The 57,671-nt window shown below is 42.0% G+C and carries 52 protein-coding genes and 1 pseudogene (2 of these 53 running past the window's edge); 33 read left to right on the top strand and 20 right to left on the bottom strand.

Annotated features, from left to right (window positions below; genetic code table 11):
- The 5 genes from QR40_RS22295 to QR40_RS22310 form a co-directional block, all read right to left on the bottom strand.
- On the bottom strand, positions 1 to 401 hold the beginning of the coding sequence (locus QR40_RS22295; RefSeq protein WP_044296793.1) for a beta/alpha barrel domain-containing protein. It extends 991 nt beyond the left edge of the window; 401 of the gene's 1,392 nt are visible here — the first part of the coding sequence; it begins with the start codon at positions 399 to 401; the stop codon falls past the left edge of the window.
- Between the two features lie 321 nt (positions 402 to 722).
- Entirely contained in the window at positions 723 to 845 is a 123-nt protein-coding gene (locus QR40_RS32670; RefSeq protein WP_276325456.1) for a hypothetical protein, read from the bottom strand.
- A 57-nt stretch (positions 846 to 902) separates the two neighbouring features.
- Positions 903 to 2,399 (bottom strand): glycerol kinase GlpK, encoded by a 1,497-nt coding sequence (gene glpK, locus QR40_RS22300; RefSeq protein ID WP_044296794.1) that lies wholly within the window; start codon positions 2,397 to 2,399, stop codon positions 903 to 905.
- Positions 2,400 to 2,623: 224 nt separating this feature from the next.
- On the bottom strand, positions 2,624 to 3,523 hold the full coding sequence (locus tag QR40_RS22305; RefSeq protein WP_044296795.1) for a S8 family peptidase: 900 nt from the start codon (positions 3,521 to 3,523) through the stop codon (positions 2,624 to 2,626).
- Positions 3,524 to 3,570: 47 nt separating this feature from the next.
- A complete protein-coding gene (locus QR40_RS22310) occupies positions 3,571 to 4,329 on the bottom strand; it encodes a prolipoprotein diacylglyceryl transferase (protein ID WP_027293901.1) in 759 nt (252 codons plus the stop codon).
- Positions 4,330 to 4,447: 118 nt separating this feature from the next.
- Here QR40_RS22310 and QR40_RS22315 point away from each other — a divergent pair, with 118 nt between their 5' ends.
- Complete coding sequence (locus QR40_RS22315; protein WP_027293900.1) at positions 4,448 to 6,145, top strand: S8 family peptidase; 1,698 nt, start codon at positions 4,448 to 4,450, stop codon at positions 6,143 to 6,145.
- Between the two features lie 85 nt (positions 6,146 to 6,230).
- A complete protein-coding gene (locus QR40_RS22320; RefSeq protein WP_081820235.1) occupies positions 6,231 to 6,491 on the top strand; it encodes a hypothetical protein in 261 nt (86 codons plus the stop codon).
- A gap of 127 nt (positions 6,492 to 6,618) precedes the next feature.
- Here the strand turns inward: QR40_RS22320 and QR40_RS32105 are convergent, their stop codons facing one another.
- Positions 6,619 to 6,768: a hypothetical protein gene (locus QR40_RS32105; protein WP_176731078.1), complete on the bottom strand. Its 150-nt coding sequence runs from the start codon at positions 6,766 to 6,768 to the stop codon at positions 6,619 to 6,621.
- Positions 6,769 to 6,879: 111 nt separating this feature from the next.
- Between QR40_RS32105 and QR40_RS22325 the strand changes: the two genes are divergently transcribed.
- Together QR40_RS22325 and QR40_RS22330 are read left to right on the top strand one after the other, a co-directional pair.
- On the top strand, positions 6,880 to 7,353 hold the full coding sequence (locus QR40_RS22325) for a hypothetical protein (protein ID WP_027293898.1): 474 nt from the start codon (positions 6,880 to 6,882) through the stop codon (positions 7,351 to 7,353).
- Positions 7,354 to 7,360: 7 nt separating this feature from the next.
- Entirely contained in the window at positions 7,361 to 7,636 is a 276-nt protein-coding gene (locus QR40_RS22330) for a hypothetical protein (RefSeq protein ID WP_027293897.1), read from the top strand.
- Positions 7,637 to 7,800: 164 nt separating this feature from the next.
- Here the strand turns inward: QR40_RS22330 and QR40_RS22335 are convergent, their stop codons facing one another.
- The 5 genes from QR40_RS22335 to rimO form a co-directional block, all read right to left on the bottom strand.
- Positions 7,801 to 8,595 carry a glycyl-radical enzyme activating protein gene (locus QR40_RS22335; protein WP_044296799.1) on the bottom strand — a complete coding sequence of 265 codons (795 nt, stop codon included), beginning with the start codon at positions 8,593 to 8,595 and terminating at the stop codon, positions 7,801 to 7,803.
- Position 8,596: 1 nt separating this feature from the next.
- Entirely contained in the window at positions 8,597 to 11,122 is a 2,526-nt protein-coding gene (locus QR40_RS22340; RefSeq protein ID WP_027293895.1) for a glycyl radical protein, read from the bottom strand.
- Positions 11,123 to 11,281: 159 nt separating this feature from the next.
- Positions 11,282 to 12,547, bottom strand: coding sequence for a competence/damage-inducible protein A (locus QR40_RS22345; RefSeq protein ID WP_044296800.1), 1,266 nt, complete (start codon positions 12,545 to 12,547; stop codon positions 11,282 to 11,284).
- Positions 12,548 to 12,568: 21 nt separating this feature from the next.
- Positions 12,569 to 13,105: a CDP-diacylglycerol--glycerol-3-phosphate 3-phosphatidyltransferase gene (pgsA, locus tag QR40_RS22350; protein ID WP_027293893.1), complete on the bottom strand. Its 537-nt coding sequence runs from the start codon at positions 13,103 to 13,105 to the stop codon at positions 12,569 to 12,571.
- Positions 13,089 to 14,426: a 30S ribosomal protein S12 methylthiotransferase RimO gene (gene rimO, locus QR40_RS22355; RefSeq protein ID WP_027293892.1), complete on the bottom strand. Its 1,338-nt coding sequence runs from the start codon at positions 14,424 to 14,426 to the stop codon at positions 13,089 to 13,091. Before rimO ends, pgsA begins: the two co-directional genes overlap by 17 nt.
- Positions 14,427 to 14,794: 368 nt before the next feature.
- Here rimO and QR40_RS22360 point away from each other — a divergent pair, with 368 nt between their 5' ends.
- Both QR40_RS22360 and QR40_RS22365 read left to right on the top strand, forming a co-directional pair.
- Positions 14,795 to 14,983 carry a hypothetical protein gene (locus QR40_RS22360; protein ID WP_027293891.1) on the top strand — a complete coding sequence of 63 codons (189 nt, stop codon included), beginning with the start codon at positions 14,795 to 14,797 and terminating at the stop codon, positions 14,981 to 14,983.
- A 122-nt stretch (positions 14,984 to 15,105) separates the two neighbouring features.
- A complete protein-coding gene (locus tag QR40_RS22365; protein ID WP_027293890.1) occupies positions 15,106 to 16,662 on the top strand; it encodes an ABC-F family ATP-binding cassette domain-containing protein in 1,557 nt (518 codons plus the stop codon).
- Between the two features lie 142 nt (positions 16,663 to 16,804).
- On the opposite strand, the gene rpoZ is transcribed toward QR40_RS22365, so the two are convergent.
- From rpoZ to QR40_RS22385, 4 genes are read right to left on the bottom strand one after another with little or no spacing between them, the layout of a single operon-like run.
- Complete coding sequence (gene rpoZ / locus QR40_RS22370) at positions 16,805 to 17,080, bottom strand: DNA-directed RNA polymerase subunit omega (protein ID WP_027293889.1); 276 nt, start codon at positions 17,078 to 17,080, stop codon at positions 16,805 to 16,807.
- Between the two features lie 35 nt (positions 17,081 to 17,115).
- Positions 17,116 to 17,742 (bottom strand): guanylate kinase, encoded by a 627-nt coding sequence (gene gmk / locus QR40_RS22375; RefSeq protein ID WP_044296802.1) that lies wholly within the window; start codon positions 17,740 to 17,742, stop codon positions 17,116 to 17,118.
- Positions 17,735 to 18,007 (bottom strand): DUF370 domain-containing protein, encoded by a 273-nt coding sequence (locus tag QR40_RS22380; protein ID WP_027293887.1) that lies wholly within the window; start codon positions 18,005 to 18,007, stop codon positions 17,735 to 17,737. The genes gmk and QR40_RS22380 overlap by 8 nt, the downstream gene beginning before the upstream one ends.
- A 14-nt stretch (positions 18,008 to 18,021) precedes the next feature.
- Complete coding sequence (locus tag QR40_RS22385) at positions 18,022 to 18,900, bottom strand: YicC/YloC family endoribonuclease (protein WP_027293886.1); 879 nt, start codon at positions 18,898 to 18,900, stop codon at positions 18,022 to 18,024.
- A 1,197-nt stretch (positions 18,901 to 20,097) separates the two neighbouring features.
- Here QR40_RS22385 and QR40_RS22395 point away from each other — a divergent pair.
- The 6 genes from QR40_RS22395 to QR40_RS22420 all read left to right on the top strand — a co-directional run bounded on the left by QR40_RS22395 (position 20,098) and on the right by QR40_RS22420 (position 27,227).
- Complete coding sequence (locus QR40_RS22395; RefSeq protein ID WP_044296805.1) at positions 20,098 to 21,522, top strand: ABC transporter substrate-binding protein; 1,425 nt, start codon at positions 20,098 to 20,100, stop codon at positions 21,520 to 21,522.
- A 140-nt stretch (positions 21,523 to 21,662) separates the two neighbouring features.
- Positions 21,663 to 22,565 carry a carbohydrate ABC transporter permease gene (locus QR40_RS22400; RefSeq protein WP_044289254.1) on the top strand — a complete coding sequence of 301 codons (903 nt, stop codon included), beginning with the start codon at positions 21,663 to 21,665 and terminating at the stop codon, positions 22,563 to 22,565.
- Entirely contained in the window at positions 22,558 to 23,385 is an 828-nt protein-coding gene (locus QR40_RS22405) for a carbohydrate ABC transporter permease (RefSeq protein WP_044296806.1), read from the top strand. Before QR40_RS22400 ends, QR40_RS22405 begins: the two co-directional genes overlap by 8 nt.
- A 159-nt stretch (positions 23,386 to 23,544) precedes the next feature.
- Positions 23,545 to 25,059: an arabinosylfuranosidase ArfA gene (arfA, locus tag QR40_RS22410; protein ID WP_044296855.1), complete on the top strand. Its 1,515-nt coding sequence runs from the start codon at positions 23,545 to 23,547 to the stop codon at positions 25,057 to 25,059.
- Positions 25,060 to 25,255: 196 nt separating this feature from the next.
- On the top strand, positions 25,256 to 26,245 hold the full coding sequence (locus QR40_RS22415; RefSeq protein WP_027293312.1) for a LacI family DNA-binding transcriptional regulator: 990 nt from the start codon (positions 25,256 to 25,258) through the stop codon (positions 26,243 to 26,245).
- A 25-nt stretch (positions 26,246 to 26,270) separates the two neighbouring features.
- Positions 26,271 to 27,227: a glycoside hydrolase family 43 protein gene (locus tag QR40_RS22420; protein ID WP_044296807.1), complete on the top strand. Its 957-nt coding sequence runs from the start codon at positions 26,271 to 26,273 to the stop codon at positions 27,225 to 27,227.
- A gap of 59 nt (positions 27,228 to 27,286) precedes the next feature.
- Here the strand turns inward: QR40_RS22420 and QR40_RS22425 are convergent, their stop codons facing one another.
- On the bottom strand, positions 27,287 to 27,985 hold the full coding sequence (locus tag QR40_RS22425) for a pirin family protein (protein WP_044296808.1): 699 nt from the start codon (positions 27,983 to 27,985) through the stop codon (positions 27,287 to 27,289).
- A 282-nt stretch (positions 27,986 to 28,267) separates the two neighbouring features.
- On the opposite strand from QR40_RS22425, the gene QR40_RS22430 reads away from it, so the two are divergent.
- The 19 genes and pseudogenes from QR40_RS22430 to QR40_RS22505 all read left to right on the top strand — a co-directional run bounded on the left by QR40_RS22430 (position 28,268) and on the right by QR40_RS22505 (position 50,091).
- On the top strand, positions 28,268 to 28,750 hold the full coding sequence (locus QR40_RS22430) for a MarR family winged helix-turn-helix transcriptional regulator (protein WP_027293315.1): 483 nt from the start codon (positions 28,268 to 28,270) through the stop codon (positions 28,748 to 28,750).
- The gene (locus tag QR40_RS22435) at positions 28,734 to 30,887 is read left to right on the top strand and encodes an ABC transporter ATP-binding protein (RefSeq protein WP_044296809.1); all 2,154 of its coding nucleotides are present in this window, start codon (positions 28,734 to 28,736) and stop codon (positions 30,885 to 30,887) included. Before QR40_RS22430 ends, QR40_RS22435 begins: the two co-directional genes overlap by 17 nt.
- Complete coding sequence (locus QR40_RS22440) at positions 30,884 to 32,737, top strand: ABC transporter ATP-binding protein (protein ID WP_081999016.1); 1,854 nt, start codon at positions 30,884 to 30,886, stop codon at positions 32,735 to 32,737. Before QR40_RS22435 ends, QR40_RS22440 begins: the two co-directional genes overlap by 4 nt.
- A 91-nt stretch (positions 32,738 to 32,828) precedes the next feature.
- Positions 32,829 to 33,425, top strand: a complete 597-nt coding sequence (locus tag QR40_RS22445) for a cytidylate kinase-like family protein (protein WP_027293318.1) — start codon at positions 32,829 to 32,831, stop codon at positions 33,423 to 33,425.
- Positions 33,426 to 33,652: 227 nt separating this feature from the next.
- Positions 33,653 to 35,695, top strand: a pseudogene (locus QR40_RS22450) (thioredoxin domain-containing protein).
- 97 nt (positions 35,696 to 35,792) lie between these two features.
- Positions 35,793 to 36,503, top strand: coding sequence for a response regulator transcription factor (locus QR40_RS22455; RefSeq protein ID WP_044296811.1), 711 nt, complete (start codon positions 35,793 to 35,795; stop codon positions 36,501 to 36,503).
- A complete protein-coding gene (locus tag QR40_RS22460; RefSeq protein ID WP_052431003.1) occupies positions 36,500 to 37,432 on the top strand; it encodes a sensor histidine kinase in 933 nt (310 codons plus the stop codon). The genes QR40_RS22455 and QR40_RS22460 overlap by 4 nt, the downstream gene beginning before the upstream one ends.
- A gap of 72 nt (positions 37,433 to 37,504) precedes the next feature.
- Positions 37,505 to 38,521: an ABC transporter ATP-binding protein gene (locus QR40_RS22465; RefSeq protein ID WP_330373872.1), complete on the top strand. Its 1,017-nt coding sequence runs from the start codon at positions 37,505 to 37,507 to the stop codon at positions 38,519 to 38,521.
- Positions 38,514 to 39,218 (top strand): ABC transporter permease, encoded by a 705-nt coding sequence (locus QR40_RS22470; RefSeq protein ID WP_044296812.1) that lies wholly within the window; start codon positions 38,514 to 38,516, stop codon positions 39,216 to 39,218. Before QR40_RS22465 ends, QR40_RS22470 begins: the two co-directional genes overlap by 8 nt.
- A 344-nt stretch (positions 39,219 to 39,562) precedes the next feature.
- Complete coding sequence (gene kdpF, locus QR40_RS31065; RefSeq protein ID WP_081820193.1) at positions 39,563 to 39,667, top strand: K(+)-transporting ATPase subunit F; 105 nt, start codon at positions 39,563 to 39,565, stop codon at positions 39,665 to 39,667.
- A gap of 34 nt (positions 39,668 to 39,701) precedes the next feature.
- Positions 39,702 to 41,417, top strand: a complete 1,716-nt coding sequence (gene kdpA / locus QR40_RS22475) for a potassium-transporting ATPase subunit KdpA (RefSeq protein WP_044296813.1) — start codon at positions 39,702 to 39,704, stop codon at positions 41,415 to 41,417.
- A gap of 23 nt (positions 41,418 to 41,440) precedes the next feature.
- Entirely contained in the window at positions 41,441 to 43,495 is a 2,055-nt protein-coding gene (gene kdpB / locus QR40_RS22480; RefSeq protein WP_027293325.1) for a potassium-transporting ATPase subunit KdpB, read from the top strand.
- A 177-nt stretch (positions 43,496 to 43,672) separates the two neighbouring features.
- On the top strand, positions 43,673 to 44,311 hold the full coding sequence (locus QR40_RS22485) for a K(+)-transporting ATPase subunit C (protein ID WP_334291695.1): 639 nt from the start codon (positions 43,673 to 43,675) through the stop codon (positions 44,309 to 44,311).
- A gap of 126 nt (positions 44,312 to 44,437) precedes the next feature.
- Positions 44,438 to 46,414 (top strand): sensor histidine kinase, encoded by a 1,977-nt coding sequence (locus QR40_RS22490; protein ID WP_044296814.1) that lies wholly within the window; start codon positions 44,438 to 44,440, stop codon positions 46,412 to 46,414.
- 136 nt (positions 46,415 to 46,550) lie between these two features.
- Positions 46,551 to 46,673: a hypothetical protein gene (locus QR40_RS32675; protein ID WP_255348056.1), complete on the top strand. Its 123-nt coding sequence runs from the start codon at positions 46,551 to 46,553 to the stop codon at positions 46,671 to 46,673.
- 475 nt (positions 46,674 to 47,148) lie between these two features.
- Complete coding sequence (locus tag QR40_RS22495) at positions 47,149 to 47,634, top strand: GNAT family N-acetyltransferase (RefSeq protein ID WP_027293328.1); 486 nt, start codon at positions 47,149 to 47,151, stop codon at positions 47,632 to 47,634.
- 435 nt (positions 47,635 to 48,069) lie between these two features.
- A complete protein-coding gene (locus QR40_RS32680; protein ID WP_276325457.1) occupies positions 48,070 to 48,192 on the top strand; it encodes a hypothetical protein in 123 nt (40 codons plus the stop codon).
- A gap of 2 nt (positions 48,193 to 48,194) precedes the next feature.
- The gene (locus tag QR40_RS22500; RefSeq protein ID WP_052431004.1) at positions 48,195 to 49,001 is read left to right on the top strand and encodes a hypothetical protein; all 807 of its coding nucleotides are present in this window, start codon (positions 48,195 to 48,197) and stop codon (positions 48,999 to 49,001) included.
- Between the two features lie 103 nt (positions 49,002 to 49,104).
- On the top strand, positions 49,105 to 50,091 hold the full coding sequence (locus QR40_RS22505; RefSeq protein WP_044296815.1) for a diaminopimelate dehydrogenase: 987 nt from the start codon (positions 49,105 to 49,107) through the stop codon (positions 50,089 to 50,091).
- 1,214 nt (positions 50,092 to 51,305) lie between these two features.
- Here the strand turns inward: QR40_RS22505 and QR40_RS22515 are convergent.
- On the bottom strand, positions 51,306 to 51,773 hold the full coding sequence (locus tag QR40_RS22515; RefSeq protein WP_044296817.1) for a GyrI-like domain-containing protein: 468 nt from the start codon (positions 51,771 to 51,773) through the stop codon (positions 51,306 to 51,308).
- A 107-nt stretch (positions 51,774 to 51,880) separates the two neighbouring features.
- Positions 51,881 to 52,783, bottom strand: coding sequence for a helix-turn-helix transcriptional regulator (locus tag QR40_RS22520; protein ID WP_027293884.1), 903 nt, complete (start codon positions 52,781 to 52,783; stop codon positions 51,881 to 51,883).
- A gap of 245 nt (positions 52,784 to 53,028) precedes the next feature.
- Here QR40_RS22520 and QR40_RS22525 point away from each other — a divergent pair, with 245 nt between their 5' ends.
- Positions 53,029 to 54,765 (top strand): Rqc2 family fibronectin-binding protein, encoded by a 1,737-nt coding sequence (locus tag QR40_RS22525; RefSeq protein ID WP_044296818.1) that lies wholly within the window; start codon positions 53,029 to 53,031, stop codon positions 54,763 to 54,765.
- A gap of 22 nt (positions 54,766 to 54,787) precedes the next feature.
- The gene (locus QR40_RS22530) at positions 54,788 to 55,132 is read left to right on the top strand and encodes a TIGR04076 family protein (protein ID WP_044296820.1); all 345 of its coding nucleotides are present in this window, start codon (positions 54,788 to 54,790) and stop codon (positions 55,130 to 55,132) included.
- Positions 55,133 to 55,250: 118 nt separating this feature from the next.
- Here QR40_RS22530 and QR40_RS22535 read toward each other — a convergent pair whose 3' ends face one another.
- Positions 55,251 to 56,216 (bottom strand): acetylxylan esterase, encoded by a 966-nt coding sequence (locus QR40_RS22535; protein WP_044296821.1) that lies wholly within the window; start codon positions 56,214 to 56,216, stop codon positions 55,251 to 55,253.
- Between the two features lie 18 nt (positions 56,217 to 56,234).
- Positions 56,235 to 57,671, bottom strand: partial view of a glycoside hydrolase family 95 protein gene (locus tag QR40_RS22540; protein WP_052431005.1) — the 3' portion only. 810 nt of this gene lie beyond the right edge of the window; only the last 1,437 of its 2,247 coding nucleotides appear in the window; its start codon lies off the right edge, out of view; it ends in the stop codon at positions 56,235 to 56,237.

Genomic DNA, 57,671 nt, shown 5'->3' on the forward strand with positions numbered 1-57,671 from the left:
GCACGGATCCAGCTGGTGACTTCCGGAAATTTATAGCCTCGTTCCATACATTTATAGACAGCGTCCCTGTCCTTTTTGCTGTATAAGAAAAATTCGGATTGACGAATCTTACCGTTTGGTCCGCCCAGTTTATGAAAATAATCAAATAATGTCACAATCTGTTCTGTGGTATAAGGTGCGCGGGACTGCTGCCCATCACGAAACGTAGTATCTGTAATCCAGATCTCTTCCGGCATATGGTGCGGCACAATACGGTCATTGAAGGCAATCTTCGGTACTTCATCATAAGGAAACAGGTTACGGAAAACATTTGGCGTTTCTACGTCAACTAAATGATACATATGCTCTTCTAACTGCAGCAAGTTTGTGTGGGAATCCATTTTAACGCGTCGATTATCCATGATTCAATCTCTCCTAAGGGTTTATTTTGTATCATTGTATACAATCATACACGTATTGTCAATAGGGAAATGGGAATTTTTTGTAGAATCAACACTTTGCTGTTATAAGCTGGGTAAGGAAGCAGGCGGCAGAAGTAGGTGAGAAAACCAGCTTTGTATCAACGAATGCTATCTCAGAAAGATGGGTGTGGGAAACTGGCATGGGCGGAGGAAGCGTAGAGCAGAGCTGAGTATTTACTTACCTTTTCGAAGTGCTTTTTGGCGGATAGTATTCGACTGGCTCCCATCGGATACTAAGCGGGTACTGAACCGAGAAATGCATCAGGATTTCTCGGTGAATGCCCGCGTGCCGCCAAAAAACGCTTCGAAAAGGTTAGAAAATACCAGTTCTGCGGCCAGCTGACGGAGCCCATGCCAGTTTCCCACACCCATCTTTCTGTACACTACCTATCATTTACAAAGCGTCTTAATCAGCTACAATACTAGTACCAGTACCTCAACCTACTCTTCCTTCGCCCATCCAAACGCATACTTCACGGCCTTGTCCCATCCTTTAATCTTCTTAAGCCGCTCCTTTTCCGCCATTGCCGGTTTGAAGACACGGTCAACCTGCCAGTTTTGGATAACGGATTCTTTGTTATTCCAATATTCTACTGCAAGTCCTGCCAAATATGCTGCTCCCATCGCCGTTGTCTCTACACAGTCCGGGCGATGTACGGGCGCTCCTATGATATCTGACTGGAACTGCATCAAAAAATTATTTGCACTTGCCCCTCCATCCACTTTCAGCGCTCTTACCTCTATGCCAGAGTCAGCTTCCATGGCTTTTAAGACATCGTTTACCTGATAGGCCAGAGATTCCAGGGTTGCCCGAATGATATGGTATTTGTTGACACCTCTGGTGATTCCCACAATACTGCCCCTGGCATATTGATCCCAATATGGTGCACCAAGTCCGGTAAAAGCCGGCACTACATAACAGCCATTGGTATCCTTCACTTTTCCCGCCATATATTCGGAATCCGAAGCAGAGTCTATGAGGTGCAGTTCATCCCGCAGCCATTGTATTGCTGCTCCTGCCACGAAAATGGATCCTTCCAGCGCATAATTGACCGTACCGTTTAATCCCCACGCTATGGTAGTAACTAAACCATTGCTGGAAAAAACAGGGGTTTCCCCAGTATTCATCAGCATAAAGCAACCCGTTCCATATGTATTTTTGGCTTCTCCAGCCGTAAAACAGGTCTGCCCAAACAGTGCTGCCTGCTGATCTCCCGCCGCTCCCGCAATTGGTATTTCTCCTCCAAAATAAGATGCATCTGCCATTCCGTATACACAGCTTGAAGGTACTGGATTCGGAAGCATATTTACCGGGATCTGAAGTTCTTCCAGAATCTCCTCATCCCATTTCAGATCTTTAATATTAAAGAGCATGGTCCTGGACGCATTGGAATAATCCGTCACATGAATTCTGCCTTTCGTAAGCTTCCATATAAGCCATGTCTCTACCGTTCCAAATAGAAGTTCCCCTTTACCTGCTCTTTCCCTGGCCCCTTCCACATTGTCCAGAATCCATTTGATTTTCGTTGCCGAAAAATAAGCATCAATAATCAGGCCTGTCTTTTTCCGGTAAACTTCTGTCAGACCTTTTTCTTTTAATGTATCACAGTATTCCGAAGTTCTCCTGCATTGCCACACGATTGCATGATAAACAGGCGATCCTGTTTTCTTGTCCCAGACAATTGCTGTCTCCCTTTGATTCGTAATACCAATCGCAGCAATATCTGCGGCAACTGCTCCAATTTTGGACATTGCCTCCACGGCAACGCCAAGTTGGGAAGACCATATTTCATCGGCATCATGTTCAACCCATCCCGGCTTTGGAAAATACTGTGTAAACTCCTTTTGGGCAACACTGCATACCTCACCTTTTTCATTAAATAATATGCAGCGGTTGCTTGTAGTCCCAGCATCCAATGCCATAATATACTTTGCCATATCCATTACCTGCACATTTGCAATTTCAAATGTTCCCTTCTGTTATCAATTCATATTTTTAATTTTAACATACTGATTATTACGATTCAAGCGACATTCATGGAAGTCGGGGCAAAACTATAAAGGTATGTAATTTGGGGAATATCTTCTCTAAACATATACAAAAAGACGGCCACAGCATTTACAATGCCGCAGCCACCCTCTTTTTTTACACTATTAAAAAATTATTTCAGTAACGTCTCAATGTTAATCTGCCCCCAGCCCTGTTGGTAGCGTGGGCGTCCTATATCATCACAGGTCTCTTTCAGCTTCATTTTCACTTCTACATTTGTCATGCCAGGAGACCTGGATAAAAGAAGCGCTACTGCTCCGGAAACGATAGGCGTCGCCATGGAAGTTCCGCTTTTTGTGCAATAGTAGCCTTTACTACTCACATTAATGCTGTTACAGGATATGATTCTGGAACCGGGAGCTACAACATCCGGCTTACAGACGCACTCTTTTGTAGGGCCTCTGCCCGAATAATACAGTTTTTCATTGTTATAGCTTCCCACCTTCATAAAATCATCTGAAGAGCCCACCGTAATAACTTTTTTACTGTTTCCGGGTGCCGTAATAGACATTGGATCCGGACCCATATTCCCGGCTGCAACTACCACCACCAGCCCGGCATCCCATGCCCGCTCCACGCTGTCAACCAGTTTAAAATCCGCGTCATCCCCTTCCCGCTCTGTTCCCACGGAAATGTTTAATACTCGAATATTATATAACTCTTTATTTTGGATTACCCAGTCAATTCCATTTAATACATCTTTTCTATTTCCGCCGCCTTTGCGGTCCAATACCTTTAATGACATTACGTGGCATGCAGGTGCAATACCCCTGTATCTGCCACCGGACATTTTTCCATTCCCGGCGACAATCCCAATAACGTGGGTTCCATGGGAACAATCGTCATACATCGACGCTCTTCCTCCCACGAAATCACGAAAACTACAAATTCTATCTCTGAAATCCGGGTGCGGATATGCCCCCGTATCTAATACCGCCACACCAATTCCCTGGCCTAAAATGCCTTTGCGATGAACATTTTCTACATTTACTGACAATCTGGCACGATTCATTTCGCTCTAACCCTTTTTTACCAGTATACGTAAAAATAAAAAGGTGGCTACTGTTCTTTCTTTTTTCGATGTGTTACAAAATACATCATTCCTACTCCGAATGCTACCATAAAGATGGAAATAAACTGTGATGTTGACAGCATCCCTACATTACCTCTTGGATCATTTCGGAAGATTTCTACAATAAATCTGCCCACACCATAGAGAATCAGATACATACTGATAACTTTACCATCTTTCTTTTGCTTTCCGGCATACCAGATTAAAAATCCCGCAATCGCAAAATCTCCCAGGCTGGAAAAAATCTGGGTTGGAAGCAGAGAAACTCCGTTTGGCGCAAATTCAGAGTTATGAAATACAATTCCAATAGGACAATCTGTCTCCCGTCCATAACAGCAGCCCGCCAGCAGACAGCCGATTCTTCCAAATCCCTGACCTATGGAAACGGACGGAACAATCAGGTCCATATATTGTAAAAAGTTCAGCTTTTTAAACCTGCTGTATACATAAAGAATAAGAATTCCTCCGATAATGCCTCCATATACAACAAATCCGTAAGCCAGGTCTGACCACAGGTTCCTGGAATGAATAATGTTATTCCATTCTGTAATAATAAATAAAATTTTAGCACCCAGCATACCGCCCACAATGCAGAGCAAACCCATATTAAAAACGATATCCTTATCTAATCCGTGTTTCTCTGCCCGTTTCATTCCGATCAGTATCGCAGCTAAAAATCCAATACCTATCATTAAACCATAGCCGTGAATGGTGATTGGTCCGATTGAAAATAAATCCGGTCTCATTTGTTCTACCTCTTTTCTGTTTCAGTATAAATATTAAACCATGCACAATATTATTAGTATAACATAGGAATCACTATTTTCCCATATCTTATTAAAAAACATTAGAATTGGAGGTCATATGCCCAAAAACGAATTACAAAACAAAATATACTCAAACGACTTTTATGATCTTGTCGTTTCCTATCAGGGGGCAGAAGAAAATCTTTCCAGGGACTTTCCTTTACTGGGGTCTCAGACCGTGGGCGGGGGCTATGCAATTTTACACGTAGACAAGACATTATTTCCCAGCAGTATCCTCTCTACTGTAGGATACACCACGATCCCGAAATTGTATACCACTTTGGATACCACCAGTCTGGAGGTTTCCGGAATTTTAAGGACACAGAATCAGCCTATTTTGAATCTGAAGGGTGAAAATATTCTGCTGGGTTTTATCGATACCGGAATCGACTATACATTGGATGCCTTCCGAAAATCTGATGGTTCCAGCCGGATTCTCGGCATCTGGGATCAGACAGAGCGAACGGATGATCCGCCGGATGAGCTATTCTATGGAAAAATATATACCAGAGATGATCTAAACACCGCACTTGCTTCCGATAATCCCCTAAGCATCGTTCCTGAAACGGATGAAAACGGACATGGTACCTTTGTAGCCGGTGTCGCCGCCGGGAGTGAAGATCCGGAACAGGATTTTGTAGGAGCAGCCCCAATGAGTGACATTGCTGTTGTAAAATTAAAACCTGCCAAGAAGTATTTGAAGGATTTCTTCTTTGTTGCTGAAGATGCGCTGGCATTTCAGGAATCCGACATCATGACGGCGGTATACTATCTTTATAATCTTGCAATTGACAACAACCTGCCCCTTGTAATCTGCATTGGACTTGGCAGCAATCAGGGAGACCATTCCGGTGCGTCCTTCCTGGACAGCTTCGTGTCCTACTATTCCAACTACACCGGCATTTACTGTGTGGTAGCTGCAGGTAATGAAGCCGGAATGGGACATCATTTCTACGGTAAAATTGCTGCTGAAAACGAATACCAGTCAGCAGAAATTCTGGTGGATAAGGATACCAAGGGGTTCTCTCTGGAAATTTGGGCCCAGGCTCCGGAGCTTTATTCCGTATCTGTCACCTCGCCTTTGGGGGAAACCATACCCGCCGTGCCTGCCAGACTGGGGCAAAGTACGGTAGAACGCCTGGTCTTAGAGAAAACAGTCATCTACATTGATTATGAAATTGTAGAATTCACAACGGGCAGCCAATTAATACTGATACGATTTGAAAACCCCACACCGGGTCTTTGGAATATCAGTGTCATTAATAATATTTTCATAAACGGTATCTTCCATATGTGGCTGCCAATTACAGGGCTTATCCCACCGGGAACTGTATTTTTAACTCCAAATCCGGATACCACGCTGACATCCCCTTCCCCAGCGGAGTCTGTGATTACCGTCAGTACTTATAATGCCTATGATAAGAGTCTCTTTATCAATTCCAGCCGCGGGTATACCCGCACAGGAGCCATTAAGCCGGATATTGCCGCTCCAGGCGTCAATGTATATGGACCTGACGGATCGGGACGCTATATGCCAAGAACAGGTTCCAGCCTTGCCGCGGCACTGGCTGCAGGGTCGGTTGCCCTGTTGATCAACTGGGGGCTGACCAGATATACACCTCATGTCCTCAGTACCCGGGAAGTTAAAAATTTTCTGATCCGTGGTGCCGAACGCTCGGAAAACCTGCTCTATCCCAATCGTGAATGGGGATACGGCACCCTGAATGTATACCGAATTTTTGAGATTCTAAGATAAATAAAAAAAATTTTTTAAATATTGTAACCCAAACAAGCCTCCAGACATATCATGAAGTGTAATCAAAATTATCGGAGGAAGATAAATGAGTGATTTAGCAGCAACAAATTGTGGATGTGGATGTGAAGAAAGAAATTGTGGATGCAACAACGGATGTGGCGGCGGATTCGGCGGCGGTTCTTGCCTGTGGATCATTATCCTTCTGTTCTGCTGTGGCGGAAACGGTGGATTCGGCGGCGGTTGTGGCGGATGCGGCAACGGTTGTGGCGGCGGATGCGGCGACAACTCCTGTATCTTAATCATCTTATTACTGCTCTGCTGTGGCGGATGTGGATCTCTTTGCTAATTTCCACAAGAGCCCCCTTTATGGGGGCTTTTTTCTATTTATATTGCAGCAATCGAAACAGAAAAATCCTGGAGGCTTCAAGATTTTACACTTTCCAATACTTAAAACCTCCGTTATCATTAGTGGACTATTTTTCAGAATCTTCTTTGTTTGTTTTCTTTTCCGCCGTAACCTTTTCTTTCTTTACTTTATTAAACACCTCTTCCTTTCTTCCTTTCATACATTCATCATCTACTTCGTAAAATGCATTACCATCTATAACAATATGACGCGACATTTTGTATCCTCCTTAATGAACTATACATATAATATATGAGAATTTGCCCCCATCTGTCATACTTCCCTGGTTTTACACATATATTTTTTCAAAACACATTGGCAGGAAAATATGGAAGAATATGCTGCACCGCCTTTAACAGCCATCGACCAGATCGCAAATGGAAACCAACTCCAGATGTTAAAAGCCATCATACCATATGTAGAATTCAAGAATCAAAAATTTCTGGCGTTATATATTAAGGTCATGGAACTGGGAAACATCCTTACATTTTATGAAGATTCCGATTCTCCTATGAAAGCGTGTTCGATGGAGAATACTTCATTTTCTCCAAAAGATATGCTAAATGACATGCGAAAATATTGTAGCAGTTCCCAAAGAGAAATGCTGGATACATGCCTGAATCTCCTGAATACCATGGAACTTTTCGAAACCTATAAAGAAATGTTCAGTCAGAGCGATAATGGTGGTGACGGAGAAGGACAAAGTCAGAATCCTATGGATTTTGTCATGAACATGCTCTCTCCGGAGCAGCAATCGATGTTTGAAACCTATAACACAATGTTTGATTCAGAAGGAAAGTGAGGATTTTATGAATAGTAATGATTGGATGAATAACCCGGCACTCAAAGATATTGATAAGTCAAAATTGGAGATGTTCATGGCACTTGCAGATCAGTCTTCCGGAAAATCGCCGAAAGAGCTGCTGCCATTTCTGTTAGCGGCCGCATCACGGACAAAGTCTCAGGGAAATAGTTTTGCTCCTGAAGAAGTAGATCTAATAATCGAAGTCATGAAACAGGGAAAACCAAAAGAAGAAATCCAGAATATAGAAAAATTACGTAATATGATGAAGATGATGCATTAACACATTATCAGGGACATAAGCTTTGTGATTATCGGGAAACGGAGGCTTTACGGTCTTGGTGATAAATAGAAACATAAAGAAGCGGGCAGGGAATATAAAGTTTCCCTCCCGCTTCCGGCTTATGCAGTGTCAATTCTAATTTGGTGTTGGTGGTTTATCTTCTCTCATCCACCGATTTGTACATATAATCCTGTAGTTCTGGCAACCTGTGCCAGAGTCTCCATATGCTCATTATCAGGAGGTACTATATGTTTTAAAGTATAATCACGATCCAGTCCCTCATATTTATCCTGTCCCAGCCTATGATATGGCAGCAGGTGAAGCTGTTCAATTCCCGGCAGGGTTCTGGCAAACTGGGCAATCCCCAGAATTTCCTCCGAAGTATCGTTAAACGTAGGGATTACCGGAACACGGATAATCATTTTCTGACCTTCGGCAGCGATTTTTCTGGCATTTTCAAGGATTAATTCATTGGGCTGTCCGGTAAACAGCTTGTGTTTGGCACTGTTTATATGTTTAATATCCAATAAAAACAAATCCAGGTATGGCAGTATTTTTTCTTTAATCGTCTCAAATTCAGCAAATCCGGTTGATTCAAGCGCTGTATTCATTCCGTAATACTGAGCTGCCTGAAAAAGGGCTGAAGCAAAATCAGGCTGAAGCAGCGACTCTCCTCCGGACAGCGTTAGTCCTCCCTGGGAACGTTTATAATGATAAGTGTCTTTTAAGACCTCTTCCATTACCTCTTCTACGGTAACATCCCTGCCTGTTACTTTCTCTTTGCCGTTTTGTATCATAGTCTGTATCTGGAAACTCTGGGATTCCGGATTACAGCACCACTTACAGCGTAGGGCACATCCCTTTAGGAATACAATTGTCCGTATTCCTGGTCCGTCATGGATAGAAAATTTCTGAATATCAAAAATACGGCCTGTCTGTTTTAAAAATTCTTTTTCCATATTAAAATCCCTGCATCGTTCTGTTAATAATGTCATCCTGAAGCGCTCTGGACAGCGTTGTGAACAAGGCACTGTAACCTGCAACCCTTACCACCAGGTTTTTATAATTTTCAGGATGTGCCTGTGCGTCCAGCAGAGTCTCGCGGCTTACTACATTAAACTGCATATGCATTCCCTTCTGATCAAAAAATGCCCGGATCAGTGAAGTGAATTTCTGAAGTCCAGCCATACCGCTCAGTGCAGAAGGATGAAATTTCTGATTAAACAAAGTCCCGTTGGATGCTATAAAATGATCCAGGCGTGCAACTGAATTGGCTGTTGCCGTAGGACCGCTGATATCTTTTCCTGCTACCGGACCCACTCCATCCGCAATTGGTGTCTGAGCAAGCCTTCCGTCCGGTGTAGCGCCTGTCTGGGCACCGAGCGGTACATTTGCCGAAACAGGATATAATCCGCCCTGATATTGCCCTCCACGGGGATTTCTATATTTTTCAAGAGGTTTCGTATAGGTATAAGCTACATCTCTTGCAAAAAGATCGATGCTCTCGATATCATTACCATACTTTGGAAGTTCATCGATCATGGATAAAAGTGCGTCATATTTCTGCTTTTTAGCAGGTTCTGTTCCAGTCTGTCTAACAGTTTCTGCGATTACACGGATTTCAGAAGCACCGACTTTCTGACCGGCATTTTGCAGTTCTTTTGCAATTTGTATCGTTAATGCTTCTACTCTGGACTGGCTCAGCCCTTTTCCAAAATTGTCATCCAAAGCCTGCCTGTATTCAGCCAGCGTAAGTTTTTTATCTTCAAATACCAATTTTTTCACTGCATACAATGCATCCGTAACATTTGCGATTCCAAAGCCCTGTGGACCTGTAAAGTTGTATACTGCCCCGCCTTCCTGTAAAGACTTTCCTTTTTTAATACAGTCATCAATCATACTTGACTGATAAGGAAGCGGACATCTCTGGGCATGTGCCACGTCTATGGAATTATCCGCATTGACCATTAATTCAATAAAGTATTCCATCTGCTGTTTATAGGCATCATAGAATTCCTCAAAACTGTGCATATCGCTGATGTCTTTGGTTTTCAGTCCCACTTGTTCGCCGTCTTCCATGCCGGCGGTAAACACAAGCTCCAGGGGCCTGCACATATTGAAAAATGCAGCGTCATGCCAACCATCGGTTTTGCCGTGAGCCTGGGGCTCCACACAGCCGATAATATTATACGTACGGGCATCAGCAAGGGCTACTCCCCTGCTGACCATTGCCGGTATGATAACTTCATCATTGTAATAAGCCGGAAGACCGATACCTGTTCTGGTAAGTTTGGCCGCCTTAATCATCAGTTCATCCGGCGTCTTATTCCAGACACGAACCGAAAGAGACGGTGCCGGTAAAAATACATGCATAGATGCCTCAATGCACATAAAGGATAATTCATTGGTTACGTCATTCCCTTCCTCGTCCTGACCGCCTACAATCAGGTTCTGGAACAGACTGTAGCCCGCGAAACCTTCCGCACTTGCCGCATCCCTGCATTTATTCAGGTCATTTAATTTAACCCAGATGCAGTCGATCAGTTCCTGTGCTGATTCTCTTGTTAACTTGCCAGCTTTCATATCCGCTTCATAATATGGATACATATACTGGTCAAATCGTCCCGGAGAAATGGAATGGCCCGAGGATTCTGTCTGCAGCAGCATCTGTACAAACCAGAATGACTGACAAGCCTCATAAAATGATTCCGCCGGTTTACCCGGTACCTTTGCACAGATTCTGGCAATTTCCAATAACTCTAATTTTCTGCGGTTATCCTGACATACCGCAGCTTCTTCCAACGCCAGGAGCGCATAACGCTGGGCATAATGAATTGCAGCGGTACAACTGATAATAACAGATTCCAGAAAAGCAGAACGAGTCTGGTAATCACCATCCGTTACTTTGCATTTTTTTAATTCGTCTTTTGCATTGGCAATAATGCCTTCATAACCAATTGTCAATACTTCTTCATATTTTACTGTAAAATGTCCGATACCATTATAAAAATAATTGCCGGGCGTAAAGATATTATGCCTCATTGCCAGCAGCGTTTCTTCAGTCATATAAGAAGTTGCAAGTTCACTGGTGGTTTTTCCTTTCCAGTATGAATAAACTTCATGAAGTTTTTCTTTTGTATCTTCTGAAATATAGAAAGGATCTGCACTTCTATGTTCTACCGTATCAAATTCGTCTTCCAGCCAGGAAAAGGAATATTCCGGGAATACCTGACATCCACGGGCTGTCTTTGTGTTACTTCCCACAATCAGTTCTTCCGGACGAATCGTAATCGGAAGTTCATGACAGATCTTTGCGAATGCCTTTCCTCTCCTCAGAATCACTGCCTCTCCTTCTGTCTCTTTATAACTCTCTGTTAAAATGACAGCACGATCTGCCTCGATAACCGGCATATGATCGTACAGGTCTTCGATCAATTTCGGAATTCTGGAACTCTTTTCTATTTCACCATCATAAAAATTCTTCACGTTCACTTCTCCTTTATGTATCCGATTTGCAAAGTCAAAAGTCCTGCACCTACGCTTCCACATAGACGCAGGACTTTTTTATACGTTTATTATACGCTATTCGTCCTAACAAGTCAATAAAACCCTGCATAAAAAAACACAAATCCAACAAATACAACATCAATCTTTCTTTGCTGATTTCTCTGTATCTGCAATAATGCATTCCCGTAACAGGATCAGGGCATTTACCACCGAACTTTCTCTTACCTTATTACGCTCTCCCTTAAAATGGAACTCTCTTACCGTCACCTGGTTATTATATGAGCAGGCAATATAGACCAGTCCAACCGGCTTATCATCCGTCGCCCCTCCAGGCCCTGCAATACCTGTGATAGAAACACAGACATCTGCCCCGGTAATGAATGCGCCGTTTTTCGCCATTTCCTTCGCCGTTTTTTCGCTCACTGCACCGTTTTCTTTCAGCGTATTTTTCTTTACTTCCAAAAGCTTGCGCTTCGCACGGTTGCAGTAGGTTACAAGCCCCTGCTTGAATACATCCGATACTCCCGGTACATTTGTCAGCCTTGCAGCCAGAAGTCCTCCTGTACAGGATTCAGCAGTTGTCAGGGTCAGTTCCTTTTCTTTCAGAAGACGGATAATGGTTTCTTCCAGAGTATCCTGTTCTTCTGTAGTATAAATATGGTTGCCAAAACGGCTGCGCAGCTCTTTTACCACAGGCTTAATTAATTTCTTTGCTTCTTTTTCATCGGCTGCCTTAGCTGTGATACGCAGATGCACCTCTCCGGTCTTAGCATAAGTAGCAATGGTAGGATTGGTTTGTTTTTCAATCAGGTCTGCAATTTCTGTCTCTACAAAGCTTTCACCTAAGCCGCAGAGCTTCACCATCGTAGAACATATAATTTCCGGCTGCAGTTTATTTAAGTATGGGAATATATCGTGGTTAAACATCGGAATCATTTCATTTGGCGGGCCAGGAAGCAGGATTACGGATTTACCTTCTTTTTCCAGAATAAGCCCCGGTGCTGTGCCGTTTTTATTATCGATGACAATTGCACCTTCCGGTATTAATGCCTGTTTCCAGTTATTGTCGGTTATGATCTTAAACTGACTGTTCTTGAAATATTCCTGTATCCGTTCTTTACTGTGTTTATCTTCTACCAGTTTCATGTCCAGGACTTTCGCTGCAACCTCTTTTGTCAGATCATCCTGTGTAGGGCCAAGTCCACCGCTTAAGATAACCACGTCAGAGCGGTTCATCGCTGTCTGAATGGTATCTGCAAGACGTTCCTCATTGTCTCCCACTACCGTCTGATGATACATAGATAATCCCAGCAGCGCACATTTTTCTGCCAGAAAGGCCGCATTTGTATTTACAATGTTCCCAAGTAATATCTCCGTCCCAACGGAAATCAGTTCTACTACCATTTTTCATCCTCCAAAGTAATCTTACTTTTGCATGCTTAATACGTTGATGTTCTTCGCAATATAATCAATTAATGATATAATGGTCAGAACCAGTGCCAATAAAACGAATAAATTTTCTAATGTATTAAAAAATCCTCCCAGGTCTGCAATTAATAAAATTGTCATGATCATCTGCGCAATGGTTTTGGATTTTCCCCACCAGCTAGCAGCAATTACAATTCCATTATCCGATGCCACCAGACGGAAGCCGCTGATAATAAATTCACGGCTGATAATAATTATAACAATCCAGTCGGCAAGACGGTTCATCTGAACCAGGCATATCATTGCAGAGCACACCAGGAGCTTATCTGCAAGAGGGTCCATAAATTTACCAAAGTTCGTTACCTGATGGTTTTTTCTTGCCAGATATCCATCCAGGCTATCCGTGAGGCTGGCGATAATATAAATAGCAAGCGCTATATATTTTCCTGCGCCACCCAGATCAGATTTCATAAAAATCACAAAAAAAGGGATTAAAATAACTCTTAATATGGTCAAACTATTCGGCAAATTCATCTTCAATCTCTCCAATCAAATCATATTCCAGCGCACCTGTAATTTTTACCCTGACAAAGTCCCCTGACATAAGTGTCTCACCTGTATTAATAAACAAATATCCGTCTATATTAGGTGCATCTGCATAAGTACGGGCTACATAAGCATTTTCATCTGCTACTTTACCTTCCACCATAGCAATTACACTGCGTCCAACCATCTGCTGTGCTTTATCAAAAGCGATGTCCTGCTGAAGTTCCATCAGCTCATCTCTTCTGTCTTCTTTGATCTCTTCTTCAATCTGTCCATCCATCTCTGCTGCCGGAGTATCCTCCTCAGGAGAATAGGTGAACACCCCAAGTCGCTCAAATTCCATCTCATCTGCAAATTCCATCAGTTCTTCGTGCTGTTCCTGAGTCTCTCCTGGAAACCCCGTAATCAAGGTTGTCCGAAGCGCAATATCCGGAATCTCACTGCGCAGTTTAGACACAATAGCCTTAAGCTGCTGTTTATTCGTTCTTCTTCCCATCTTCCTCAGAATATCATCACTGGCATGCTGAATGGGAAGATCCAGATAATGGCATACCTTCTTCTCTTCTTTCATAACCTGTATCAGTTCATCATAAATTTCTTCCGGATAACAATAGAGAATACGAATCCACCGGATTCCTGAAATTTTACATAACTCTTTTAATAAGACATGAAGGCTCTTTTTCCCATAAAGATCCTTTCCATAGAGCGTAGTCTCCTGCGCAACCAGAATCAATTCCTTAACACCCTGTTCTGCCAGGTCTTTTGCTTCTTCAATAAGCTGTTCCATAGGAACACTTCTATAATTTCCACGGATCTTCGGGATAATACAGTAAGTACAATGCTTATTACAGCCTTCGGCTATTTTTAAATGGGCATAATGTCCGCCAGTAGTTAATACACGTCCTGCTGATTTTGCCGGAAGGGCATCAATATCATGGAACTCTAACAGCTGCTGCCCATTCAGCGCCGTCTGTACCGCTTTAATGATTTCATCGTACGTTGTGGTGCCAAGTACGGCATCAACCTCTTCTATTTCATCCACAATTTCTTTTTTGTACCGCTGTGCCAGACATCCTGTCACAACCAATGCCTTGCATTTACCATTTTTCCTGTGCTCTGCCATCTCCAGAATCGTCTGGATGCTCTCTTCCTTTGCATCATTGATAAAACAACAGGTATTCACTACAATAATATCGGCCTGTGTCTCATCATCTGTAAGGACATATCCATTTTTAGCAAGCAGCCCCAGCATCACTTCCGAATCCACCAGATTCTTGTCGCATCCCAGGGATACAAATAATACGTTCATAAATTACTCCTCATTTTTAGTATCGTCCAAAAGCAAAATTGCTCTTTGATGTTTATTGTACTATTTTCGTCTTAAAAGGTCAATAAAATACTTGAGAATGTGTAAAGTTCTCAAAACCACAATTCCACCCGTTCCAATTTTTATTGTCCTTTTTTATATATTATCCCAGAAAAATCTCATTCACATCTACTGACTTCTGCATGAAATCGACAAATTAACCAAAATTATTACAATAGTTTCTAACATCTTACCATTTCCTACCGATGCAGTTGCTGATATAATAATGATATACATGAGAGACACTGATTAAAACTATGAAAACAGTCAATGATTATGTATATAAATGACAACCAAAGGAGGTAACAGAAATGCATAGTCATGAAATTGATTCTTATCTTCGCAATAAAAACTGGAAATTGAAGCCAAACGAATATGTAAACATTATTAATGTTAACTCCTGTCCGGAGCTGGATCATATTGCTTATAACTCCCAAAATAATGACTACAATGTCTGGACAAAAAATGGTTATGCCTGGACAATAAAAATTGAATGTTGAGAATTATTTTATAGGCTTCGCACCCGCAAACGGGTGCGTTTTTTTGTTCAGATACTTGCTTTTCTTGAATTTTCCTGTATAATCAAATCGATAACTATAATTACTAAGGAGCTAATACAGCAATGAGCATTTTAAACGTTGAGCATTTAAGTCACGGTTTTGGTGACAGAGCGATTTTCCATGATGTTTCCTTCCGTCTGCTAAAAGGTGAGCACATCGGACTGATAGGAGCAAATGGCGAAGGAAAATCTACTTTTTTAAATATTGTAACCGGAAAATTACAGCCGGATGAAGGCAAGGTGGAATGGGCTAAAAATGTCCATGCCGGATATCTGGACCAGCATGCGGTTCTGGAAAAAGGGCTGACCATCCGTGATGTGTTAAAAGGCGCTTTTGCACAGCTGTTTTCTCTGGAAGAACGAATGAACGTCATCTGTGACTCTATGGGTGATGCATCGGAAGAAGAATTAAATCAGATGATGGAGGAACTGGGCACCATCCAGGACACTCTGACCATGCATGATTTTTATATTATTGATTCTAAAGTAGAAGAAATCGGCCGCGCCCTGGGTCTTGAGGATATCGGCCTGGATAAAGATGTAACGGAACTCAGCGGCGGGCAGCGTACAAAAGTACTGTTGGGTAAACTGTTGTTGGAAAAACCGGATATCCTCCTCCTTGACGAGCCTACCAACTACCTGGATGAGCAGCATATTGAATGGCTGAAACGCTATCTGAATGACTATGAAAATGCGTTTATTTTAATATCACATGATATTCCATTCTTAAACAGTGTCATTAACCTGATCTATCATATGGAAAACCAGGCACTTTCCAGATACGTGGGCGACTATGACAAGTTCCAGGAAGTCTATGCAGTGAAAAAGGCCCAGCTGGAATCTGCATATAAACGCCAACAGCAGGAAATCAGTGATCTGGAAGATTTTGTTGCCCGGAATAAAGCCAGAGTTTCTACAAGGAATATGGCGATGTCCCGTCAGAAAAAATTAGATAAAATGGATAAAATCGAGCTGGCAGCCGAAAAGCCAAAGCCTGAATTTCATTTTAAGGAAGCCCGGGCCGCTGGCAAATACATTTTCGAGGCAGAGAATCTTGTTATTGGATACGATGAACCCTTGTCCAGGCCCCTGAACCTGGCTATGGAACGGGGACAGAAAATAGCACTTATCGGTGCCAACGGTATTGGTAAAACCACACTGTTAAAAAGTATTCTGGGACAGATTCCTTCTCTGGAAGGCTCTGTCCAGCTTGGCGATTATCTTTACATCGGTTATTTTGAGCAGGAAATGGCTCCTGGGAATACAACTACCTGTATCGAAGAGATCTGGAAAGACTACCCTTCACTGACCCAGTACCAGGTGCGCAGTGCCCTTGCAAAATGCGGACTGACTACCAAACATATTGAAAGCCAGGTACGTGTTCTAAGCGGTGGTGAACAGGCAAAAGTACGCCTTTGTAAATTAATCAACCGGGAAACCAATATTCTGCTTCTGGACGAGCCTACTAACCATCTGGACGTGGATGCAAAGGAAGAACTAAAGCGGGCATTGAAGGAATATAAAGGCAGTATACTTCTAATCTGTCATGAACCGGAATTCTACCAGGATGTAGTTACGGAAGTCTGGGATTGTACACAATGGACCACTAAGATTTTTTAATATTTAATGAGATATATTAATTAAAAGAGGATGTTTCGCTGCAAAGTCTTTACCGACACCACAGCAAAACATCCTCTTATTTATTTTTATGGTTATAATCAATCTGTTCTATATCGAACATACAGGTTCATTCTGGAATATTTTATTCTTCTGTCTGTACCTGAATGTCTGACTCTTCATCCAGTGTCTCATCTTCACTGAGAATCTTGATCTTTCCTTTATTTAACTCTTCTACGGCTACAGATAAGGGCTTTTTACCGTTATCATACACTAGAGCTTCTGCTCCTCCGATCAACTGTCTTGCTCTCTTTGCTGTAGCAAGCACGATGGAATAACGGCTGTTTACAACCGGTGTATCCCCCTCTTCTACTTCACTGTTTACAACTTTCATTAAATCTGTGTAAGATGGATGTAACATATGCTTTCTCCTTTCAAAATGGGTTTGCCTTGAAATTATCTGGCAAAACGCGTTAACTCTTTTTTTATGGTATTTATGAATTCGTTATTTCTTGATGCTTTGAAATGTTCACTTTGAATGATTCCGTGCATTTCTTCCACACAATCTTCCAGCTTATCATTGACTACCAGGTAATCGTACTTTTCCATGCCTTGTGCTTCCTCGCTGGCACGGCTCAACCTGTCCCTGATCACATCCGCGGTTTCTGTCCCGCGTCCGTTCAGGCGCTCTTCTAATGTTTGTGCATTCGGCGGAGTTACAAATAACAGCAGTGTATCCGGGAATTGCTCTTTTACCTTAAGGGCTCCCTGTATCTCAATTTCCAGAATTACGTCTTTCCCTTCGTTCAGCTTCTCTTCTACATAAGCTTTTGGTGTTCCATAATAATTCTGAACATACTGCGCATATTCAATTAACGCATTATCTGCAATCATTTCTTTAAATTCTTCCACTGTTTTGAAAAAATATTCCCGTCCATCTTCTTCACCGGGTCTGGGATTTCTTGTTGTAGCAGAGATGGACAGGGCATAATTATCATACTTGCCTGATAAAGCCTTGACCAAAGTGCCTTTCCCCGCTCCTGAAAAACCAGATAAAACAATTAATATTCCTTTTCTATTCATCTTCTTCATCCTTTGGCTTATCTTCTATATTGAGTGAAAATCTTTTTGCAATTGTATCTGGCTGTAATGCTGACAATACAATAAAATCATCAACGGTTACAATCACGGATTTGGTCTTTCTTCCCTGTGTCGCATCTACCACTTTACCGGTCTGCCTTGCATTTTGTACCATCCGCTTAATAGGTGCTGCTTCAGGGCTTACTACTGCTATGACTTTGCCGGTATTCACCACATTACCAAAGCCGATGTTAATTAATCTGGCCAAATTATTTTCCCACCTTATTCAATATTTTGAATCTGCTCCCGTACCTTCTCAATCTCAGTCTTTAAATTAATAGCCGTATTGGAAGTCTCCAGGTCATTTGCCTTAGATAAAATTGTGTTTGCTTCACGATTCATTTCCTGTGCTATGAAATCCAGCTTTCTGCCGACACTTCCACCTTCCATCAGGCAGGATTTCATATTTTCAATATGACTTCTTAACCGGACTGTTTCTTCATCCGTACAGATTTTATCAGCAAACAGTACTACTTCTGCTGCGATCCGTCCTTCTTCAATCTGGGTATCCCCTAACAGTTCCTTTACTTTCTCAGTCAGTTTTTCACGGTAAGACGCCATAATCTGAGGAAACCGTTCTTCTACAGAAGCTACATCTGCCAGCATACCGTCCAGTTTTTCAAAGAGATCTGCTTTTAATGCATCACCTTCTTTTAACCTGGCTTCCACAAGCTGTCTGCTGGCTCCTTCCAAAGCTGCCTCCAGTACTGCCCAGATTTCTTTTTCATCTGCTGTGGATTCTTCCATTGTAAATACTTCCGGGCATCTGCCAAGAGTTGAAGTCCTGATATCATTTTCCAGACCAAATGTCTTCGCCATCTGTTTGTAATAACGAACGTATTCCCCTGCAATATTTTCATTATATTTTAACGAAAAGTTTTCTTCGGTAAAATCTTCATATGTAATGAAAACGTCTACTTTCCCCCGCTGAATATAATTCTTAAGCATTCCTCTGATCGCTGACTCAAAAAAACTCAGCTTCTTGGGCATCTTAATATTCACGTCGAAGTAACGATGATTCACTGCCTTCATTTCTACTGTAAATTTTCTGCTGCCCTGGAGGTTTTCGCACCTGCCAAAGCCTGTCATGCTCTTAATCATCTTCATTCGCTCTCTTTTTTTAGTTTTGTGGCACATGCCGCCACATTAAAAACATTATAAAACATATCAAATGTGTAGTCAACAGCAAAATCCTGCTATACTGGTTAAATTGGGGTTTAGCTGAGTAAGGGGACGCTTTGTAGATGAAGATAGTGCAACGGAAAGATGGGTGTGGGAAACTGGCATGGTCGGACCCCTGGGCTGTGACAGGCTGTTCTTTATTGGATGTAGCGTAGTATATTTCGGCTATTTAAGCGTAAAAGGAGATGAAAGTTTGCTGCTTTTTCTGGAATGAAGAAACAAATCACTGTGATAAGTTCAGTTGCTTTATGTTACTCTTCTCAGCATGATAGATTCCCTGGGTGTAGATGGATGTTCTTTATTGGATGTAGAGCGGTATATTTTGACAGTTTATGCATAATAGAAGATGAAAGTCTATTCCTTTTTCTGATTGCAGAATATAAAACAAATCCCGTTCTCAAGATCAGTTGCTTAACGCCAATATTGTTCAGCATGCCACAACCCCAGGGTCCCACCCCGCTGAGAAAACCAGCTTTGTATCACCGAATGCTATCTCGGAAAGAGAAGGGGGCGAGCCAGGACATTGATTTGGAAGGCGTATAGCAGAGCTGAGTATTYACTTACCTTCCCAGAGTGCTTTTTGGCGGATACAATTCGACTGGCTCCCATCGGATTGTAAGCGGGCAGTGAGCTGCGAAATGCATCAGGATTTCGGAGCGAATGCCCGCGTGCCGCCAAAAAGGGCTCTGGGAAGGTTAGAAAATGCCAGTTCTGCGGTAAGCCTTCCAAATCAATGTCCTGGCTCGCCCCCTTCTCTTTCCGTACACTACCTATCATTTACAAAGCGTCATTACTCATCTAAACCCAAATATAATAAACCAACAGAGAGCAGGTGCATTCAAAACTGATAAAACAATCCTCAAATAAATAGTAAATTAAATTATTTTATAATAATCTAAAAAACACACTTGACAAAATTATGTACATTATATATAATTCAAATTGTAGAGCACACGTGTACGCAAAAAATGTTCACCAAAACGAGACTCGATTAAAACAATATCCGGGGGGACTATTGGTGATAACCACTAGAGCAATTTTTTAATATGCTCTAAGGAGACTGGTGCAAAATGAAGCAATGAACCAGCCAGTATTGATTCTATATGGAGGTAGAATATGAAAGCAAAAAAGTTTTGGAGTTTATTATTAGCAGCAAGTTTGACAGCAGGTGCATTAGCAGGATGCGGGGGAAGCACTTCTGGAAGTAAAGAAACAACATCTGAGAATGGGAAGGAAGCAACTGAAAATTCGAAGGCTCCAGGTGATGCTGGAAGTACCGGTGAAGAAAAAGGGACAGACACACCAGCAGCCTCCGGTGAGCAGTCATCCGACGGGCAGTCATCCGACGGACAATCACCCGATGAGCAGTCTTCCGGTGAAGCAGTGACCCTGGACTTCTGGAATGTATTTACCGGCTCGGATGGAGACATTTTGAGAGAAATCGTGGACAACTATAATGCCGCGAATACAGATAACATTACGATTAACATGGATATCATGCCGAACGATACCCTTCAGCAGAAGCTGCCTGCAGCAATTGCCACCAATACAGCTCCGGATTTTGTTCTCTTCGGAATTGAAAATATTGCACCTTATGTGAGTAATGATTCCCTGGAGGATATCAGCGATTTTTGGGAAACAACAGGAGTGGACAAAACGAATTTTCTGGATAATGTGGTGGATCTTTCCTGCGTTGACGGAAAATTATACGGGGTGCCCATGCAGTATAACGTACAATACCTGTATTGGAATAAAGATATGTTTACAGCGGCCGGACTGGATCCGGAAACTCCGCCCGCAACTATGGAAGAATTAGCACAGTTTGCAGAAAAGCTTACGGACGAGTCCAAGAGACAATACGGACTGGCACTGCCTACCAATGTTACCTATATGCAATTCTTATGGGCAAATGGAGGAGATGCCGATGACCCGGATAAAAATGAAAACTTACTGGATTCAGAAGCAAATGTTAAAACTTTAGAATGGCTGCAGGATCTGGCTGTAAATAAAAAAGTAACTCCCATGAACCTTACGGGACCGGATGCAGATACAATGCTTCAGGCAGGACAGATCGCAATGTATATGAGCGGGCCATGGCAGATTAACGGTTTAAAAGAAGCAGGAATTAATTTCGGAATAGCACCTTGTGTATCCGGCAGTGCGGGAGCTTTTTCACCGGCAGGAGGATGCAGCTATATGATTCCCAAGGGAATTGATGATACGAAAAAGGCAGCTGTTTATAAGTTCATGAAATATTGGCTGTCAGATGATACGTTAAAAGAATGGTCCCAGAGAAACGGTTTCCCGGTTTGGTCTAAATCACTGATGGAAGACCCGGAGATTAAAAATGATGAGGTATTGAACTCCATATCCAAGGCAACAGAGATAGGAAGATCCTATAATCTGGGTTATTCTTTAGCAAGCCAGATTGATAACGATGTCATGATCCCAATGTTTGAAAAGGTGATCACAGGAGCGGCAGCCCCGGATGCAGCATTAGGGGAAGCAGTTACGGCAATGGATAAAGTTCTGGGCAAATAAAAGTTACCGGAAGGCAGATCCATGCTCTATCGCAGGCGGGACCTGTGATATGCAGGAGGTATAGGTTTGAAAGAAAATCGCTTTCAAACTACTAATTAAAGAATAGCGCAAGTCAGCTTGTGCTATTCCGGGGGATAAGAATGAAGAAAAGAAAAAAATATCGGCCGCATTATCAGAAATGCGCGTATTTGTTTATTATGCCGTCGATGATTATTTTAACAATATTTGTGTTCATTCCACTGGTGTCATCGCTGGTGATCAGCCTGTTGAATATGAATATCTTTATGAAGGATATTTCTTTTGCAGGCCTCACAAATTTCAAGCAATTATTTCAGGATTCACGGGTGGGGAATGCTACTTTTAACAGCTTGTATTTTACACTGTTTGAAGTACCTCTTCAAGTAGGGCTTGCACTTTTGCTGGCAATGTATGTGGCTAAAAATAATAAGTATACAAAGTTATTGCGGTCTACTTACTATCTGCCCTTTGTTTGTTCCATGACAGCCATCAGTATTGTATGGTCTATGCTTCTGGACCCCAACATGGGACTTGTTCCTTACTGGCTGGAGCAGATCGGACTGGATTCCGTATCTTTTTTAAAGGATCCGAATCTGGCTATGCCAACGGTTATTGTGGTTACTGCATGGAAAGGATTTGGTTATACACTGACACTGATTACGGCAGCTGTCCTGAATATATCGGCATCCCTTTATGAAGCGGCTGATATGGATGGTGCAGGACAGTGGAAAAAATTTATACATATTACAATTCCGGGAATATTTCCTACGATCAGCTTTTGTGTGGTCACGACGACCATAAGCGCCCTGCAGGTATTTGACCAGACCTATGTCATGACCCAGGGAGGTCCGCTGAACAGGACAGAGACTGTGGTACAGTATATTTATGACAGAGGTTTTCAGACAGCACCATATGATCTGGGGTATGCGTCTTCCATTTCCGTATATCTCTTTGTAATTATAGCAGTTATTACCTTTGTCCTTAAAAAGTTAGTACTGAATAAGGGGGAAGAAGCCAATGATTAAAAAAAGATCCCTGGGAAATATAGTTGGTGTTATTTTAACATTGTTTGTTGCCCTTACGGTTGTCATTCCTATTTTATGGCTGCTGGTATCTTCCTTTAAAACAGATGTGGGTGTAATTCAGTATCCACCGAAATTTTTCCCGGTGGAATGGACGCTGAATCAGTTTAAGTATGTTACAAAAAGTATCCCCATATTTGATATGACAAAAAATACCGTGATTTTTGCAGGAGCGGTAACGATACTCAGTGTATTTTTTGATTCCATGGCGGGGTATGCATTTGCCAGGATGAATTTCAAAGGATCCAACATTATTTTTTCCATTATATTGCTGACGATGATGGTGCCCTTTCAGATTATCATGACACCCCTTTATATTGAAGTTTATAAATTGAATCTGCTGGATACTTATCTTGGACTGATACTTCCAAGAGCCACAAGTGCATTTGGTATCTATATGATGAGGTCATTTTTTGCAGGACTGCCAAAATCTATTGAAGAGTCCGGGCGTATCGACGGTATGGGAGAATTCCGGATTTACTGGTCATTGATGCTTCCGCTATGTAAGCCGGCGATTGCAAGCCTTGGTATTTTTCATTTTATGAATAACTGGAATGATCTGCTTTACCCGCTGATGATGACCAGTTCTGCAAATAAGAGAACATTGTCCGCAGGTCTTGCTGTTCTCGTTGGCAATAAGGTAATTAAATACGGTCCGACCCTTGCGGCGACTTTAATCTCACTGGCACCATTATTAATATTGTATATATTCTGCCAGAAATATTTTGTGGAAGGAATAGCCACAGCTGGTATGAAAGAGTAGAGGTAATGAGTGAAAGAAGAGAAGGACATTTAAATTAATAAGTCAAATTTTGGTTGAAAGAAAATGATGTCATAGAAAGGAAGCCACGGTGAGATTCTTTCAATCTGTATAAGTGTGGCAGTATTGCAGGCAAGCCGGCAATATGCAATGGGTATAAACATGCAGAAAGCAGTTATGATTGTAAACAAAAATTTCAGAAAAGGAAAGATAGATAAACGCATTTATGGTTCTTTTGTAGAACATATGGGACGTGTGGTGTATTCCGGTATCTATGAGCCGGGACATCCTTCAGCGGATGATGATGGTTTCCGCCAGGATGTTCTGGAAAAAGTAAAAGAAATGGGAGTTACGGCAGTCCGTTATCCGGGAGGGAACTTTGTTTCCTGTTACGACTGGAGAGACGGTGTAGGCCCGGTAGAAGAAAGACCCCGCAGGCTGGAAATCGCATGGCGTGCAATCGAAACAAATGAAATTGGTACAAATGAATTTATGAAGTGGGCAAAAAAAGCGGAGATCGAACCTGTTTTCGCAGTGAATCTGGGTACCAAGGGGATTGAAAATGCAGTTTCCTTTGTAGAATACTGCAATATCCCGGAGGGTACATTTTACAGTGATATGCGTAAGGCTCATGGTGTAAAAAACCCTTACGGTATCCATACATGGTGCCTGGGTAATGAAATGGATGGAGACTGGCAGATTGGGCATAAGACCGCGGAAGAATACGGGCGTCTGGCACAGGAAACCGCAAAAGCGATGAAACAGGTGGACAGCAGTATTAAGTTAGTCTCCTGCGGCAGTTCCAAATCCGACATGGCAACTTATCCGGAATGGGAAGCTATAACGTTAAATTATACCTATGATTATGTAGATTATATATCTTTGCATCAGTATTACGATGGACAGGATAAAGGGACACCTTATTTTCTGGCACAGTCTTTGGATATGGAACGCTATATTAAGACGGTGATCGGAACCTGCGATTATGTGAAGGCAAAAAAGCGTTCGGAAAAAGAATTGTTCATTAGTTTCGATGAATGGGGTGTGTGGTCAATGGCAGATGTGGAAGTGGCTGCCCAGGTAGACAAAAGTCCGTGGCAGGTAGCGCCAAACCTCAGTGAGCAGATATACAGTATGGAAGATTCTCTTTTGTTTGCCAGTATGCTGATGAATTTCCTGAAATATGCAGACCGCATTAAGATTGCATGCCAGTCCCTTCTTACCAATATCAGTGCAGCTATTATGACGGAAAAAGGCGGCGGGGTTTGGGTGCAGCCTATCTTTTATCCATTTTCCTATACTTCCAGATATGGAAGAGGAACAGTCTTAGCGGAAGTATTTGACTGTCCGTCCTATGCCTGTGAACGGTTTGGTGAGGTGCCTTATGTAGACAGTGTAACGGTATATAATGAAGAAGAACAGGAAGTGGTATTTTTCCTGGTCAACCGAAGTGAAGACGAGACCATCTGTTTTGAATGTGAGCTTCAGGGATTTGAGATAAAGGGAATAACGGAGCAGGTAACTATGAGCTGTGAGGATAAGAAAATGACAAATTTAATCCGGCACGATGCCGTAGAGCCACGCAGGATAACCGGCGGAAAAGTAGAAGGAAACCGTCTGGTATGTGAGCTTGCCCCCCTGTCCTGGAATATGATCCGGGCAGCAGAGCGTATTTAAAGCACATACGGGGGACTGGAAATCAGCAGTTTCCGGGTATGGAAATAAATATTGTAAAGCCACATGGATTGTATTAGAATAAATGTATTCACAAGCCATACTACTGCGATATGCGAGGGGGTAAATGTGAACAGGTTCACATTACTCATTTAGGCAGTATCGCATGCAGGCTTACGATATGCAAGGGGGCAGAAAGATGGGAATAACAACGAAAGATCTGGCACTGCTATGCGGGGTGTCCAGAACAACCGTACATAGAGCGCTTCATAATACAGGAAGAATTAATGAAGAGACAAAAGACATGATTCTGAAAATAGCGAAAGAACATGACTATCGTCCCGACATGCTTGCAAGAGGTCTTGTTAAGGGAAAAACATTTTATATCGGAGTTGTTATTATGGATTCCGACAACCGCTATTTTTCCCAGATGCTAAATGCGATTGTACGGGAGGCCAGGAAGATCGATTATTCTGTGAATATCACATTCCATGAAAATAAAGTAGAAATAGAACGGGAACAGCTCTGCCGGCTGGCGGATTATCATATGGATGGAATTATTCTTTCCTCCATTAACAAAGGGGAAGCGTATAAGGAATTTTTAAAAGGTCTTGAAATCCCCATTGTAACCATTGACAATAAGGTGGCAAAAGGGATCCCTTTTGTTGGAATAGACGGGAAAAAAGCTGCAGCTGAAGCAGCGGAAAAAATTGTAAATAAGAAATATGAGCGGGTAATCTTTGTATGCCCGCCACTGGCTGATGCCCAGAGAGAGAATGTCTATGTACATGAAGAAAGAGCAAAGGGATTTAAAGAAACAATGGATCGATATCCCCATGTGGAACAGGGGCTGATTCAAAGCTGGGAATACTTAGAGCCTGCATATCAGGAACTTAAGAACACAGATAAAAGGACTGCTTTCTTCTGTACTTCCGATATGATCGCATTGGAATTAATGAGATATCTTCAGATGAAGGGGAAAAAGGTAGTAGAAGATTATGGAATCATGGGATTTGATAATATTGATATTCTGCGATATGTATCGCCCAGATTATCGACAATTTATAATTCCGTGGAGGAAGTTGCACAGACTTCCGTAAGCCTTCTGCTTGATCTCATCAATGAAAAGAAAGTTAAAAAAGAACGTATAGTGAAGTACAGGCCGGTGGATGGAGATACACTGGGCTGAACTCCTATATGGCAGCGGAGGTAAAATGGAATTAAAAGAAGGACTAAAATATAATACACCATGGATTATGCAGAGGGCTGATCCATATGTTTACCGCCACAGCGATGGATGGTATTATTTCACTGCATCGGTGCCTGCATATGATGGAATCGTACTGCGCCGCTCTAAAAGTTTAGAGGAACTGCCTTTTGCAGAAGAGACAGAGATCTGGCACAAGCATGGGCACGGGAAAATGAGTGAACACATCTGGGCACCGGAGCTGCATTATCTGGATCAGAAATGGTACCTGTATTTTGCTGCAGGTGACAAAGAGGATATATGGGCGATCCGTCCCTATGTATTGGAGTGCGGTGATGAGAATCCGATAACGGGAACCTGGACTGAGAGGGGAATGATGCAGTGCGCCGATGAAGATGAATTTTCGTTTCGTGGATTTTCCCTGGATGCAACCGTATTCGAGAACCTGGGAAAGTACTATTATGTATGGGCTGAAAAAGTAGGTGTTGGAAAGCAGATATCCAACCTATACATAGGAGAATTGGAAACACCGTATAAATTAAAATCAGTTCAGGTGCTGCTGACTACACCGGACTATCCATGGGAACGGGTTGGTTTCTGGGTGAATGAAGGACCGGCTGTGATTAAAAATAATAAGCAGATATTCCTGACCTATTCGGCAAGTGAAACAGGAATTGCTTATTGCATGGGGATGCTAAGTGCGAGCGAGGACAGCGATCTGCTGGATCCATTATCCTGGAAAAAAGAACGTATGCCTGTTTTATCCTCAGATGAAGCTTATGGGATCTATGGACCCGGGCATAATTCATTTACGAAAGATAATGATGGAAATGACATGATGGTGTATCATGCGAGAACGGAGAAAGAAATTATCGGGGATCCATTGTATAATCCAAACCGCCACGCAATGTTAATGCAGGTTAAATGGAATGATGAAGGATTTCCCGTTTTTCGGTTTGAATAAAAGAGGTAATAAATACAAAGACTTCCGGCAGAATTGCGATCTGTCGGAAGTCTTTGCGTTTAACGTTCTTTCATTTCAAAAAAAATAATATGGGCTTCTGATTGTGCCTGTATGGTCAATTTTCCGGCAGAGATTTCTGCGGCATCCCTTTTCTCTAACGTAACTTCATTTAATTGTGCCCGTCCTTCAATTAATACCAGATATGCCTGGCGTCCCGGAAGGATCTCATACTCCAGGGATTGATTTTGAATAAGCTGGGTAACAAATATATTTATATCCTGATGAATGCGTATTGGCGCTGTACCATCTTCAGATGATACAATCTGGAACCACTGATTCAGCCTGTTAATCCAGGGAAAAGTATAGTCACCATATTGGGGAATATATTCTGCTGCATCCGGTAAGATCCAGATCTGCAGCAGGCGCAGGCGTTCATCTGATTCATTTAATTCACTGTGATAAATGCCGGTTCCGGCACTCATGTACTGTATGTCGCCCCGGGTAAGCGTCCGTTTGTTGTCCATACTGTCGCCGTGGGTGAGTTCACCGTCAACCACATAGGTGATGATTTCCATGTTTTTGTGGGGATGTGTGTCAAATCCGGTGTGTGCCTGTATTAGATCATCGTTTAAGACACGCAGTGCACCGTATTGCATATTGTCGGGATTGTAGTATTCGGCAAATGAAAAATGAAACCAGCTGTTTAGCCATCCAAGTTCACTTCTGCCCATTTTACTGTGGTCAATTTTCTTTATCATTGGAAACCTCCGTTTAATTATACGCTCTAATGTATAGTTACCTTTTCATCTCACTTGTTCCCCGCTTTATTTGTAGTATACACACATCATAAGCTTTTAAACTGCAAAAGGCAATTCTTTTTGATAATGAATTTAATAAATTTTTTATAATTAAAGGATTGACAATTTATTTAGGTGAGCATATACTTATCAAAGTAAATGATTAACCAAGTTAACTAATATCGTGGATAAATAATAATCACGGTAAGTAATAGGGAAGTGGATAGAGAAAGGAGTGTGGATATGAGTGAAAAAAATTTAAAAGAAGAGTTTATCCGGGCAGCACATCGTATGCGAAAGCTGAATATGAGCCATGTGTTCTCCAATGTATCACAAGGGGAATTCTTTGCACTGGAAATGATTCGCAAATGTCAGGAGAGAGCCGGAGAGGGCAGGGGAATCATCGTGTCTGACCTGGCCAAGAGTCTGCGGGTTTCACCTCCGGCAGCATCAAGGACCCTGCGTAATATGGAAGAAAAAGATCTGATACGAAGAGAAGTAGACCGAAATGACCGCAGAAATACCTATGTATATCTTACGGAAAAAGGAATGGAAAGGCGGGATATGGCAGCAAAAGCCATGGATGACTTTTCCGAACGGGTCATGAAACGCATGGGAGATGAAAATGTAGAAATGCTGATCAGCCTGATCAATAAAATGACTTCTGTTATGGAAGAAGAATTGGAAGACAGCGGGAAAGGAGATAAGGATGAAGAAACTCTTTAAATATTTAAGTGAGTGTAAAATGCTGATCCTGTGCATTGTACTGCTTTTGATTGTGCAGGCATACTGCGATCTGGCATTGCCATCTTATACCTCGGACATTGTAGACGTAGGGATTCAGCAGGGAGGTATTGCCAACGTTGCTCCGGATCAGATGCGTCAGGAAACGATGGAAAGTCTGTGTCTGTTTTTGACAGAGAAAGAAGAGGAAACGGTGAAAGCTGCTTATGATAAGCAGGATGATGGTTACCTGCATCTGAATAAAAAAGGTAAAAAAGAAATCGAAAAACTGGATGAAATGCTGGGAACACCTATGCTGATGCTTTCTTCTGCAAAAGAGTCCGGGAAAGTGGATATTGACCAGATAAAACAGGCACTTGCATCCGGAATGATGACAAAAGATCAGATTCTTCAAATGAAAGATCAGGCGCTTGAGAAGTTTGGGGACTACAGTGATTCCATTATAGAACAGAAAGCATTACTGTTTGATAAGGAAGAGTATAAGGCAATGGGGATTGATCTTGGGAATTACCAGACCGATTATCTGATAAATAAGGGGCTAATGATGCTTGCACTGGCTATTGTATCCATGATTGCTGCGGTCTTCGTGGGAATGCTGGCGTCTTACACCGCCGCAAAGATTGGAATGACGCTGAGAGGCCGGGTATTTAAGAAAGTACTGTCATTCTCCAATACGGAGATGGATCAGTATTCTACAGCATCTCTGATAACACGCAGCACCAATGATGTTCAACAGATTCAGATGGTGTCCGTAATCCTTTTGCGTATGGTTCTATATGCACCGATTCTGGGCATAGGCGGTATAATGAAAGTCGGGTATACACAAACGGGCATGGGATGGATTATTGGTGTGGCTGTAGGGGCAATTATCCTGTTAGTGGGAATATTGATTTCAGTTGCAATGCCTAAATTTAAGAAAATGCAGATTCTGGTGGATAAAATGAATCTGGTTTCCAGAGAAATCTTAACCGGAATTCCTGTTATCCGTGCATTCAGCAGAGAAAAATATGAAGAGAAACGGTTTGCTGATGCGAATCTGGATTTAAAGTCTACTCAGTTATTTACAAACCGTGTTATGACTTTTATGATGCCGGCAATGATGCTGATTATGAACTGTATTACAGTTATGATCGTATGGTTCGGCGGCAAGGGAATTGATGCCGGCAACCTTCAGGTTGGGGATATGATGGCATTTATTACGTATACCATGCAGATTGTAATGAGCTTCCTGATGCTAACCATGATTTCAATCATGCTTCCAAGAGCAGGCGTTTCCGCAAACCGTATCGATGAAGTAATTGAGACAGATGTTGTGATTAAGGATAAAAAAGATACATTGGATAATACCATATCACATTGGAAGGGAATCGTTGCATTTGAAGATGTGTCCTTCCGCTATCCGGGCGCTGATGAAGATGCCCTGGAACATTTGAATTTTACTGCCAGACCGGGACAGACCACTGCAATTATCGGAAGTACGGGCTGTGGGAAATCCACTTTGATCCATCTGATTCCAAGATTTTATGATGTAACCGGAGGCAGAATTACTTTGGATGGTGTGGATATCCGGGACTTATCCAGAAATAAACTGAGGGATATATTAGGGTTTGTTCCCCAAAAAGGAGTACTTTTTTCAGGAGATATTGAATCAAATATTAAGTTTGGCGGGGAAGATATTCCCGATAAATATATGGAAGAAGCAGCCGGGATAGCACAAGCCACAGAGTTTATCGATACAAAACCGGATAAATACCACAGCAGCATATCAGAAGGAGGAAGCAACGTCTCAGGAGGACAGAAACAGCGTCTTTCTATTGCAAGGGCAATTGCGAAAAAGCCAAAAGTATTCCTCTTTGATGACAGTTTTTCTGCTTTGGACTACAAGACAGATGTGGTTCTGCGTAGGGCATTGAATGAAAAGATTGCAGATGCTACTGTCATCATTGTTGCACAGCGTATCAGTACGATTCTTCATGCAGATCAGATTATCGTCTTAGATGAAGGCAAAATAGCAGGAATCGGTAACCATGAACAATTACTGGAAAGTTGTGAAACTTATCTGGAAATCGCCAGATCCCAGTTATCGGAAGCAGAATTGAAAGGAGGCGCAGCATCATGAGTGAAGGAAACAACCAGCCGCCAAAAATGAAAACAGGGCGCCATGGACCTGGCTCCAGAATGGTTCCGGGGGAAAAGGCAAAAGATTTTAAAGGAACAATCCGCAAACTTGCAGGATATATGGGAAGTTATAAAATTGCGTTGATCGGCGTATTTATATTCGCAGTGGGAGGAACAATTTTTGGAATTCTGGGACCTAAGATTCTTGGTAAAGCAACAACGGAATTATTCAATGGCCTGGTAGCGAAGATATCCGGTTCGGGAGGAATTGATTTTACAAAAATTGGACGTATACTGATTTTAATGTTGGGCTTATATTTATTCAGTTCCTGCCTGTCCTTTGTACAGGGATGGATTATGAGCGGTATTTCACAAAAGCTGTGCTACCGTTTCCGTGAAGAGATTTCCAAGAAAATTAACAGGATGCCGATGAAGTATTTTGAGTCCAAAACTGTGGGTGAGGTTTTATCCCGCATCACAAATGATGTGGATACGCTGGGACAGAGCCTGAATCAGAGCATTACCCAGCTGATTACATCCATTACCCAGCTGATCGGTATTTTTATCATGATGATGAGCATCAGCCCGCTTATGACTCTGATTGCCATTGTAATACTTCCAATCTCTGCAATCCTGATCGGTATTGTTGTGAAGTGTTCTCAGAAATATTTCGTGGCACAGCAGAAATATCTGGGAGAGATCAACGGACAGGTAGAAGAGGTTTACAGCGGACACAGCATCGTTCAGGCTTTTAACAGGGAGAAGACAGTAGAAAAGGAATTTGATGAAACTAATGCAGTTTTATTCCAGTCAGCCTGGAAATCACAGTTTTTATCCGGTATGATGCAGCCGATTATGGGCTTTATCGGTAATCTGGGATATGTAGCAGTTGCGCTCAGCGGAAGTATTCTGGCTGTAAAAGGTGCCATTGAAGTAGGTGATATTCAATCCTTCATTCAGTATGTTAAGAACTTTACCCAGCCCATTGCCCAGGTAGCACAGGTATCTAATATGCTTCAGTCAACTGCGGCAGCAGCAGAGCGTGTTTTTGAATTTCTGGGTGAGGAAGAAGAAGAACTGGTTGCAAAAAATCCGGTTCAGTTAGATAATATAGAAGGAAAAGTCACATTTGAGCATGTTCATTTTGGATATAATGCAGATAAAATTATTATCAATGATTTTAACTGTGAGGTAGAGCCGGGACAGACGGTTGCTATAGTAGGCCCTACCGGAGCGGGCAAGACTACAATGGTGAAGCTTCTTATGCGTTTCTATGACGTGAACAGCGGAAGTATTAAGGTTGACGGGCATGATATCAAAGATTTCAACAGAAGCGAACTGAGGGAATATTTTGGCATGGTACTGCAGGACACCTGGCTGTTCAAGGGAACCATTATGGAGAATATCCGATACGGACGGCTAGAGGCTACAGATGAAGAGGTAATAGCGGCAGCGAAAGCGGCTCATGCCCACCACTTTATCCAGACGCTTCCCGGGAGTTACCAGATGGAGCTCAATGAGGATGCCAGCAATGTATCTCAGGGGCAGAAACAGCTGATCACAATTGCAAGAGCAATATTGGCTGACAACAGGATAATGATTCTGGACGAAGCCACAAGTTCCGTAGACACCAGAACAGAATCCAGAATACAAAGAGCAATGAACAATCTGATGAAGGGGCGTACCAGCTTTGTTATCGCTCATCGTTTATCTACAATTAAAGATGCCGACCTGATACTGGTAATGAAGGACGGCGATATTATAGAACAGGGTAACCATGAAGACCTGCTTGCAAAAGATGGATTCTATGCAAGCCTGTACAATTCCCAGTTTGAGGAAATGACTGCTTAGAGCAGATGCATACCGCAAATTAAGGTGTGCAGGTTCAGGAAATGTATTATAAAACACGTTCTGAGGCGTGTTTAAAGGAGGAAATAGTAAGATGAGTAGAAAATGCATCACGATTGACAGACAGTATGGAAGCGGAGGAAGGGAGGTAGGGAAGATGCTGGCAAAGCGTCTTGACATCCCTTTCTATGACAATGAGCTGTTGATGATCGCCGCAGAAAAGTATGGCATTAATCCCGGGATCATGCGTGAACATGATGAGAAGAGAAATGGAAGCCTTTTGTATAATATAGCGATCATGACCAATGGACAATATGATAAGGTAAACCAGCCATATAAGATTTTCCAGGCAGAATGTGATACCATCAGGCGATTGGCAGATGACGGTCCGTGTATTTTTATCGGAAGATGTTCCGATTATGCCCTGAAAGATAAATGCAAAACACTGAATATTTTTATCTATGCATCCGCTATGGCTGATCGCATTAACAGAGCAGGCAATGTAGATAAGATTGAGAAGAAAAACATAGAACGATTTATCAAGCAAAAGGATATGCAGAGAAAAAGTTATTATAATTCTTTCACTGAAAAAGAGTGGGGGGATATGGCAAATTATGATCTGTGTTTGAATACCTCCACCTTGGGATATGAGAAATGTGTGGATATAATAGAAAAGATTTACAGAGGTTAACAGCGATTATGTGGTTAAGTTAGATCGCAGTTTATTATTCTCTTATTATTACAAACAGTTTAGCTGTGAGTGCAGGGATCCGGAATGGGCTTCAGTTTATAGACTATCAGTATATTCAAATAGTTTGACGATTAAGATCAAATAAAAATTAGTGGCTATGTGGCTTACATAGTCACTTTTTGTTTGGGTATAATAAGGTTATATTTTATATAAGGAGGTGATGCCCTATGACAACTAGCAAGAAACCCAATAGATTAATACATGTAAAAAGTCCTTATCTACTTCAACACGCTTATAATCCAGTTGACTGGTGGCCTTGGTGTGAACAAGCATTTACAAAAGCAAAAGCAGAAGATAAGCCTATTTTCTTATCTATTGGGTATTCCTAACGTTGGTTATAGAAATCTTGTTGTCATTGGTGCCATGTGATGGCACATGAGTCTTTTGAAAATGAAAAAATTGCGGAGATTTTAAACCGGAATTATATAGCAGTGAAGGTAGACAGGGAGGAAAGACCGGATGTGGACAGCGTTTATATGTCTGTCTGCCAGGCAATGACCGGTCAGGGAGGCTGGCCGCTTACCATTATCATGACTCCGGAGTGCAAGCCGTTTTTTGCAGGAACATATCTGCCCCCGAAAGCCAGATATGGAATGACGGGACTGGATGAATTGCTGGACATGATTGCGGACAGGTGGAAAAATGAAAAAAAGCGTCTTCTGCAGACAGGGGATGAAATCTTAAATTTCCTAAAAGAGCAAAACAAGGAAAGCCTCAGGGGAGAACCGGATGTGAAATTGGTAAAGGAAGGATTTACCCAGTTTTTGGAAAGGTTTGAACAAAAATATGGAGGGTTCGGCAGTGCACCAAAGTTTCCTACACCTCATAATCTGTTATTTCTGATGGAATATGCAAAAAAAGAGAATAAGGAAGAAGCCCTTAAAATGGTAGAAAAGACCTTATGCCAGATGTATCGGGGCGGAATGTTTGATCATGTGGGCGGCGGGTTTTCCAGGTATTCCACAGACGAAAAATGGCTTGTGCCCCATTTTGAAAAGATGCTCTATGACAATGCCCTCCTGGTGATCGCCTATCTGGAAGCCTATACCATAACGGGCAAAGACCTGTACTTGTTTGTAGCGGAACGGACACTCCAATATGTAGAATCAGAGCTTACGGATAAAAAGGGAGGCTTTTACTGCGGACAGGATGCGGATAGTGATGGGGTGGAAGGTAAGTACTATGTATTTGACCCCGATGAAATAAAAGAATATCTGGGAGACTATGACGGAGAGTATTTCTGCCGCTGGTATGATATTACTTACCATGGTAATTTTGAAGGAAAATCTATACCGAACCTGATTAATAATCCCCGTTTTGAAGAAAAAAACAGCCGAATTGCCAAAATAAATAAAACACTTTATCCAATTCGCAGGAAGCGTGCCAGCCTTCACAAGGACGACAAGATCCTGCTTTCCTGGAATGGGCTGATGATAGCTGCATTTGCAAAAGCATATGCCGTAACCGGAGCGGAATCTTATCTGCGGACAGCATTGAAAGCAGAACAGTTTATCACCCAGAAACTGGTGAAAGGAGGAAAGCTTCTGGTACGTTACCGGGAGGAGGATTCCGCTGGAGAAGGAAAAATAGATGACTATGCTTTTTACTCTTATGCACTGCTGATGCTTTACGGTGCCACCTTTCGTGTTGAACTTCTGGAAAAGGCATTGTCTTTTGCAGGAGATATGGTAGATCAGTTTTTTGATTTTGAAAATGGCGGATTCTACATTTATGCCAAAGATGCACAGAAGCTGATTGTACGTTCAAAAGAAGTATATGACGGGGCAGTTCCGTCAGGGAATTCGGTTGCTGCATTTGTGTTATATAAATTGGCCCAGATAACAGGGGAAGAAAAGTGGCAGGAGTTATTTCATAAACAGATCTGCTTTCTGGCGGGTAATATTGCAGAATACCCTTCCGCTTATAGTTTTACTTTGCTGGCTCTGATGCAGGTTCTGTATCCATCCAGGGAACTAATCTGCCTGGAGCCCTCCGGAGAAGAGATAGAAGAGCTTCGGCAACTTGGAGAGAGGGACAGCAATCTTGCAATTGTGGTAAAGACAAAAGAAAATGCCGAAAGACTAAAAAAAATAGCTCCATTTACGGAAGCTTACGGGATCATACCCGGAAAGACACAATTTTATCTGTGTACCCGGAACAGATGCCAGGCACCTGTGGACAGTTTGAAAGAGATACAGAATATTTTATAAATGGGGGACATTTACTTGACGTATCTGTTATAATATTGCAAGAATGATTTATAAAACCTGTACAACAGCACAGAATGCTATTCGAGGGAGGATAAGAATGAAGTTTTCAATTTTAATTGTAGAGGATGAACCCGATATCCGGGAAATGATAGAGGAAGCGCTTACCCAGCCGGAATATACGATCTATACAGCCGGGGATGGACAGGAAGCATTGGAACTTATAAGGCAAAATGACTTTGATTTAATTATCTTAGATCTGATGCTACCAAAAGTGAATGGAATGACAGTGCTTAAAAAAGTCAGGGAACAAAATACGGTACCGATTTTAATCTTATCTGCGAAGGACGGTGAATTTGAAAAGGTATTGGGACTGGAATATGGAGCAGATGATTATATTACAAAACCTTTTTCCGTTATGGAGTTACAGGCCAGGGTAAAAGCATTTTTACGCCGCGCCACGATATACCATGCGAAAGCGGAGCATCATGATTCCAGGATTACGATTGGAGATCTGACGATTGAAACAGAGGATCTGGTGGTGAAAAAGAGAGGTGTTCCCGTTAGTCTGACCGCAAAGGAATTTGAGATCTTAAAATTATTTGCGAATCATCCGGAGAAAGTATATACCAAGGTTTCCATTTACCAGGAGGTATGGGATGAGGAGTTTTTGCATGATGACAATGTCATCAATGTGACGATAAGGAGACTGCGGGAAAAAATCGAGGATCAGCCATCCGATCCCCAGTACATAAAAACGGTTTGGGGAATTGGTTATAAACTGGGGACACCGGTGGAGGGCGGAAAATGAGTAATATAATTTTGTGCTTTGTTTGTGTCATACTGGCTGTCGGATTGATAATTGTATTATCAAAATACATAAACCAGTCCAGGCAGTTAAATAAAATCACGGGTGAAATCTCCGGATTTTTAGAAAAAGGTTCTTCGGATACCCTGCTCGCCCTTTCTGATGAAAAGGAAATACAAAAGCTGCTGGTTCAGATAAATGACCTTCTGGAGCGCCAGAACTCACTGGAAATGGAGCGGAAAAATCAGGAAGACAGCAACCGTAAAATGCTGGCGAATATTTCTCATGATTTGAAGACACCATTGACGGTCATTCTGGGATATTCCGAAATGATACGAAACCAGGAGGGGATCTCTCTGGATTCCATCCAGCAAAAAGTAGAGAAGATATACAGGAAGACCACGGATGTTTTAGAAATGATCAATATTTTTTTCGACCTGGTAAAAATAGAATCCGGTGAACTGGCATTGGAGATGCAGGAACTGGATCTGTGCGAAATTGCCAGAAATGAGATACTGAACTATTATGATATGCTTCAGGAGGGCGGTTTCGAAGTGGAAATTGATATTCCGGAAGAAGAAGTACCGGTTGAGGCAGACAAGCAGGCGGTGAAACGAATATTAGCTAATCTGTTACAAAATGCCATTAAATATGGAGCGGACGGCAGATATCTGAGACTGGGGATTACATGGAAAGAAGATTATGTAATGATCCAGGTAGAAGACCGTGGAAAAGGGATTATCGAAGACAGCCAGGATAAAATATTTGAACGGCTGGTTACCCTGGAAGACTCCAGGAATAAAAAATACCAGGGCAGCGGTCTGGGGCTAACGATTACCAAACGCCTGGTGGAGGCAATGGGAGGAAGTATCAGAGTAAAGAGCAGACCATTTGTAACAACAGTGTTTACCGTATCCCTGCCAAAGAAATGAATCCGGCATCAGCATCCTGCCCTTTTTCAAAAGTAATTCTTTTAAAAGAATTATGTAAGGAATTTGTAATCAATGGTAAATTTATTCCGTTATAATAATATTCAGAAAGAGCAAAACCAAAAAGAACAAAACCAGAAAGAACAAAACCAGAAAGAGGGAGATATCAGTATGTCGGATATTATAGTATTAGAAGATGTAACAAAAACATATAAAGGCATAGAAGTAGTGAAAAATGTTACTATGCGTGTGAAACAGGGAGAAATTTATGGATTTTTGGGGCCCAATGGTGCAGGTAAAACTACAATCATGAAAATGATTTTAAACCTGGCGAAACCGGATATGGGCAACATCCGGGTATGTGGAGAAGTTATCCAAAAAGATTCATACGAGTATCTGAGAAATATCGGTAGCATTATTGAATATCCGATATTTTACGAGAAACTGACTGCGTGGAAGAACTTGAAGCTGCACTGCAATTATATGGGATTTTATAACAAGAAAAGAATCCGGGAAGTTTTGGATCTTGTGGATTTAAAAGGGGTTGACAATAAACTGGTAGGAGAATTCTCATTAGGTATGAAACAGCGTCTGGGGATTGCAAGGGCTATGATAACAAATCCAAAGTTATTAATTCTGGATGAGCCGATTAACGGTCTGGATCCGATTGGAATTAAACAGATCCGTCAGCTTTTAATAAAATTAAAGGCATCCTACGGAACCACTATTTTAATATCCAGCCACATTATTGCGGAGATTGAACAGTTGGCGGATACCATTGGAGTGATTGACAAGGGCGTTCTTACCAAAGAGGTATCCATGTCCGAGATCCACCATGATTCTTTACAATACCTGGAAATAGAAGTAAATGATATCCATAGGGCGGCTACCGTTCTGGACAATGCATTCGATCATTTGAATTTCAAAATTGTCTCTGAAAACAGGCTCCGTATTTATGATAATAACAGACAGGCGGAGATTAGCAAGGAGCTTGTAATGGCTGGTGTCGGAATTCTGAATATGGTTTATAAGAATGATACGCTGGAAGATTATTTTATTCATACAATTATGGGAGGAAATGAAAATGATTAAGCTGATGAAACTGGAACTTGAAAAAGAAAATCTGAGCAAGAATCTGCTTGCCTGTGTAATTATATTATTAAGCTGTATCGGTATTACATTATTGGGCAGCATACTGGAGGATGAGGCAAGTATCGAAAGTGCAAAGGACTTACTTATGCTGGGCTCTTTGATTTTACGGGTGTGTTTCGGGATTTTTGCGGGTGTTCTGATTGCTAAACTAATTATTGGTGAATTTGGTAAAAAAACTATAAATACGTTGTTTACTTATCCGGTCTCCAGGAAAAAAATTATAGCAAGTAAACTGCTGATCGTATTTTCCTGCACATTTATAGTGATTGTACTGACTGATTTGCTGTTTGGGACATCGCTATTTCTGATTAATATTTTTATTCCCCTTACGCCAGACAAAATTGAATTTTCCACGGTACTGGGAAGAATTCCGGATATTTTATTTGGGGCATTTATGACTGCAGGATTAAGCCTGATTTCCTTGTATTTTGGAATGAAAAAAAAATCTTCTTCGTCAACTATCGTGGCGGCAGTAGTGATTAATATGCTGATTAATGCTAATGTAAACATTACTGGCGGAAGTAATGGCAGCAATGCAAATTTATTCAACATTCCAATTTTTCCAATATTATTATGTATGGCTGGAATCGTAATTGCATACCTGTCTTATCGGAATATTGAAAATTTAGATTTATAATACCGTTAGCGGCAGAAGATCCTGCGTAGTAGAAAAGAATAACGGGGCAGCCGAATTGAGAACTGCTGCCAACAGACTGCAGACAATCATCTTTTTTTGATGATTGTCTGTTTTTACGTTAATTTTAATGCCATTTTAATGCGAACACGGATACAGTTTAACACCACTTTTAACCCATACATGTTAGGATGTTATCAGTTTAACAGCTCAGAGAAAAGAAGGAGGAGAAAAAGATGATGGACATTATCATGGTTGGCGTACTGGTGCTCTGTTTTGTACTTGTGAAGCTGTTTACCGACTGGTGTGAGTCCCAGGTGAAAACGGGGAAAAAATAATCCAGGACAATGTATAGAAAAAGATGGAGGTATGCTATGTTATTCTTAGGTATCATCATAGCGGCATTAGCGGTATATCTGGTTTATGCGTTAGTAAATCCGGAAAAATTATAAGAAAAATCAAAAAGTTGATTTTAGGAGGGTAACAATGTTACAGATATTATTGACTCTGGCGATCTTTTTGATACTGGTTATTCCAATGGGAAACTATATGTATCACATCGCCACGAAGCAGAAAACATTTGCAGATCCTGTATTTAACAGGGTGGATAACTGTATTTTTAAAATATGCCGGATTGAACGGCAGGGTATGAACTGGAAACAGTATGCGTTAAATCTGATTATGGCAAATGCAGTTATGATATTTGTCGGTTATTTGATATTAAGGCTGCAGGGGCTCCTGATGGGGAATCCAAACGGGATCGGCGGTATGGAAGCAAGCCTCAGCTTTAACACGATCATCAGTTTTATGACGAATACAAACTTACAGCATTATTCCGGGGAATCCGGATTGTCTTATTTAAGCCAGATGCTGGTTATTATATTTATGATGTTTACATCAGCGGCTTCGGGGTATGCAGCGTGTATGGCATTCTGCAGAGGATTGGCTGGAAAAGGAAAAGACCTTGGGAATTTCTATGAAGATATGGTACGTATTACGACCAGAATTTTAATTCCTTTTGCATTTTTAGTAGCATTGCTTTTGATCAGCCAGGGAACACCCCAGACGCTCCAGGCAAACCAGACAGTGCAGACTATCGAAGGAAAGCTGCAGGATATTGCAATGGGGCCGGTGGCAGCACTGGAATCCATCAAGCATCTGGGTACCAACGGAGGCGGTTTCTTTGGAGCCAATTCCTCCACGCCGTTTGAGAACCCCACAATTATTTCTGATATTGCAGAACTGATCTCCATGATGATTCTTCCGGGTGCCTGTGTGGTGACCTTTGGCAAGATGATGCATGACAGAAAAGGCAAGAAAGAGAAAAAAGAAAGACTTCCGATGATTGGAAGACAGGGAAGAGTGATCTTTGGCGCAATGTCAGTGATCTTTATGATAGGACTCACCCTTTGCTTCTTCTCTGAACAGGCAGGCAACCCGGCTCTGGAGCAGGCAGGACTGAGCCAGGATATGGGAAGCATGGAAGGAAAAGAAGTTCGTTTTGGAATAGCGCAGTCAGCTCTGTTTACTACGGTAACGACTTCCTTTACAACCGGTACGGTTAACAACATGCACGATACGCTGACCCCTCTGGGTGGAATGGTACCGCTGTTACATATGATGCTTAACTGTGTGTTTGGCGGTAAGGGCGTTGGACTTATGAACATGATTATGTACGCAATACTGGCGGTTTTCCTGTGTGGGCTGATGATCGGAAGAACACCGGAATATCTGGGGAAGAAGATCGAAGGTAAAGAAATGAAGCTGGTGGCTCTGGTACTGATTGTACATCCGTTGCTGATTCTGGGATTTTCCGCATTGGCGGTTTCCACTACGGCAGGCCTTGCAGGAATTACCAATCCGGGATTCCATGGGCTGAGCCAGGTACTCTATGAATATTCCTCGTCCGCCGCGAACAATGGTTCCGGTTTTGAAGGACTTGCAGATAATACGGTATTCTGGAATGTGACTGCGGGGTTAGCTATGTTCTTTGGCCGATATCTGGCAATTATTGCACAGCTGGCTATAGCCGGTTCCCTGTTTGCCAAGAAACGTGTTAATGAAACAATTGGTACGCTGCGTACCGACAATGTAATTTTTACGGTTATATTGGTATTTGTTGTATATATCTTTGCCGCATTGACGTTTTTCCCTGCATTAGCACTGGGGCCCATTGCGGAACATCTGACATTATGGTTTTAGAGAAGAATGAGAGGATAAGAAAAATGTCAAAGGAAAATAAAAAAAAGTTCATCACAAAGGACATTTTAAAAAGTTCCGTTGCAGGAGCCTTTAAAAAACTGGATCCCAGATATATGATGAAAAACCCGGTTATGTTTGTAGTGGAGGTTGGTTTCTGCATCACACTGCTGCTGACAATCTGGCCTACTGTTTTTGGGGATCAGGCGGAGTTAAGGGCGTATAACGGGATAGTTACACTGATTTTATTTATTACCATTTTATTTGCCAACTTTGCAGAATCTGTTGCAGAGGGGCGGGGTAAGGCACAGGCCGAGACGCTGAAAAAAACAAAGCAGGATACAAAAGCCAGATTATTACTGGCTGGAGGAAGCGAACGGGAAGTAAATGCTTCTGAATTAAAAAAAGGTGACATCGTCCTGGTGAGAAACGGAGAGCTGATCCCAAATGACGGTGAAGTAATAGAAGGGGTTGCATCCGTGGATGAATCCGCAATAACCGGAGAATCGGCACCTGTTACCAGGGAGTCCGGCGGTGACTTTTCATCTGTAACGGGAGGAACAACGGTAGTCAGCGACTGGCTGAAAATACGGATAACTTCTTCCCCAGGAGAATCATTCCTGGATAAAATGATAGCATTGGTAGAAGGTGCTTCCAGACAGAAGACACCCAATGAGATTGCACTGAACACCCTTTTAGTAGGACTGACCATTATTTTTATGATCGTAATTGTGTGCTTATATCCATTCGCAAAATATTCAGGAGCAGCCATACCCATTTCAACCATGATCGCACTTATGGTATGCCTGATCCCAACAACCATTGGCGGCTTACTGTCGGCGATTGGTATTGCAGGTATGGATCGTGTAACCAGATTTAATGTGATTGCCATGTCCGGTAAAGCAGTTGAGGCATGCGGTGATGTAGATACGATGATATTGGATAAGACGGGAACCATTACCTTTGGTAACCGCCTTGCGGCAGAATTTTTCCCGGTTAAGGGAATAGAAAAAGAAGATCTGGTAGATTACAGCGTGATGTGTTCGCTCAGTGATGCAACACCGGAAGGCAAATCTATTGTAGAACTTGGCAGAACACTGGATTGTAAGATCAAAGCAAATATGGCAGATCAGATGGAATTTATAGAATTTACGGCTCAGACAAAAATGAGCGGCGTGAATTTAGCAGACGGAACAAGGGTAAGAAAAGGTGCTTACGATGCAATGATCCAGTATGTAAGAGAAGCCGGCGGAAATGTCCCGGATGATCTGGAAGGTATTGTGTCAAAGGTATCAGGACTTGGCGGAACACCACTCGTGGTGTGTGCAAAAAATGTAATATACGGCGTAATTTACCTGAAAGATACTGTAAAACCAGGATTGGTAGAGCGGTTTGAACGTTTGCGTGAAATTGGAATCAAAACGGTTATGTGTACCGGTGACAATCCCCTTACAGCAGCCACCATCGCAAAAGAGGCCGGAGTGGATGAGTTTATTGCAGAATGCAAGCCGGAAGATAAAATTGAGGAAATCAAAAAAGAGCAGGCACAGGGAAAGATTGTTGCAATGACTGGAGATGGTACCAACGATGCTCCCGCACTGGCACAGGCAAATGTGGGAATCGCAATGAACAGTGGTACATCAGCAGCAAAAGAAGCAGCCAATATGGTGGATCTGGATTCCGATCCCACTAAGATTCTGGAAGTGGTTGAGATTGGAAAGCAGCTTCTGATTACGAGAGGTTCCCTTACCACATTCAGTATTGCAAATGATATCGCTAAATATTTTGCAATTATTCCCGCCATGTTTACCCTGGTGATTCCACAGATGGAACTGCTGAATATTATGAAACTGGCAACTCCTTTCAGTGCGATTTTATCAGCTCTGATCTTTAACGCAATCATCATACCTTGCCTTATTCCGATTGCTATGCGGGGTGTGAAATACAAACCAATGAGATCAGAGAAAATGCTGTTAAAGAACATGTCTATCTATGGTCTGGGCGGAGTGTTAGTACCTTTTGTGGGAATTAAGCTGATTGACTTATTAATATCCCCGGCACTTTCTCTGTTGGGATTATAAAAGTACAAAGTGATTAAGGCAAAATTATGAGTGTCAGTAATACAGGGAAACCTGTGAAGAGCATTGGTTATAAGTTGAAAGAAAATTATAATATAGAAAGGAAGCCACGATATAATTCGTTCAAGTTATATTGTGGCAGTATTGCAGGCAAGCCTGCAGTATGCAATGGGTAAAAAAATGAAATCTTTTATAAAAATGTTAAAACAATCTTTTATTTTGACAGTTGCCCTTCTGCTTTTGTGTGCAGTTGCTTATCCACTTGCGGTCAATGGTGCAGGCCAGCTTGTATTTCATAAACAGGCAAATGGAAGTCTGATTGAAGTGGACGGCAAAGCGGTAGGATCGGAGCTGATCGGACAGCAGTTTACGGATCCCAGATTTTTTCAGGGAAGAATCTCTTCTGTAAATTATAATACCTACACAGAGGAAGACCTGATCGCAGATGAAGAAGGAAATACTGCATATGGCGGTGTATCATCAGGATCATTTAACTATGGAGCTACCAATCCTGATTTACAGGCAAGGGTGGAGGCGGACCTTCAGGAGTTCATGAAATCCCACCCCGGTGTGAAAAAAGAAGATATTCCTGCGGACCTGTTAACTGCATCCGGTTCCGGATTAGATCCTCATATCAGTCCCCAGGCAGCAAAAGTCCAGGTCGCTGCAGTAGCAGAAGCAACCGGGCTGTCGGTAGAAGAAGTACAGAAAATTGTGGATAACAATACGGAAAATAAGGTGCTTGGTGTATTTGGAGAAAATCGGGTGAATGTATTAACAACAAATATTGAAATAGCAAAGGCAATTGGTTTGATATAAAGAAATACAAGGGTGACCGGAATGCCAACCAGTAAGGCTTGAAAAAGAGTACTGGCTGGTATGTCAGGTCATCCTTTAAGCATGTCGTAATAATGCTTGTGTTTATATTCTAGAGGAGGTGTTTGTATGGAAGAAGAAGTCAGACCTGACCCGCAGGCACTGTTAGAACAGGTTCGTAAAGAGGAGAAGCAGCAGGAAGCAGACAAACGTGGAAAACTGAAGATCTTTCTGGGGTTTGCAGCAGGTGTGGGAAAAACTTATACGATGCTGGAAGCGGCTCATATGATGCTGGAGAAGGGGGTGGATGTGGCAGCCGGATATATTGAACCTCATGCCAGACCCGATACCCTGGGGATGATGGAAGGGCTGGAGCAGATAGCGCCCCTGATGATGGATTATAAAGGAATTAAAATCCGTGAGATGGATCTGGATGCATGTCTTGCCAGAAAGCCGGAATTGCTGTTGGTGGATGAACTGGCGCATACGAATACAGAAGGCTGCCGCCATAGAAAACGTTATCAGGATATAGAAGAAATTCTGAATGCAGGCATTAATGTATATACTACGGTTAATATCCAGCATCTGGAAAGCCTTAATGACCTGGTGGCGGGAATTACGAAGATCAAGGTGAAAGAGCGGATACCGGACAGTGTATTTGATGAGGCAGATCAGGTTGAGGTAATAGATATTGAACCCGATGACCTGATCCGCAGATTAAAAGAGGGCAAGGTATATAAGGAGAATCAGGCTCAGCGGGCGGTTCATAACTTCTTTGCTAAAGAAAAGTTAATTGCACTGAGGGAAATTACCCTGAGAAGGATGGCGGACCGCGTGAACCGTCTGTCTGAAACCGAGGTGTCCAAGGGGCGTAAGGGATATTATGTGGGAGAACATATTCTGACCTGTGTCTCCGCATCGCCTACAAATGCCAAAGTAATCCGTACGGCTTCCAGGCTTGCGTACGCCTTTCACGGAGAATTTACCGCATTGTATGTAGAGACACCCCGATTACAGGGCAGTGACCGGAAAGTAAAAAAGATGATGGAAGAAAACTTACAGCTGGCAAGGGATCTGGGAGCTAAGATCGCTACCGTCTATGGTGAAAATGTTGCATTTCAGATTGCAGAATACGCCAAGGTAAGCAATGTATCAAAAGTAGTTATCGGAAGGACAAATCATAAAGTTTATTTTGGACAGTCCAAACGGACGCTGGTGGAGCAGCTGGCACAATATACCCAGGAGATGGATATCTATGTCATACCGGATCTTCAGCCCGGGGATAAGCACAGACGAATTTCTTACCGCAGGGAGGAGCTCAACTGGGGAGATTTTCTGATCACTGCAGGAATACTGGCGGGAAGTACAGCGATAGGATTGGTGTTCCGGAATCTGGAACTGCCGGATTCCAATATTATTATGATATATATACTGGGGGTTCTCGTATGTGCAATGCATACCAACGGAAGAATCTGTTCCATTGCAGCATCCATATTCAGCGTACTGCTGTATAATTTCTTTTTTACAATTCCGTTTTTAAGTCTGCAGGCACATGGGAAAAGTTATCCTGTCACATTTGCCGTTATGTTCGCAGTGGCACTGCTGTCGTCCTCAATGACGGCTAAGATCAGAAGGCAGGGGAAGGAAAGCAGTAAAATGATTTACCGGACAGAACTGCTGCTGGACAACAGTCGGCGCCTGAGCAGGGCACAGAATATAGAAGATGTTATGAAAGAAATATCCAGCCAGGTACTGAAACTAACGAATCTGTCCGTTCTGATTTACTTAAAACAGAGAGAGAAAATAACCGGACCCAGGCTCTTTCCTCGAAAAGGAATGTCTAAAGAGGATATGAAAGAATATGTAGTAAAATCAGAGCGGGCAGCTGCCCAGTGGGTATTTCAGAACCATCACAGGGCAGGAACCTGCACCAGCACCCTGCCCGGAGCAAAAGCTTTATATCTGCCGGTGCAGAATAATGAAAAAGTATTTGCGGTAGTGGGGATTGTGCTGGAAGAAAGAAGAGAGATAGCACCTTTTGAATATGGGCTGCTGATCGCCATGTTAAATGAGGCTGCACTGGTGTTAGAACGGTATATGGAGTAAAAATAAGTTGACGCTTATGAAAAATAAGACTATAATAGTCAAAAATTGTTAGAAGAAACAAGGTTTAGTTCTGTAGTGGACAATTTTATCTTAAATTGGGGTTTAGCTGAGGAATGACGCTTTGTAGATGTAGGTAGTGTACGGAAAGACGGGTGTGGGAAACTGGCATGGGCTCCGTCAGCTGGCCGCAGAACTGGTCTTTTCTAACCTTTCCGAAGCGCTTTTTGGCGGCACGCGGGCATTCACCGAGAAATCCTGATGCATTTCGCAGCTCAGTACCCGCTTAGTATCCGATGGGAGCCAGTCGAATACTATCCGCCAAAAAACACTCCGGAAAGGTAAGTAATACTCAGATCTGCTCTACGCTTCCTACGCCCATACCAGTTTCCCACACCCATCTTTCCGAGATTCAGTTTACTGCCACAAAGCTGGTTTTCTCAGCCTGGTGGAGACCCTTGGGCTGTGACGGGCTGTTCTTTATTGGATGCTGGGCAGTATGTTTCGGCTGTTTGCGTAAAAGAAGATGGAAGTTTGCGTAAAAGAAGATGGAAGTTTGTTCCTTTTTCTGATTACAGAATGAAAAATAAATTCCGTTCTCAAGATTAGTTGCTTTACGCCAATCGCGTCCGGCATGCCACAACCCCAGGGTTCCAGATTGTTTAAAAAGTATAGGATAGAGTGAGATTGTTACCTGAAGTTTTTTTATAGGTTCTCGCCGGAAAGAGGAAAAGGAAATGGAATTAAAGATCAGAGGATATGAGGAAAAAGATCTGGAACAGATGCGCCGGATCTGGAATGAGGTAGTGGAGGATGGGGAGGCATTTCCCCAGAGGGAAGGGTTAAGCGAAACAGATGCCAGAGAATTCTTCGCTTCCCAGAGCTTTACTGCCGTTGCGGAAAGGGAAGGTGAAATTATAGGACTGTATATCCTGCATCCCAATAATGTGGGGCGCTGCGCACATATATCCAATGCCAGTTATGCAGTCAGAAAATCCGTAAGGGGAATGAAAGCTGGTGAAAAGCTAGTGAAACATTCTCTGGAAAAGGGAAAGGAACTGGGATTTCGGCTCCTGCAGTTTAATGCCGTGGTTAAAACAAATCTGTCTGCGATACATATTTATGAAAAACTGGGATTTGTGCAGCTTGGAACCATTCCCGGTGGATTTCTGCGTAAATGCGGAGAATATGAAGATATTATCTTATTTTACCATGAACTATAGAAAGCGAAACAAGAAAGGGGAATCCTGACAGACTGCCAGTGGTATTTCCGGAGTCCTGTGTTCCAAATAGAGAAATCAGAGGCAATATAAATATATGAGCTGCCTCTGAAATATTTTCTATATAACTTATTAATTTTAGGGATTGATTTTTCTGTTTATACAGGTTATACTGAAGACAACAATGGCAGGAGCCATTACATTTCTTAAATATCAGTATGCATTATCCTATTGTCCATGCTTTTCTATAAGCAGATATTATAGGCCCGGAGTGTATTTGAATAATTTGAACAAACGCTCTAATATAGGCCGATTCTCAGATTGTACGTTTCTGTACAAAATTCCCTGATTCAATAGATAAATGAATGTAATGAGACCCAAGATGGTATATTTCGTTTTCCTGCTATAAGTTCATTAATGAAATTGGGAGGTACTTGAATGCAGGAAAAGATATTGCCGGAAGGCGGGGAGATAAGCGGATTGCCTCGAAACTATCATGTAAACAGAAAACATAAAGACAGTCTGTTCCGGCTGATCTTCAGAATAAAAGAGATCTGTTAGAATTGTATAATAGTATCAATGGCACTAAATATGAAAATGAGGAAGACCTGATTATCAACACCATGGAAAACGTGGTTTATATGGGGATGAAAAATGATCTTTCCTTTTTAATTGGAGGGACATTAAACCTCTATGAACATCAGAGTTCTATAAATCCGAACATGCCTTTAAGAGGATTATTTTATATGTCTGATTTATATCAGGGCTATATTCAAATGAGCGATGCGGACATATATGGGAGTAAGTTAATTAGCCTGCCTATGCCGCAATACCTGGTTTTTTATAATGGTGAAGAAGATGAGCCAGACCGAAAGGAGCTGTTTTTGTCAGATGCCTTCTTTCAATCGGATAAGAAGAATGGGGCCGCCATTGAGTGCAAAGTGGTAATACTTAATATTAATTTGGGGCATAACCGCATTTTGATGGAACAATGCAGAAGATTGCAGGAATATGCCCGGTTCATATCGCTTATCCGGGAATATTTATTTAAAATGCCATTAGAAGAGTCCATAGAGAAAGCCGTAAATCAATGCATAGATGAGAATATACTGAGAGATATTTTATCCAAGAACCGAGGGGAGGTTACGAGAGTGATTTTAGAAGAATACGATGAAGAAAAGCATCTTAGGTCAGAGAGAATTTTTTGGGAAGAAAAGGGAAGGGAATTAGAGCAGCAGTCATTTATTCAATTAATCAGTGCAATGGCTTCCGATGGACGGGCGGGAGATATTGCCAGGTTGGCATATGACCGGGAATTTTTAGTTAAAATGAAGGAAAAGTACAGAGCAGATCCTATTTTAATCAGGTAGTTCTTACTAAATTTGCAAAAAAGCTTGTCAAAATATATTTAACAGTGTTAAAATTTTAAAGTAAATTATTTACCAGACGATACGAAAGATTGGAGAAAAAAATATGAGCATTAGAATTGGTATATGGGGCTATGGAAACCTGGGACGCGGAGTAGAATGTGCGTTAAAGCAGAATCCGGATATGGAACTTGCCGGTGTGTTTACAAGACGTGATCCTAAGACCGTTAAAATCCTGACAGAAGGTGCTTCCGTTTATTCCACCGAAGATGTGGAGAAAATGAAGGATGCTGTTGATGTTATGATTTTATGCGGGGGAAGCGCTACAGACCTGCCTGTACAGACACCAAAATGTGCCCAGATGTTTCATGTAGTGGACAGCTTTGATACCCATGCAAAGATTCCGGAACATTTTGCTAAGGTAGATGAGGCTGCAAAAAGTAATGGCAAAATCGGTATTATTTCAGTTGGCTGGGATCCGGGAATGTTTTCTTTAAATAGAATGTATGCAAATGCACTTTTACCAAGTGGAAAGGATTATACTTTTTGGGGAAAAGGCGTAAGCCAGGGACATTCGGATGCAGTTCGCAGAATAGACGGTGTAAAAGACGCAAAACAGTACACGATTCCGGTTGACAGCGCTTTGGATGCAGTGAGAAATGGAGATACTCCGGAGCTTACAACGAGACAAAAACACACCAGAGAATGTTATGTAGTTGCAGAAGAGGGAGCAGATCAGGCACGTATTGAAAATGAAATTAAAACTATGCCGAACTATTTCTCAGATTATGATACAACCGTGCATTTTATATCCGAAGAGGAGCTAAAGAAAAATCACAGTGGAATCCCTCATGGAGGATTTGTGATCCGCAGTGGTAAGACAGGCTGGAATGAAGAAAATACACATGTTATTGAATACAGCCTGAAGCTTGACTCAAACCCTGAATTTACGTCATCAGTACTTGTGGCATATGCAAGAGCAGCCTATCGTTTAAGCCAGGAAGGACAGAGCGGATGTAAGACAGTATTTGATATTGCTCCGGCATATTTATCTGCCCAGAGTTCAGAGGAATTAAGAAAACAGTTATTATAAATAAAACGAACTGCAGCCGGATCTAAAATGGCTGCAGTTTTTTTTGATTTTATGCACTCTCAAGTACGAAGGCGAACGTTTTGTAATGTTCTATTAAATGCATTATATTTGGGTTTCGCTGAGGAAGGACGCTTTGTGGATGATAGGTAGTGTACGGAAAGATGGGGGTGGGAAACTGATATAGACTCCGTCAGCTTGCCGCAGAACTGGTATTTTCTAACCTTTGCGGAGCGCTTTTTGGCGGCACGCGGGTATTCACCGAGAAATTCTGATGCATTTCTCGGTTCAGTACCCGCTTAGTATCCGATGGGAGCCAGTCGAATACTATCCGCCAAAAAACACTCCGGAAAGGTAAGTAAATACTCAGCTCTGCTCTACGCTTCCTCCGTCCATACAAGTTTCCCACTCCCATCTTTCCGAGATTCATGTTACCGCCACAAAGCTGAATTTCTCAGCATGGTCGGACCCCTGGGCTGTGGCAGGCTGTTCTTTATTGGATGTAGCGTAGTATGTTTCGGCTATTTAAGCGTAAAAGGAGATGAAAGTTTGCTACTTTTTCTGGAATGAAGAAACAAATCACTGTGATAAGTTCAGTTGCTTTATGTTACTCGTTCTCAGCATGATAGATTCCCTGGGTGTAGATGGATGTTCTTTATTGGATGTAGAGGGGTATATTTTGACAGTTTATGCATAATAGAAGATGAAAGTCTATTCCTTTTTCTGATTGCAGAATATAAAACAAATCCCGTTCTCAAGATCAGTTGTTTAACGCCAATATTGTTCAGCATGCCACAACCCCAGGGTCCCACCACGCTGAGAAAACCAGCTTTGTATCAACGAATGCTATCTCGGAAAGAGAAGGGGGCGAGCCAGGACATTGATTTGGAAGGCGTATAGCAGAGCTGAGTATTTACTTACCTTCCCAGAGTGCTTTTTGGCGGATACAATTCGACTAGTACTGCATTGCAAAATGCCTCCCATCGGATTGTAAGCGGGCAGTGAGCTGCGAAATGCATCAGGATTTCGGAGCGAATGCCCGCGTGCCGCCAAAAAGGGCTCTGGGAAGGTTAGAAAATGCCAGTTCTGCGGTAAGCCTTCCAAATCAATGTCCTGGCTCGCCCCCTTCTCTTTCCGTACACTACCTATCATTTACAAAGCGTCATTACTCAGCTAAACCCAAATATAATAAATCTAAAATCCTGCACTTAATTACATTAATCTGCATTCTCTATTCCGATGTACATATGAATTTCTGCATTATCCATATCGCCTCCAGGCTGGTATTCTTCAAAGTCTGCCACATAGGTCCTCTTTAAATCCATACTCCAGAGTTTCATCCAGAATTCCTGTACTGCTGTTACCATATTTCCCTTTACAATGAATTTAGCATAATTTCCCTTGGGAATGACCGTAGTCGCCAGGCTTTCCGGTATTTGGGCTGCTTTATCTATCTCACAGCATACAAACATGTCATAGTCATCCTTATGGTCTCCCGCGTAGTTGGTATATAATCCAATACTTTTATCATTCACCTTTCCCGGCATTTGAAAGAAAATGCCATCTTCAAAAAAACGCTTCCAGAGTCCGCCTATTTCTGCTCCCATATCCGGGCTGGCATTATTGGTTCTGATCTTCAATCCTGCTGCTTTTTTCTCTTCTAAATATACGATTTCATAATTCATAGTGATACCTCTCTTATTTTCTGTTTTTATTACCGCATAAATTTCGTTCGGTTAAAGAGAGTATAACAGGCATAATCTGACAACTGCATGTCATATTAAATAAATCGTCAGCAATAATATTTCAAAGTATTTTCCAATCTTTCTTTTACGAGTTTTTTCACCCGCTCAGGCGCCATCACCCGGACTAATGGTCCATAAGAAAGGATGTAACCGTAAACCCATTCATTTTCGGGACATTTTAATTTAGCCAGAAAGCTGCCATCTTCCTGAACCTGAATCTGTGCTTCCTCAAACTCATCATACACCCGGTAAGCACAGGATGCATCTATATGAAGTGTTATCTCCACCATATAACTTTGCTCACGGTAACCTTTCTTTGCTTTGGATTCCTGTACCGGCAGCATTCTGTCAAAGTTCTCCTCCAATGCCTTCACCTGCTTCATTCGGGTAATCCGAAAAAGCCGCATTTCTCCTGCTTTCCTGCAAAATCCTTTCAAATACCAGCTCTTATCCTTGAACCAAAGCTGCAATGGCTCTACCTGTCTGGTAGATTTTACGCCTTCTGAATTATAATATTCAATCTGGATCACCTTTTTTAGAATAATCCCTTCTTTGATCTTCCCAAAGACCTTCTGCCGCTGATCGGTCCAGTCCGAAAAATCAACCTGTACCCAATCCGTTTTATGTGCCCCAAAAAGAGACCGCATTCTGGACAGCACTTCATCATTATCTGCCGCTTTAACCGCATTTAGACCCTGCAATCCCCACAGAATTTCCTGACGCTCCATATCCGACAAAACGGACTTGTCCAGTATAAAGTTATCCATCAGATGAATCCCGCCGCCTCTGCCTTTATTTGTATAAATCGGGATTCCCGCCTGGCACAGCGTATCAATATCTCGGTAAACTGTCCTTACCGAAACCTCAAAATGCTCCGCAAGCTCACGCGCCGTAGTCCCCTGTTTCTCCAATAATAAATATACGATTTCAAATAATCTGTTAATCTGCATGTGTCTCCTTCATTTTATCTGTCCAATTGAAATGTTAAAATATAATATATTACTTATTGCTTTCTTATTGCTTTGAATGTTATTATAACGCTTTCATTTGTGGAATAGAAGAGTTTTTTTGATAAGAGGTTCTTTGTTGTGGAAAACTGAATTTCTCTAGATTTTCCCCCTCTTATCTGCTATACTATTAAGAATCCACTTCTTACATATGTGGATATAAGATTCACACCAGGAGGATGAAAAACATGGCTTTAGACGGAATTGTAATTGCCAATATGGTAAAGGAATTAAACGATACCATATGTGGCGGTAAAATCAACAAGATTGCTCAGCCGGAAAATGACGAGCTGATGCTTACCATAAAAAATCAAAAAACTCAGTACCGCCTGCTGATTTCTGCAGGTGCCAGTCTGCCCCTTATTTATCTGACCAAGGTAAATAAGCCAAGTCCTATGACTGCGCCTAATTTCTGTATGCTGCTTCGGAAACATATCGGCAGTGGCAAGATTCTTCGGGTCTGGCAGCCGGGACTGGAACGAATTATTAATTTTGAGATTGAACATTTAAATGAACTGGGTGATGTGTGCAGAAAAACCCTCGTTGTGGAAATCATGGGAAAACACAGCAACATTATTTTCTGCAACGAAGATAATATGATCATTGACAGTATCAAACATGTGTCCCTGCAAATGAGTTCTGTCCGGGAAGTACTGCCGGGGCGGACATACTTTATTCCAGAGACGCAGCATAAATGGAATCCGTTAGAGGTTACCACGGAAACTTTTGCAGCAGAGATTTCTTCTAAACCAATGGCTCTTGCGAAAGCTCTCTATACGACATTCACAGGTATCAGCCCTCTGACGGCAGAAGAAGTATGCCATCGTGCATCCCTGGAATCAGACCAGAGCGCCAATAGTTTCAGCGAACTGGAATTAACCCACCTTTACCGTATCTTTTCCTTTATTATGGAGGATGTAAAAAACGGTATTTTCTCTCCGAATATTATATTTCAGGGTGAAGAACCGATCGATTTTTCCAGTATCCCGCTGACTCAGTACGAAGACAAAACCACGAAAATCTATCCAGGTATCTCGGAGGTTCTGGAAAATTACTATGCCGTAAAAAATACAATAACCCGTATCCGCCAAAAATCTTCCGATCTCAGAAGAATTGTCCAGACTGCTTTGGAACGGAACCGTAAAAAATACGATCTGCAGCTGAAACAGCTTAAGGATACGGAAAAACGGGATAAACATAAGGTGTATGGAGAACTGATCAATACTTATGGCTATAACCTGGAATCTGGCGCTAAAAAATTAGAGGCACTTAATTACTATACCAACGAAATGATTACGATTCCTCTGGATCCAACCTTAACTCCACAGGAAAATGCAAAAAAGAATTTTGATAAATACAATAAATTAAAGCGTACATATGAGGCACTGACTGATCTGATCGAAGAGACTCAGGATGAAATCAAACATCTGGAATCCATCAGCACTTCTCTGGACATTGCTTTGTCTGAAGAAGATCTGGTTCAGGTAAAGGAAGAGTTAATGGATTACGGTTATATTAAACGTAAATATACCGGCAAAAAAGTGAAGATTACTTCAAAGCCATTTCACTACCTGTCCAGTGACGGTTACCATATGTATGTTGGAAAAAACAATTTCCAGAATGATGAGCTTACATTTAAAATCGCTACCGGAAATGACTGGTGGTTTCATGCCAAAGGTGCACCCGGCTCTCACGTAATTGTAAAAGCAAACAACGAAGAACTTCCCGACCGTACTTTTGAGGAGGCAGCCCGTCTGGCAGCATATTATTCAAAAAACCGTAATGCGGAAAAAGTAGAAATAGATTATGTAGAAAAGAAGCATGTAAAAAAAACCAATGGCGGAAAGCCAGGATTTGTTATTTACCATACCAACTATTCTATGATTATTGACTCTAATATTTCCGGTATCGAACAGATTTCGTAATTTCGGGAGGATATGAACCATTATGAAAAAAGTAAAAATCACTGTATTGAAAACGACTTTAGATAAAGAATTAGCAAATGAATATGGAGCAGAAGGATTGACTGCATGTCCCATGATGAAAGAAGGGCAAACCTTTTATGCTGACTATGCAAAACCAGACGGCTTTTGCGATGAGGCCTGGAAAGCAATTTATCAATATGTATTTGCTCTGGCACACGGCACCGGAAAAGACTTATTTTACTATGGCGATTGGATCAGGAAACCAGGAGTTGCGATCTGCAGCTGTAATGACGGTCTGCGCCCGGTTATATTTAAATTGGAATCTACGGAAGAAGAATCAGAGATTGAATACACCCCGGTTCGCTAAGATAACATATGTCTGCACTGCCGGCTGAATTGGCATAATTCATAGATATGACTTCCTAGAGCGTGTCTGAAAATTACTTTCTGACACGCTCTGGTGAACGGAATAGAGAATCCTTTTTTTACAAATCCATTAAAAACTGAAACATCCTGTCATCCTGCCCCGGTAGAATATCGTGTCCGAAATCAGGAAATAAATAGACTTCTTTTTCTGAGGAAATCTTATTATAGGCAGCAAACTGTGTAGAAGGGGGACAGATATTGTCCATCAGTGTAATTGCCATCTGCACCTTCCCTTTTATATTCGGAACATGATTTTGAATATCCACATAACCCAGTTTTTTAAACAGCTCCTCTTCTCTTTCGTGCAGAGGATCAAAAAAGCGAAAATAAGTCTTCAGCTCTTCATATGCATCTTTTGCCAAATCCATATCCCATACCCGCTTATAATCTGAAAGAAAGGGATACTGCACCGCAGTTCTTGCAATCCTTGGTTCTAACGCTGCACAGGCAAGGGATAGGCCTCCACCCTGTGATACTCCATAGGTCCCTACTCTGTTTTCATCAACAATTGGTAAATCCATTATTATTCGTGCAAGCTGAGCCGTATCCAGGAAAATATTGCGCATTAGCATATTGTCCGGATCTCCGTCTACGCCGCGGATGATATGTCCATGCATGGTATTTCCTTTTATTCCTCCCACATCTTCAGATATTCCTCCCTGTCCCCTGCAGTCCAGGGCCGCAACCACATACCCGGCCCCTACGTATGGCAATTTTGTCATCCAGTCTCCTGCATTTCCTGTATATCCATGAAATGTCAGCACTCCGGGTCCAGGTATTTCTCTTTTTGCTTCATTTGGTATCAAAACTTTTGCATGTATCCTGGCTCCTTTGACCCCGCAGAAAAATAAATCATAACATTTTGCAAAAGGAATCTTAAAATCCGATTCTATAAATTCGGGATCAGGATCAGTTTCTTCCATTTCTTTTACTGCCCGCAGCCAGTAACTGTCGAAATCTTCCGGTTTTGGCGTACTTCCCTTATATTTTTTCAAGTCCTCTATGGACATATCCAGCATTGGCATTGTTATCACTCCTCCGTTTTATCTGTACTGACTATCCGTTACCTTTGTCTTAATTATGACTCCATTTTTCCATTCTACTTCTACTTCCTTGTTACCTCTGATTTTCAGCCCTCTGACATATCCGTTTCGCCATTCCCCTGGAATTGCCGGTAGAAATTCCACTTTTCCCAAATGATTTTGTACAAGCATCTCTGCAATTCCTGCTGTAAAGCCAAAATTACCGTCTACCTCAAGTGGTCTTGCGCAAAACAAGTTGTAGTAAACCCCGCCATCCGTGTAAGAAATTTCATTGGAATCTGCCGGTTGTAAGAACCGCTTTACTTCTTTGTATGCATTTTCCCCATCCTTTAATCTGGCAAAAATGCCTACCTTCCATGCTCTGCTCCAGGGCACACCTTCCTCTCCCCTACGTTTCATAGTGATTCGGCATGCTTCAATTAATTCCGGTGTTTTTTCTACCGTAATCTGGTCTGATGGATACAACCCATACAGCAATGATAAATGACGGTGCTCTGGATCATTTTCTTCAAAATCCTCATACCACTCCTGAAGCTGTCCGTATTTTCCAATTTTAAATGGCGGTATTTTAAGCAGGGCTTCTTTTATCTGTTTCAGTAATACCACTTCTTCTTCATTAAGGATATCACTCCCCTTGATACAATTTTCAAATAATTCCCGTAAAATTGTATTATCCAGCGTACATGCATACGATACCCCGTATACCCCGCCATTGTCCAGAAACAGGTTTTCCGGGGATGTGGACGGATTTGTCACTAATTCTCCATTATGTTCCACCAGCCAGTCCAGATAAAATTGCGATGCTCCTTTCATAATTGGTAATGCAATGTCCTTTAAAAATATTCTATCCTGTGTATATAGGTAGTGATCCCAGAGATGCCGGCAAAGCCAGCCACCAGACATTACCCAGAAAGACCAGGGCAGTGTGTCAACTTCTCCATTTCTGGAACCGACTGCCGTCGTCTTTCTCCAGAGATCTACATTGTGGTGTGCTACCCAACCTCCGCAATGGTAATTTATCCTGGCAGTCTTTGCACCACTCTCTGATATATCTTTCATAAATGAGATGAGCGGCTGTGCACATTCAGTCAGATTGCAGTTCTCTGCTGGCCAGTAATTCATCTGTGTATTAATATTGACCGTATAGTTTGAACTCCAGGGTGCTCGCAGCTCATGATTCCATATTCCCTGTAGATTAGCTGGTTCACTCCCCTCTCTGGAACTGGAAATCATCAGATACCGTCCAAATTGAAAAGCAGTAGCTGCAAATTCCGGATCCTCTTCTCCAGCAAAAAAACGTTTTTGACGCTCCTCCATGGTCAGCGCTTCATTTTCCGTATGCCCAAGATCTAACTCCACCCGGTCAAACATACTGGAAAAATCTTTTCTATGCCGATTTAGCAATCCTTGAAATCCCAGTTTCTCTGCATGATTGAT

It is taken from the genome of Robinsoniella peoriensis (assembly GCF_000797495.1).
GTDB lineage: Bacteria > Bacillota > Clostridia > Lachnospirales > Lachnospiraceae > Robinsoniella > Robinsoniella peoriensis.

Coding starts and splice junctions, on each gene's coding strand:
- glpK (WP_044296794.1), bottom strand. CDS start 2,399: ATGGCAAAGTATATTATGGCATTGGATGCTGGGACTACAAGCAACCGC.
- QR40_RS22305 (WP_044296795.1), bottom strand. CDS start 3,523: ATGAATCGTGCCAGATTGTCAGTAAATGTAGAAAATGTTCATCGCAAA.
- QR40_RS22310 (WP_027293901.1), bottom strand. CDS start 4,329: ATGAGACCGGATTTATTTTCAATCGGACCAATCACCATTCACGGCTAT.
- QR40_RS22315 (WP_027293900.1), top strand. CDS start 4,448: ATGCCCAAAAACGAATTACAAAACAAAATATACTCAAACGACTTTTAT.
- QR40_RS22320 (WP_081820235.1), top strand. CDS start 6,231: ATGAGTGATTTAGCAGCAACAAATTGTGGATGTGGATGTGAAGAAAGA.
- QR40_RS32105 (WP_176731078.1), bottom strand. CDS start 6,768: ATGTCGCGTCATATTGTTATAGATGGTAATGCATTTTACGAAGTAGAT.
- QR40_RS22325 (WP_027293898.1), top strand. CDS start 6,880: ATGGAAGAATATGCTGCACCGCCTTTAACAGCCATCGACCAGATCGCA.
- QR40_RS22330 (WP_027293897.1), top strand. CDS start 7,361: ATGAATAGTAATGATTGGATGAATAACCCGGCACTCAAAGATATTGAT.
- QR40_RS22335 (WP_044296799.1), bottom strand. CDS start 8,595: ATGGAAAAAGAATTTTTAAAACAGACAGGCCGTATTTTTGATATTCAG.
- QR40_RS22345 (WP_044296800.1), bottom strand. CDS start 12,547: ATGGTAGTAGAACTGATTTCCGTTGGGACGGAGATATTACTTGGGAAC.
- pgsA (WP_027293893.1), bottom strand. CDS start 13,105: ATGAATTTGCCGAATAGTTTGACCATATTAAGAGTTATTTTAATCCCT.
- rimO (WP_027293892.1), bottom strand. CDS start 14,426: ATGAACGTATTATTTGTATCCCTGGGATGCGACAAGAATCTGGTGGAT.
- QR40_RS22360 (WP_027293891.1), top strand. CDS start 14,795: ATGCATAGTCATGAAATTGATTCTTATCTTCGCAATAAAAACTGGAAA.
- QR40_RS22365 (WP_027293890.1), top strand. CDS start 15,106: ATGAGCATTTTAAACGTTGAGCATTTAAGTCACGGTTTTGGTGACAGA.
- rpoZ (WP_027293889.1), bottom strand. CDS start 17,080: ATGTTACATCCATCTTACACAGATTTAATGAAAGTTGTAAACAGTGAA.
- gmk (WP_044296802.1), bottom strand. CDS start 17,742: ATGAATAGAAAAGGAATATTAATTGTTTTATCTGGTTTTTCAGGAGCG.
- QR40_RS22385 (WP_027293886.1), bottom strand. CDS start 18,900: ATGATTAAGAGCATGACAGGCTTTGGCAGGTGCGAAAACCTCCAGGGC.
- QR40_RS22395 (WP_044296805.1), top strand. CDS start 20,098: ATGAAAGCAAAAAAGTTTTGGAGTTTATTATTAGCAGCAAGTTTGACA.
- QR40_RS22400 (WP_044289254.1), top strand. CDS start 21,663: ATGAAGAAAAGAAAAAAATATCGGCCGCATTATCAGAAATGCGCGTAT.
- QR40_RS22405 (WP_044296806.1), top strand. CDS start 22,558: ATGATTAAAAAAAGATCCCTGGGAAATATAGTTGGTGTTATTTTAACA.
- arfA (WP_044296855.1), top strand. CDS start 23,545: ATGCAGAAAGCAGTTATGATTGTAAACAAAAATTTCAGAAAAGGAAAG.
- QR40_RS22415 (WP_027293312.1), top strand. CDS start 25,256: ATGGGAATAACAACGAAAGATCTGGCACTGCTATGCGGGGTGTCCAGA.
- QR40_RS22420 (WP_044296807.1), top strand. CDS start 26,271: ATGGAATTAAAAGAAGGACTAAAATATAATACACCATGGATTATGCAG.
- QR40_RS22425 (WP_044296808.1), bottom strand. CDS start 27,985: ATGATAAAGAAAATTGACCACAGTAAAATGGGCAGAAGTGAACTTGGA.
- QR40_RS22430 (WP_027293315.1), top strand. CDS start 28,268: ATGAGTGAAAAAAATTTAAAAGAAGAGTTTATCCGGGCAGCACATCGT.
- QR40_RS22435 (WP_044296809.1), top strand. CDS start 28,734: ATGAAGAAACTCTTTAAATATTTAAGTGAGTGTAAAATGCTGATCCTG.
- QR40_RS22440 (WP_081999016.1), top strand. CDS start 30,884: ATGAGTGAAGGAAACAACCAGCCGCCAAAAATGAAAACAGGGCGCCAT.
- QR40_RS22445 (WP_027293318.1), top strand. CDS start 32,829: ATGAGTAGAAAATGCATCACGATTGACAGACAGTATGGAAGCGGAGGA.
- QR40_RS22455 (WP_044296811.1), top strand. CDS start 35,793: ATGAAGTTTTCAATTTTAATTGTAGAGGATGAACCCGATATCCGGGAA.
- QR40_RS22460 (WP_052431003.1), top strand. CDS start 36,500: ATGAGTAATATAATTTTGTGCTTTGTTTGTGTCATACTGGCTGTCGGA.
- QR40_RS22465 (WP_330373872.1), top strand. CDS start 37,505: ATGGTAAATTTATTCCGTTATAATAATATTCAGAAAGAGCAAAACCAA.
- QR40_RS22470 (WP_044296812.1), top strand. CDS start 38,514: ATGATTAAGCTGATGAAACTGGAACTTGAAAAAGAAAATCTGAGCAAG.
- kdpF (WP_081820193.1), top strand. CDS start 39,563: ATGTATAGAAAAAGATGGAGGTATGCTATGTTATTCTTAGGTATCATC.
- kdpA (WP_044296813.1), top strand. CDS start 39,702: ATGTTACAGATATTATTGACTCTGGCGATCTTTTTGATACTGGTTATT.
- kdpB (WP_027293325.1), top strand. CDS start 41,441: ATGTCAAAGGAAAATAAAAAAAAGTTCATCACAAAGGACATTTTAAAA.
- QR40_RS22485 (WP_334291695.1), top strand. CDS start 43,673: ATGAAATCTTTTATAAAAATGTTAAAACAATCTTTTATTTTGACAGTT.
- QR40_RS22490 (WP_044296814.1), top strand. CDS start 44,438: ATGGAAGAAGAAGTCAGACCTGACCCGCAGGCACTGTTAGAACAGGTT.
- QR40_RS22495 (WP_027293328.1), top strand. CDS start 47,149: ATGGAATTAAAGATCAGAGGATATGAGGAAAAAGATCTGGAACAGATG.
- QR40_RS32680 (WP_276325457.1), top strand. CDS start 48,070: ATGCAGGAAAAGATATTGCCGGAAGGCGGGGAGATAAGCGGATTGCCT.
- QR40_RS22505 (WP_044296815.1), top strand. CDS start 49,105: ATGAGCATTAGAATTGGTATATGGGGCTATGGAAACCTGGGACGCGGA.
- QR40_RS22515 (WP_044296817.1), bottom strand. CDS start 51,773: ATGAATTATGAAATCGTATATTTAGAAGAGAAAAAAGCAGCAGGATTG.
- QR40_RS22520 (WP_027293884.1), bottom strand. CDS start 52,783: ATGCAGATTAACAGATTATTTGAAATCGTATATTTATTATTGGAGAAA.
- QR40_RS22525 (WP_044296818.1), top strand. CDS start 53,029: ATGGCTTTAGACGGAATTGTAATTGCCAATATGGTAAAGGAATTAAAC.
- QR40_RS22530 (WP_044296820.1), top strand. CDS start 54,788: ATGAAAAAAGTAAAAATCACTGTATTGAAAACGACTTTAGATAAAGAA.
- QR40_RS22535 (WP_044296821.1), bottom strand. CDS start 56,216: ATGCCAATGCTGGATATGTCCATAGAGGACTTGAAAAAATATAAGGGA.